General features: G+C 51.9%; 57 protein-coding genes and 1 pseudogene (2 of these 58 only partly in view). 29 read left to right on the top strand and 29 right to left on the bottom strand.

The window, feature by feature from the left end; translation table 11 throughout:
• A protein-coding gene (locus OGX97_RS09065) for a hypothetical protein (RefSeq protein ID WP_032943096.1) crosses the window boundary here: on the top strand, positions 1-409 show its 3' portion. It extends 236 nt beyond the left edge of the window; only the last 409 of its 645 coding nucleotides appear in the window; its start codon lies off the left edge, out of view; the stop codon is at positions 407-409.
• A gap of 52 nt (positions 410-461) precedes the next feature.
• Here OGX97_RS09065 and fdhF read toward each other — a convergent pair whose 3' ends face one another.
• Positions 462-2,609, bottom strand: coding sequence for a formate dehydrogenase subunit alpha (fdhF, locus tag OGX97_RS09060; RefSeq protein WP_060682331.1), 2,148 nt, complete (start codon positions 2,607-2,609; stop codon positions 462-464).
• A gap of 361 nt (positions 2,610-2,970) precedes the next feature.
• On the opposite strand from fdhF, the gene OGX97_RS09055 reads away from it, so the two are divergent.
• The gene (locus OGX97_RS09055; protein ID WP_003832440.1) at positions 2,971-3,219 is read left to right on the top strand and encodes a GlsB/YeaQ/YmgE family stress response membrane protein; all 249 of its coding nucleotides are present in this window, start codon (positions 2,971-2,973) and stop codon (positions 3,217-3,219) included.
• Between the two features lie 48 nt (positions 3,220-3,267).
• Here OGX97_RS09055 and yoaJ read toward each other — a convergent pair whose 3' ends face one another.
• From yoaJ to OGX97_RS09040, 3 genes are read right to left on the bottom strand one after another with little or no spacing between them, the layout of a single operon-like run.
• Positions 3,268-3,342, bottom strand: a complete 75-nt coding sequence (yoaJ, locus tag OGX97_RS09050; RefSeq protein ID WP_095533175.1) for a protein YoaJ — start codon at positions 3,340-3,342, stop codon at positions 3,268-3,270.
• A gap of 2 nt (positions 3,343-3,344) precedes the next feature.
• Positions 3,345-3,443 (bottom strand): YoaK family small membrane protein, encoded by a 99-nt coding sequence (locus OGX97_RS09045; protein ID WP_032941789.1) that lies wholly within the window; start codon positions 3,441-3,443, stop codon positions 3,345-3,347.
• A gap of 47 nt (positions 3,444-3,490) precedes the next feature.
• Complete coding sequence (locus tag OGX97_RS09040) at positions 3,491-4,516, bottom strand: sensor domain-containing diguanylate cyclase (RefSeq protein ID WP_218659349.1); 1,026 nt, start codon at positions 4,514-4,516, stop codon at positions 3,491-3,493.
• 186 nt (positions 4,517-4,702) lie between these two features.
• Between OGX97_RS09040 and OGX97_RS09035 the strand changes: the two genes are divergently transcribed.
• A complete protein-coding gene (locus tag OGX97_RS09035) occupies positions 4,703-4,951 on the top strand; it encodes a putative hemolysin (protein ID WP_079935322.1) in 249 nt (82 codons plus the stop codon).
• Positions 4,952-4,958: 7 nt separating this feature from the next.
• Here the strand turns inward: OGX97_RS09035 and OGX97_RS09030 are convergent, their stop codons facing one another.
• On the bottom strand, positions 4,959-5,306 hold the full coding sequence (locus OGX97_RS09030) for a DUF488 domain-containing protein (RefSeq protein ID WP_003832445.1): 348 nt from the start codon (positions 5,304-5,306) through the stop codon (positions 4,959-4,961).
• A gap of 198 nt (positions 5,307-5,504) precedes the next feature.
• Here OGX97_RS09030 and OGX97_RS09025 point away from each other — a divergent pair, with 198 nt between their 5' ends.
• Positions 5,505-6,212 carry a CTP synthase C-terminal region-related (seleno)protein gene (locus OGX97_RS09025; RefSeq protein WP_020996459.1) on the top strand — a complete coding sequence of 236 codons (708 nt, stop codon included), beginning with the start codon at positions 5,505-5,507 and terminating at the stop codon, positions 6,210-6,212.
• A gap of 37 nt (positions 6,213-6,249) precedes the next feature.
• Here the strand turns inward: OGX97_RS09025 and OGX97_RS09020 are convergent, their stop codons facing one another.
• The gene (locus tag OGX97_RS09020; protein ID WP_279850554.1) at positions 6,250-7,437 is read right to left on the bottom strand and encodes a CynX/NimT family MFS transporter; all 1,188 of its coding nucleotides are present in this window, start codon (positions 7,435-7,437) and stop codon (positions 6,250-6,252) included.
• A gap of 99 nt (positions 7,438-7,536) precedes the next feature.
• On the opposite strand from OGX97_RS09020, the pseudogene OGX97_RS09015 reads away from it, so the two are divergent.
• A pseudogene (locus OGX97_RS09015) lies at positions 7,537-8,335 on the top strand (AraC family transcriptional regulator).
• Here OGX97_RS09015 and OGX97_RS09010 read toward each other — a convergent pair.
• The 3 genes from OGX97_RS09010 to dgcJ all read right to left on the bottom strand — a co-directional run bounded on the left by OGX97_RS09010 (position 8,312) and on the right by dgcJ (position 10,935).
• Positions 8,312-8,758, bottom strand: coding sequence for a DUF441 domain-containing protein (locus OGX97_RS09010; protein WP_003832453.1), 447 nt, complete (start codon positions 8,756-8,758; stop codon positions 8,312-8,314). The pseudogene OGX97_RS09015 and the gene OGX97_RS09010 sit on opposite strands and share 24 nt — an antisense overlap.
• Before the next feature lie 138 nt (positions 8,759-8,896).
• On the bottom strand, positions 8,897-9,400 hold the full coding sequence (locus OGX97_RS09005; protein WP_032943105.1) for a YbaK/prolyl-tRNA synthetase associated domain-containing protein: 504 nt from the start codon (positions 9,398-9,400) through the stop codon (positions 8,897-8,899).
• 44 nt (positions 9,401-9,444) lie between these two features.
• On the bottom strand, positions 9,445-10,935 hold the full coding sequence (gene dgcJ, locus OGX97_RS09000; RefSeq protein ID WP_235124078.1) for a diguanylate cyclase DgcJ: 1,491 nt from the start codon (positions 10,933-10,935) through the stop codon (positions 9,445-9,447).
• Positions 10,936-11,099: 164 nt separating this feature from the next.
• Between dgcJ and OGX97_RS08995 the strand changes: the two genes are divergently transcribed.
• The gene (locus OGX97_RS08995) at positions 11,100-11,870 is read left to right on the top strand and encodes a class I SAM-dependent methyltransferase (protein ID WP_008784518.1); all 771 of its coding nucleotides are present in this window, start codon (positions 11,100-11,102) and stop codon (positions 11,868-11,870) included.
• A 94-nt stretch (positions 11,871-11,964) separates the two neighbouring features.
• Here OGX97_RS08995 and OGX97_RS08990 read toward each other — a convergent pair whose 3' ends face one another.
• Positions 11,965-13,248, bottom strand: a complete 1,284-nt coding sequence (locus tag OGX97_RS08990; protein WP_003832459.1) for a YeaH/YhbH family protein — start codon at positions 13,246-13,248, stop codon at positions 11,965-11,967.
• Positions 13,249-13,369: 121 nt separating this feature from the next.
• Positions 13,370-15,304, bottom strand: a complete 1,935-nt coding sequence (yeaG, locus tag OGX97_RS08985) for a protein kinase YeaG (RefSeq protein ID WP_003030707.1) — start codon at positions 15,302-15,304, stop codon at positions 13,370-13,372.
• Positions 15,305-15,737: 433 nt separating this feature from the next.
• Here yeaG and OGX97_RS08980 point away from each other — a divergent pair, with 433 nt between their 5' ends.
• The 4 genes from OGX97_RS08980 to OGX97_RS08965 all read left to right on the top strand — a co-directional run bounded on the left by OGX97_RS08980 (position 15,738) and on the right by OGX97_RS08965 (position 18,703).
• The gene (locus tag OGX97_RS08980; RefSeq protein WP_032943108.1) at positions 15,738-16,484 is read left to right on the top strand and encodes a MipA/OmpV family protein; all 747 of its coding nucleotides are present in this window, start codon (positions 15,738-15,740) and stop codon (positions 16,482-16,484) included.
• Positions 16,485-17,065: 581 nt separating this feature from the next.
• Complete coding sequence (locus OGX97_RS08975) at positions 17,066-17,308, top strand: hypothetical protein (RefSeq protein ID WP_032941787.1); 243 nt, start codon at positions 17,066-17,068, stop codon at positions 17,306-17,308.
• Between the two features lie 10 nt (positions 17,309-17,318).
• Positions 17,319-17,669, top strand: a complete 351-nt coding sequence (locus tag OGX97_RS08970; RefSeq protein WP_235124076.1) for a hypothetical protein — start codon at positions 17,319-17,321, stop codon at positions 17,667-17,669.
• A gap of 179 nt (positions 17,670-17,848) precedes the next feature.
• The gene (locus tag OGX97_RS08965) at positions 17,849-18,703 is read left to right on the top strand and encodes an aldo/keto reductase (protein ID WP_235124073.1); all 855 of its coding nucleotides are present in this window, start codon (positions 17,849-17,851) and stop codon (positions 18,701-18,703) included.
• Positions 18,704-19,266: 563 nt separating this feature from the next.
• Here the strand turns inward: OGX97_RS08965 and OGX97_RS08960 are convergent.
• Together OGX97_RS08960 and gapA are read right to left on the bottom strand one after the other, a co-directional pair.
• Complete coding sequence (locus OGX97_RS08960) at positions 19,267-20,151, bottom strand: D-hexose-6-phosphate mutarotase (RefSeq protein ID WP_008784524.1); 885 nt, start codon at positions 20,149-20,151, stop codon at positions 19,267-19,269.
• Positions 20,152-20,223: 72 nt separating this feature from the next.
• Positions 20,224-21,219: a glyceraldehyde-3-phosphate dehydrogenase gene (gene gapA / locus OGX97_RS08955; protein WP_003030697.1), complete on the bottom strand. Its 996-nt coding sequence runs from the start codon at positions 21,217-21,219 to the stop codon at positions 20,224-20,226.
• A 341-nt stretch (positions 21,220-21,560) separates the two neighbouring features.
• On the opposite strand from gapA, the gene msrB reads away from it, so the two are divergent.
• Positions 21,561-21,974 carry a peptide-methionine (R)-S-oxide reductase MsrB gene (gene msrB, locus OGX97_RS08950; RefSeq protein ID WP_003832475.1) on the top strand — a complete coding sequence of 138 codons (414 nt, stop codon included), beginning with the start codon at positions 21,561-21,563 and terminating at the stop codon, positions 21,972-21,974.
• 42 nt (positions 21,975-22,016) lie between these two features.
• A complete protein-coding gene (locus tag OGX97_RS08945) occupies positions 22,017-22,292 on the top strand; it encodes a YeaC family protein (protein ID WP_008784528.1) in 276 nt (91 codons plus the stop codon).
• Positions 22,293-22,336: 44 nt separating this feature from the next.
• Here the strand turns inward: OGX97_RS08945 and yajD are convergent, their stop codons facing one another.
• From yajD to ansA, 4 genes are all read right to left on the bottom strand, one after another.
• Complete coding sequence (gene yajD / locus OGX97_RS08940) at positions 22,337-22,681, bottom strand: HNH nuclease YajD (RefSeq protein WP_003832478.1); 345 nt, start codon at positions 22,679-22,681, stop codon at positions 22,337-22,339.
• Positions 22,682-22,775: 94 nt separating this feature from the next.
• Positions 22,776-24,029 carry a glycoside hydrolase family 18 protein gene (locus OGX97_RS08935; protein ID WP_218659345.1) on the bottom strand — a complete coding sequence of 418 codons (1,254 nt, stop codon included), beginning with the start codon at positions 24,027-24,029 and terminating at the stop codon, positions 22,776-22,778.
• A 258-nt stretch (positions 24,030-24,287) separates the two neighbouring features.
• Positions 24,288-24,926, bottom strand: a complete 639-nt coding sequence (gene pncA / locus OGX97_RS08930) for a bifunctional nicotinamidase/pyrazinamidase (protein ID WP_373371236.1) — start codon at positions 24,924-24,926, stop codon at positions 24,288-24,290.
• Positions 24,927-24,940: 14 nt separating this feature from the next.
• Positions 24,941-25,957 (bottom strand): asparaginase, encoded by a 1,017-nt coding sequence (gene ansA, locus OGX97_RS08925; protein ID WP_191214787.1) that lies wholly within the window; start codon positions 25,955-25,957, stop codon positions 24,941-24,943.
• 237 nt (positions 25,958-26,194) lie between these two features.
• On the opposite strand from ansA, the gene OGX97_RS08920 reads away from it, so the two are divergent.
• A complete protein-coding gene (locus tag OGX97_RS08920) occupies positions 26,195-27,262 on the top strand; it encodes a GlxA family transcriptional regulator (RefSeq protein WP_235124069.1) in 1,068 nt (355 codons plus the stop codon).
• 36 nt (positions 27,263-27,298) lie between these two features.
• Here the strand turns inward: OGX97_RS08920 and sppA are convergent, their stop codons facing one another.
• Entirely contained in the window at positions 27,299-29,155 is a 1,857-nt protein-coding gene (gene sppA / locus OGX97_RS08915) for a signal peptide peptidase SppA (protein WP_218659342.1), read from the bottom strand.
• Positions 29,156-29,330: 175 nt separating this feature from the next.
• Here sppA and OGX97_RS08910 point away from each other — a divergent pair, with 175 nt between their 5' ends.
• The 3 genes from OGX97_RS08910 to topB all read left to right on the top strand — a co-directional run bounded on the left by OGX97_RS08910 (position 29,331) and on the right by topB (position 32,993).
• Complete coding sequence (locus OGX97_RS08910) at positions 29,331-29,882, top strand: NAD(P)H nitroreductase (protein ID WP_191233730.1); 552 nt, start codon at positions 29,331-29,333, stop codon at positions 29,880-29,882.
• A gap of 116 nt (positions 29,883-29,998) precedes the next feature.
• Complete coding sequence (selD, locus tag OGX97_RS08905; protein WP_003832497.1) at positions 29,999-31,042, top strand: selenide, water dikinase SelD; 1,044 nt, start codon at positions 29,999-30,001, stop codon at positions 31,040-31,042.
• Positions 31,043-31,046: 4 nt separating this feature from the next.
• Positions 31,047-32,993 (top strand): DNA topoisomerase III, encoded by a 1,947-nt coding sequence (gene topB / locus OGX97_RS08900; RefSeq protein ID WP_032934436.1) that lies wholly within the window; start codon positions 31,047-31,049, stop codon positions 32,991-32,993.
• A gap of 88 nt (positions 32,994-33,081) precedes the next feature.
• Here the strand turns inward: topB and gdhA are convergent, their stop codons facing one another.
• Positions 33,082-34,425, bottom strand: coding sequence for an NADP-specific glutamate dehydrogenase (gdhA, locus tag OGX97_RS08895; protein WP_111465749.1), 1,344 nt, complete (start codon positions 34,423-34,425; stop codon positions 33,082-33,084).
• A 237-nt stretch (positions 34,426-34,662) separates the two neighbouring features.
• Between gdhA and OGX97_RS08890 the strand changes: the two genes are divergently transcribed.
• Positions 34,663-34,938 (top strand): YnjH family protein, encoded by a 276-nt coding sequence (locus tag OGX97_RS08890; protein WP_167819845.1) that lies wholly within the window; start codon positions 34,663-34,665, stop codon positions 34,936-34,938.
• On the opposite strand, the gene OGX97_RS08885 is transcribed toward OGX97_RS08890, so the two are convergent.
• The gene (locus OGX97_RS08885) at positions 34,898-35,311 is read right to left on the bottom strand and encodes a pyrimidine (deoxy)nucleoside triphosphate diphosphatase (RefSeq protein WP_103285981.1); all 414 of its coding nucleotides are present in this window, start codon (positions 35,309-35,311) and stop codon (positions 34,898-34,900) included. The genes OGX97_RS08890 and OGX97_RS08885 overlap by 41 nt on opposite strands.
• A gap of 79 nt (positions 35,312-35,390) precedes the next feature.
• On the opposite strand from OGX97_RS08885, the gene OGX97_RS08880 reads away from it, so the two are divergent.
• Both OGX97_RS08880 and OGX97_RS08875 read left to right on the top strand, forming a co-directional pair.
• Positions 35,391-35,960, top strand: a complete 570-nt coding sequence (locus OGX97_RS08880; RefSeq protein ID WP_020996450.1) for a carboxymuconolactone decarboxylase family protein — start codon at positions 35,391-35,393, stop codon at positions 35,958-35,960.
• Entirely contained in the window at positions 35,953-36,576 is a 624-nt protein-coding gene (locus OGX97_RS08875) for a CDP-alcohol phosphatidyltransferase family protein (RefSeq protein WP_008784544.1), read from the top strand. Before OGX97_RS08880 ends, OGX97_RS08875 begins: the two co-directional genes overlap by 8 nt.
• 100 nt (positions 36,577-36,676) lie before the next feature.
• Here the strand turns inward: OGX97_RS08875 and OGX97_RS08870 are convergent, their stop codons facing one another.
• The 7 genes from OGX97_RS08870 to xthA form a co-directional block, all read right to left on the bottom strand.
• Positions 36,677-37,984 (bottom strand): sulfurtransferase, encoded by a 1,308-nt coding sequence (locus OGX97_RS08870; RefSeq protein WP_218659340.1) that lies wholly within the window; start codon positions 37,982-37,984, stop codon positions 36,677-36,679.
• Positions 37,985-38,072: 88 nt separating this feature from the next.
• Complete coding sequence (locus OGX97_RS08865) at positions 38,073-38,705, bottom strand: ATP-binding cassette domain-containing protein (protein WP_191226105.1); 633 nt, start codon at positions 38,703-38,705, stop codon at positions 38,073-38,075.
• Entirely contained in the window at positions 38,705-40,240 is a 1,536-nt protein-coding gene (locus OGX97_RS08860) for a thiamine ABC transporter permease (RefSeq protein WP_218659338.1), read from the bottom strand. The genes OGX97_RS08865 and OGX97_RS08860 overlap by 1 nt, the downstream gene beginning before the upstream one ends.
• Entirely contained in the window at positions 40,213-41,382 is a 1,170-nt protein-coding gene (locus OGX97_RS08855; protein ID WP_218659337.1) for an ABC transporter substrate-binding protein, read from the bottom strand. Before OGX97_RS08855 ends, OGX97_RS08860 begins: the two co-directional genes overlap by 28 nt.
• 32 nt (positions 41,383-41,414) lie before the next feature.
• Positions 41,415-42,125: a TVP38/TMEM64 family protein gene (locus OGX97_RS08850; protein ID WP_235124067.1), complete on the bottom strand. Its 711-nt coding sequence runs from the start codon at positions 42,123-42,125 to the stop codon at positions 41,415-41,417.
• Positions 42,122-42,778 carry a TVP38/TMEM64 family protein gene (locus OGX97_RS08845; RefSeq protein WP_170974252.1) on the bottom strand — a complete coding sequence of 219 codons (657 nt, stop codon included), beginning with the start codon at positions 42,776-42,778 and terminating at the stop codon, positions 42,122-42,124. Before OGX97_RS08845 ends, OGX97_RS08850 begins: the two co-directional genes overlap by 4 nt.
• Before the next feature lie 223 nt (positions 42,779-43,001).
• Positions 43,002-43,808 (bottom strand): exodeoxyribonuclease III, encoded by an 807-nt coding sequence (gene xthA / locus OGX97_RS08840; protein WP_003030642.1) that lies wholly within the window; start codon positions 43,806-43,808, stop codon positions 43,002-43,004.
• 444 nt (positions 43,809-44,252) lie between these two features.
• Between xthA and astC the strand changes: the two genes are divergently transcribed.
• The 7 genes from astC (at position 44,253) to ves (ending at position 52,041) form a co-directional block, all read left to right on the top strand.
• Positions 44,253-45,473: a succinylornithine/acetylornithine transaminase gene (gene astC / locus OGX97_RS08835; RefSeq protein WP_048214345.1), complete on the top strand. Its 1,221-nt coding sequence runs from the start codon at positions 44,253-44,255 to the stop codon at positions 45,471-45,473.
• Positions 45,470-46,504, top strand: coding sequence for an arginine N-succinyltransferase (astA, locus tag OGX97_RS08830; protein WP_060682309.1), 1,035 nt, complete (start codon positions 45,470-45,472; stop codon positions 46,502-46,504). Before astC ends, astA begins: the two co-directional genes overlap by 4 nt.
• Entirely contained in the window at positions 46,501-47,979 is a 1,479-nt protein-coding gene (gene astD, locus OGX97_RS08825) for a succinylglutamate-semialdehyde dehydrogenase (RefSeq protein WP_218659335.1), read from the top strand. Before astA ends, astD begins: the two co-directional genes overlap by 4 nt.
• Positions 47,976-49,319, top strand: a complete 1,344-nt coding sequence (gene astB / locus OGX97_RS08820) for an N-succinylarginine dihydrolase (RefSeq protein WP_235124059.1) — start codon at positions 47,976-47,978, stop codon at positions 49,317-49,319. Before astD ends, astB begins: the two co-directional genes overlap by 4 nt.
• Entirely contained in the window at positions 49,312-50,277 is a 966-nt protein-coding gene (astE, locus tag OGX97_RS08815) for a succinylglutamate desuccinylase (protein ID WP_032943143.1), read from the top strand. Before astB ends, astE begins: the two co-directional genes overlap by 8 nt.
• 349 nt (positions 50,278-50,626) lie before the next feature.
• Positions 50,627-51,112, top strand: a complete 486-nt coding sequence (gene spy / locus OGX97_RS08810) for an ATP-independent periplasmic protein-refolding chaperone Spy (RefSeq protein WP_003832537.1) — start codon at positions 50,627-50,629, stop codon at positions 51,110-51,112.
• A 353-nt stretch (positions 51,113-51,465) separates the two neighbouring features.
• Positions 51,466-52,041: an environmental stress-induced protein Ves gene (gene ves, locus OGX97_RS08805; RefSeq protein WP_003030626.1), complete on the top strand. Its 576-nt coding sequence runs from the start codon at positions 51,466-51,468 to the stop codon at positions 52,039-52,041.
• Here ves and cho read toward each other — a convergent pair.
• Both cho and nadE read right to left on the bottom strand, forming a co-directional pair.
• A complete protein-coding gene (cho, locus tag OGX97_RS08800; protein WP_048226765.1) occupies positions 52,001-52,888 on the bottom strand; it encodes an excinuclease Cho in 888 nt (295 codons plus the stop codon). The genes ves and cho overlap by 41 nt on opposite strands.
• A 131-nt stretch (positions 52,889-53,019) precedes the next feature.
• Positions 53,020-53,850: an ammonia-dependent NAD(+) synthetase gene (gene nadE, locus OGX97_RS08795; protein ID WP_235124057.1), complete on the bottom strand. Its 831-nt coding sequence runs from the start codon at positions 53,848-53,850 to the stop codon at positions 53,020-53,022.
• A gap of 210 nt (positions 53,851-54,060) precedes the next feature.
• Here nadE and osmE point away from each other — a divergent pair, with 210 nt between their 5' ends.
• From osmE to chbC, 3 genes are all read left to right on the top strand, one after another.
• Positions 54,061-54,402, top strand: a complete 342-nt coding sequence (gene osmE / locus OGX97_RS08790) for an osmotically-inducible lipoprotein OsmE (RefSeq protein WP_003030621.1) — start codon at positions 54,061-54,063, stop codon at positions 54,400-54,402.
• Positions 54,403-54,700: 298 nt separating this feature from the next.
• Positions 54,701-55,021: a PTS N,N'-diacetylchitobiose transporter subunit IIB gene (gene chbB / locus OGX97_RS08785; protein WP_003832547.1), complete on the top strand. Its 321-nt coding sequence runs from the start codon at positions 54,701-54,703 to the stop codon at positions 55,019-55,021.
• A gap of 87 nt (positions 55,022-55,108) precedes the next feature.
• On the top strand, positions 55,109-55,825 hold the 5' portion of the coding sequence (gene chbC, locus OGX97_RS08780) for a PTS N,N'-diacetylchitobiose transporter subunit IIC (RefSeq protein ID WP_003030619.1). 642 nt of this gene lie beyond the right edge of the window; the window shows 717 of its 1,359 coding nt (coding positions 1-717); the start codon lies at positions 55,109-55,111; its stop codon lies off the right edge, out of view.

Genomic DNA, 55,825 nt, shown 5'->3' with positions numbered 1-55,825 from the left:
GGTGGTCTTGCTGGGCCGAAGCACCAGTTGGGGACGCGATTACTTCCCTGAGCATCCTAAACTTCTGTTCAGAGCTATCTCAGTTGTATTAATTGCCATGCTTATTCTGCCGGTGCTGCTGTCGAAGCGCTTACGCCAGGATATTGCCCGCCGTGTGCGTAATGAACCGTTACCGCTCTGGCTGTTGGCGATCACCACCTGTGCATTTTTAATCTCTGATACGGTAGAGCATCATCGTCTGCTGGCTCCCATCTTCCTGCACAATGCCCATTATGGCGATCTGATTGAAGAACTGTATGAACTACCGTTTATGGCGGGATTGTTCCTGATGAACCTTGGCTTTATGCAGCGGGATAAGCAGGAGGAAACTGCCTCCATCCGCTTCAGCGAACCTCACCTGGTAAAGTAATGAGATAAGACCTGAGCCTGGGTAACCAGACTCAGGTCGCGATGGTGGGGAATTACGCAATGGCCTCACATAAGCGTGATTTCATGTCGCTATACGATTGAGCGGCATACTTTTCAGCCCATCTCTGATCGCTAATGTGCTCGATATTTACGGCACAATATTTGGTTTCCGGCGTTTTCGAGATTGGATCGAGGTTATCCTGGGTCAACTCGTTGCATGCTCCAATCCACCATTGATAGGTCATATACACCGTTCCGGAATTGATGCGCTCGGAGACGTCTGCGCGGCTGATGACCTTACCCCGACGCGAGCTGACCCACACCAGATCACGATGACGAATACCCAGCTTTTCGGCATCTTGGGTATTGATTTGCACATATCCTGGTTCATCAGCCAACGCTTGTAACGCTGCGCAGTTACCGGTCATCGAGCGACAGGAGTAATGCCCAACTTCACGCACGGTACACAGTACCAGCGGATAATTGTCATCCGGAACTTCTGCGGGCGCTCGCCACGGTGCGGCAAACAGTTTGCCTTTGCCGTTGGCGGTATCAAACTGGCTGTGCGCGTAAAGGTACGGCGTACCAGGACTATCGAGATCGGGGCACGGCCACTGAACATGCCCCATTTCCCCCATTTTCTCATAGGTCACGCCGTAGAATAGCGGGCACAGCTCGCGCATCTCATCCCAGATTTGCTGGTTATTTTGATACTGCATTGGATAGCCCATTTCGCTGGCCAAAAGGCTGATAATCTCCCAGTCACGCTTTACGTCAGCGGTGGGCTCAATCGCTTTCTCAAAACGCTGGAAGCCGCGATCGGCGCAGGTAAAGACGCCGCCATGTTCGCCCCATGAGGTGGCAGGCAGGAGAACGTCGGCCATTTCCGCTGTCTTAGTCATGAAGATGTCTTGCACGACGATAAAATCGAGCGCGTTAAACCCTTCCCGAACCAGGCCCAGGTCGGCCTCGGTTTGCAGCGGATCCTCTCCCATGATGTAGTAGGCTTTTATTTTGCCTTCGAGAGCCAGATGCGGAACTTCAGTGATACGGGTCCCGACCTTATCATCCATCTGATTAACATCGATGCCCCATGCGCTGGCGAATTTTTCCCTGACGGCGGAATCGGTCACGTCCTGATACCCCGGGAACTGGTTAGGTAGTACCCCCATATCGCACGCACCCTGCACGTTATTTTGCCCGCGCACCGGACCAACGCCGACGTTAGGGCGACCCAGATTCCCGGTCAACAACGCCAGGCTCGACAAACCGCGAACCACATCAACGGCCTGACCAAACTGGGTGACGCCCATCCCCCACATTACGGTTGCCGATGGTGCTGCGGCAAATGTACGCATTGCCTGACGAACCTGCTGTGCGGGAACGCCGGTTAAATGTTCAACGGCTTCAGGCGCATAGTCCTTAACGGTTTCCCAGTATGTTTCCAGCCCTTCCGCATGCTTTTGCACATACTCGCGATCGTAGAGTTGCTCTTCGATAAGAACATGACCGAAGGCATTAACCAGCGCCATGTTGCAACCGTTTTTCAACTGCAAATGTTGGTCAGCAATACGGGCGGTTTCAATACGACGTGGGTCGCAGACAATGATTTTTGCGCCGTTCTGGCGAGCTTTAATTACCCGGCGGGCTACGATTGGGTGCGAGTCGGCGCAGTTATAACCAAAGATCAGCAGGCATTTTGAGTTTTCAATGTCGCTGATGGAATTGCTCATGGCGCCATTGCCTAACGTTTCTTGTAACCCGGCAACGGAAGGACCGTGACAGACGCGGGCACAACAATCGACATTATTGGTATGAAGTACGCCACGTGCGAATTTTTGCATCACGTAGTTAGTTTCATTTCCGGTTCCCCGGGAAGAGCCGGTAGTCATGATGGCGCGAGGGCCATAGGTATTTTTGATTTCAGACAGGCGTTTTGCGGTGTAACGAATGGCTTCATCCCAGCTAACGGGCGTGAATTTGCCACCTTTTTCATAACGGATCATCGGGCGAGTCAGACGGGGAGTCAGAAGGCGAGTGTCGTTAAGAAAGTCCCAACCATAATAGCCTTTCAGGCATAACTGATTTTGGTTCGTTACACCCTCTGCGGCTTCGGCGCGGATGATTTTGTTATTTTCGACAACAAGCTTAAGCTTGCACCCGGCCCCACAGTATGGGCAAACACTGGTGATTTTTTTCATCAATAACAGACCTGTTAAATGCTGAAATAGCGCGAATTGTAGACGCAGCCACGCGATAAGCACCGCGGACTACGATTTGTCGTAGCGACAAGTTGTTTAAGCATAAAGTGTGCCAGAAGTGAAAACCCAGCAATAACGGGGCTGAGGGCAAAAGAGTTAAGCATAATGACTGACGATTCGACATTAATGACGAGGAGCGGCAAAAATTTAGCCTGCCGGTCAGCAGTCATAACCTTATGAAACATCGGAAAAAGATGAAAATATGAAGTGATGACGATCACAAATTTTAATTTTTCAGCGCTATGCTATGCTTTTATACAACGAGTGAATCGTTAATTTAAAAACATAAGTGAGGAAAATTATGGGCATTATTTCATGGGTGGTTTTCGGTCTTATCGCTGGGATTTTGGCAAAATGGATTATGCCGGGTAAAGATGGCGGCGGATTCTTTATGACCATTATCTTAGGGGTTGTCGGTGCGGTAGTGGGTGGCTGGATCAGTACCTTCTTTGGTTTTGGTAAAGTTGATGGTTTCAACTTCGGCAGTTTCGTCGTAGCGGTTATCGGTGCGATTGTGGTGTTGTTTATCTATAGAAAAATCAAAAGCTAACTAAACATACAGACAATAGGGGCCACTGAGAAGTGGCCTTTATTTTGGTTACCACCACCCCAGTTCCGTGCCCAGAACCACTATGATCGCCACGCCAATCATAATAATCGTTGTTTTTTTCATCGTTATGCTCCCGGCGCAGCGTAGCCGCCAATAAAAAACCAGGATAAGAAAACGACAGCGGAAATGAAAATAATGACAGGGAAAATAATACCGAGTCGCATACGATTATCTACCAGAGTTATTTAAAGACGAGCCAGCATAGCAGGGCTTAATGTACGACAAAAGGGGTTTTATCCTGACGCTTTTTATCCTGATACATTGCGCTGTCTGCAAGATGAAGCGCACAGTTTACATCAGTCTCCAGCGGATCAATTTCCACCACACCCAGGCTGGCACCAGGATAAAACAGATGAATGTCACCCAGGTGGTAGTCACCGCAAATCTGCTGTTGCAGCTGATTTTTCACCTGCTGCAGACGCATAAGCTGATCAAGTTCATCTTCCGCTGACAGGCGAACGACTAAAAATTCGTCGCCGCCCAGTCGACCGAGAATGTCATTATCACTACATTCACGGAGCAGGCGCTGCCCAATCTGGATCAGGAACTGGTCACCAACCTCATGACCAAAACGGTCATTAATCAGTTTAAAATCATCCAAATCAATATAGGCAACGACGACCTTCTGCCGAAGATGTCGGGCAAGCGAAAATAGGGTTTCAACATTTTCAAAAATCGAGCGCCGGTTCGGTAACCCGGTCAGCGCATCGGTGTAGGAGTGAGCAATCAGCGCGGCGTTCGCTTCACGTAACTGAGCAACCAGCGACTCTTTTTGAATCGACTGGGCGATCAGACCGGCAAACAGATGTAATACTTGTTCTCCACGTTGGCTCAATGCCTGCTGGCGGCGGCTGGTAGCGCAGAGTGTACCGTAAAACGTTCCGTCAGGAAGATGAACGGGAGTGCTCAGAAAGGTGGTGATGTCCAGTGCGCGAGCGGCGGTACATTCCGGCCAGCGTGCGGGCACGTTGTCACTGTACAGACAGTTTTCCTCAATAGCGCGTTTGCACAGCGTTTCATCCCACGGCACGGATAGCCCTTCGGGGAACTGCATTTGGCGGCTATTACGCGCATACAGAATATGCTGCAGACGGGCATCCAGATCGACCTTGGTCAGGTAGGTCGATTCCATCTCAGTCACCATATCCAGCATCTCCAGAAGTTGCCGAACCAGACTTTCAACAGACTGCTCCGTGGCTAAGGATTGTGAGACTCTGGCAAGGATCATGTCCGACATGAGATGTAAATGCTCCTGAGTAATGACTGGGCTGACGTTGCCCGCATGATAGAACATCAAGGTGAAAGATGAAACACGCCATCCAGCTCAGAATGTAAACATAAAATGGATAGCTGGCAGGAAAACATGGAGATAGATGGAAAGTCGGGGTAACCTGCCAGGATAAGGTTTTTAACAGGAGTAAATATGAAACTGGCATCTATTGTTTTGCCCGGCTTGCTGGTGCTGGCGGGGTGTACCACGGAACCGAAAGCGCCTGTGCCACCGAAAGTTGGCATGGCGAATCCAGCATCGGTGTATTGTGAACAAAAGGGCGGCTCGTTGATTGCGGTGCAGACTCCGCAAGGTGTTAAGTCTGACTGCAAACTACCCAACGGGGAAGTAATTGATGAATGGTCACTCTGGCGTAGAGATCATCCGGCAACGGCCAAGTAATACGCGGTCAGCATTGACGTAGCCATTCAGCGAGCACCAGCGCGTGGTTTTGCTGGGTATTCTTCGCCGCATACAGTAGCGTTAAGGTTTGCTGTCGGGCAATCTCTGCGAGGCGCTTTCCTTCCTGCTGCTGTTGGGCCAGCTCTGCGCGATATTGCTCGGAAAAGTGTGAAAAATCGATCAGTTCTGCGTGGAATGCTTTGCGCAATTCAGAGGATGGCGTCAGCGTTTTATTCCATTCGTTGAAAGCAAGGTCAGTCTTTTTTATCCCGCGTGGCCACAACCGGTCGACCAACACGCGATAACCATCGCTTTTTTCTGCCGGGTCATACACGCGTTTACACTGAATCTTCATCTCTTCATCCGCTCCTTTCAGCTACCGCTCAGGTATTTATCATCAACTTTATTACGGTTAAATAAGATCGTAAAACGTGACCATTATAGCATTTTGCCCGCCCTGACTCCCAATTTAAGGGATTGTGATACCACTAAAAAGTCGGTAGGCTGAGGCTCCTTATGCTGTCCCTTATTGTCAGGACACAAGGAAAGCTTAATGGAAATTTCCCCAATTAAAGATACGCTTCGCATTGCGCTGGTGGGCGATTACAGCCCCGATATTGTGGCGCACCAGGCTATTCCCCTTGCTATCGATGATGCTGCCGCCGTCCTGGAGTTGGTGGCTGATTATGACTGGCTAACTACATCTGATATCAACAGCAGTGAGGACTTGATTGGTTATGATGCCATCTGGGTCGTTCCAGGCAGTCCATATCGCCATCTTGAAGGGGCGCTGATAGCGATACGCTACGCGCGTGAAAACAGCATCCCATTCCTGGGGACCTGCGGCGGCTTTCAACATGCAATTCTGGAGTACGCCCGCAACGTGCTGGGCTGGAGCGATGCCGCCCACGCCGAGACTGACACCACGGGTCGGATGGTGATAGCACCATTGACCTGCTCGCTGGTAGAAAAAACGGATGATATTGAGCTGCGGGCCAATACGCTGATTGCCAAAGCCTACGGGCGGGATGTTATCACCGAGGGATATCACTGCAACTATGGCGTATCGGAGGATTTTGCCGCCGAGCTTGAAAGCGGCGATCTTCGGGTGACCGGTTGGGATGAGGCTGGTGATATTCGTGCCATTGAGCTGGTGACGCATCCATTTTATGTTGGCACGCTCTTTCAGCATGAACGCGGAGCGCTGGCGGGAAAACCCGTGCCGTTAGTTCAGGCGATGCTGCGCGCCGCGCGCGGATAAAAAAACGGGCAGGTTGTTCACGAACCTGCCCTGTGCATTATGCGCTCGCGATCTCCCGATTGCGCCCCGCGCACAAACCAAATACCGCCATCAGCATCGCTAACACGGCGACCCCGCCAAGAGGAATCAGCCAGCTATCGTTGAGGTCGTGAATTTTCCCCATCAGTGGTGGTCCGCAGGCCGCCAGTAAATATCCGACAGACTGTGCCATGCCGGACAGGGCAGCAGCCTGATGCGCTGAGCTTGCGCGCAGGCCAATAAAGGTCAAGCCGAGAATCATCGTCGCGCCTGAGCCAAAGCCAAACAGGATGGTCCATAGCAATGCCTGGTCGGGCATTATGGCGAATCCCGCCGCGCCGACGGCGCACATTAATGAAACGAGTGCGGCGATGGCGCGCTGATCCTTAAATCTGTTCAGGACGAGAGGAATCAATAATCCCGGCGCGGCGGTCGCCAGCTGCAGTAAACCATGCAGCGAACCGGCCTGCGCCTCGCTGTAGCCATGGCTGATCAAAATGGCGGGCAGCCAGCCGATGATGACGTAGTAGATAAGCGAATTGATCCCCAGAAACAGCGTCACCTGCCAGGCGAGGCTGGAGCGCCAGATCGCGCGGGAATGCAGAGCGCGCGAGCTGCTCAAGCTGGCATTGGCCATCTGGCGGCATTGGGGTAACCAGATAATCAGTGCCAGTAGCGGAAAGGCCATCAGTACCATCAGCGCACCGCGCCAGCCAAACCCGTTCAACGCCAGCGGTACCACAATGGTGGAACCCAGTGCCGCTGCTGCGCCCATGGTCAGCGAGTATGCGCCAGTGAGTTTCGCCACATGCTGAGCAAAATCACGCTTAATCAGTCCGGGTAAAAGCACATTTCCCAATGCGATTCCGCAACCAATGATAGCGGTGCCGCTAAACAGGAACCCTGGTGAGGGCAGAGAACGTATCGCAATACCCGCGCAAATCAGTAGCATAGCGACAAACAGGCTGCGTTCGATACCCCAACGGCGCGCAACGGCGGCAGCCAGAGGTGAAACCAGTGCGAAAGCCAGCAGTGGCAGGGTGGTCAGAAGCCCCGTCTGGGCGGTGCTCAGACCGTAGTCGGCGCGAATTGCATCCAGCAACGGGGCTGCACCGGTAAAGGTGACGCGCAATGTGGTGGCAATCATCAGGATCCCCGCGATCAGCAACGCTGCGTTCTTGCCACGGGAGGAAGGTGAATTTGTCATTTTTTTCTCATATCGTCAGGCGAGGCGATACCTTAGCGTTTTTACTCAATGGATGAATCAAGCTAAAATGACAGTTTATCGCTTAAATCGGACATTTTTATGTTAGGACTGAGGCTGGATGGATACGAACCCGATCTTCACCACGATCCGGCGGTGGCGTTTTGTATTCAGGCCCGTGAAGATGAACTTTTCAGCCCGCTGCATCAGCACCGTAAAGGCCAGTTGATTCTGGCGTTGCATGGCGCGATCACCTGTGAGGTTGAGAATGCTATGTGGATGGTGCCCCCGCAATATGCGGTGTGGATCCCCGGTGAAATTCCACACAGCAACCACGTTACCGTTGGCGCACAATTGTGCTTTTTGTTTATTGAGCCGCAGGCCGTCGTGATGCCCGATCGTTGCTGCACGCTGAAAATTGCTCCGTTGTGCCGGGAGCTTATTCTGGCGCTGGCATCCAAAACGGATGCCCAACGGCTGGAACCGGCAACCCAGCGGCTGACGCAAGTGTTGTTTGATGAACTGCCGCAGCAACCCCAGGAGCAAATGCAGTTGCCGGTTTCCGATCACCCGAAAATTCGCAGAATGGTCGCAACGATGGCGAGAGAGCCCGCACAATGGCAGACGTTGGGGCAATGGGCCAGCGTATTTGCGATGAGTGAACGTAACCTTGCTCGCCTGGTCGTCAAAGAAACGGGGTTGAGTTTTCGGCGCTGGCGTCACCAGCTCCAGCTGATTCTGGCGCTGCAGGCGTTAATTGATGGTCGCAATGTACAACAGGTCGCGCAAATGCTCGGGTACGATTCGACCACGGCATTTATCACTATGTTCAAAAAAGGCCTGGGACAGACACCAGGCCGTTACCTGAACGGGCTGGCTACTGCTTCCCAACAATCAATGAGACCAGACCTGCCGCAATAAGCGGCCCCACTGGCACACCGCGAAACAGCGCCACGCCCAGTACCGTGCCCACCAGTAAACCAGCAACAAGCTGAGGCTGGCTGCCCATTAGCGTAACGCCGCGTCCGCCAAGCCAGGAGACAAATACCCCAACGGCAATAGCAACCAGTGATTTCCAGTTCACAAAGGAGTGGATGAGCGTGGAGGGCGGTAGCGTTCCGCTGGCGATCGGCGCCATGACGCCAATGGTCAGAATTATAATCCCGACGGTCAGGCCCTGTTTTTCAATCCAGGGAAAGAAGGTATTCAGAGGGGTAACACGGACAATAATCAGCACCAGAATTGAAACAGCGACAGTGGTGTTGTGGCTGACAAAGCCCAGAGCTGCCAGTCCGAGCAGGATCAGCAGAGTGACATCAAACATCGTAGTTTCCTTGCCAAAAGAAAAAATAAGCCTGCTTACTGTACGCGTAAATGCGTGACCGAACAGGCTTTTTTTAATGATTATAATTTTTTTTGGGCTAACGCACGAAGCGATGTTTTTTACTGCTAACTTGTGCAGTTATTGTTCTCTGCGGAACGGGATTAATTCCGGTTGCGCGATGCGCAGGTAATCTGCGGTATCCATGATCACAGATTTTTCCAGCATTCCGGCATTGAACGCAATTTCATTAAAACGCTCAAACAACAGCGGGTCGGCGACCAGCTTGAGGTTCGGATGAAAACTGAACGGTGGGATAGCGCCAAATACGCAGCCAGTCAGTTCATCTACCTCCGCCGGGCTGGCAAGTGACGCTCTCAACCCGCCAATATGGCTGGCCAACAGGCTCAGGTCGGCCTGCTGATCGGCAGAGAGGATCGCCAGAACATGCTGATTGACGCCGTTGCCTTTTACTTTGCAGACCAGCGCTTTTGCACCCTGACCCAGTGCGGTACCGCGAATTTCAGAGACAGCTTCACATTTGCCTACGGCTTCATGGCTGACTACGCGGTAGGTCGCACCGTGTTCTGACAACAGGGAGATTAAACGCTGGTGCGTTGCGTTACCTTTGTTTACTTCCGTCATGACTTACTCCTGGTACAACAATGAAAATCCTGTCAGAAAAATAATTACGCATCGGTGCGTTTTTTCTGTTTGTTCAGGTAGAGCTGTGCATCAGATGCTTTGTAGGCATCATCAATGGTGTCGTTTGGCTGCATATTATAAATCCCGACAGAGAAGCTGATTGATCTATCTTGCGCAATAATTTGTAAGTTATAGCGAATCCTCTCCAGCAGGCGGGGCGTTAATTCACTGGGGTGATCGATGAGGATAATGCAAAACTCATCGCCGCCGAGGCGGATGGCATAGTCGCTTTTGCGAATGGACGTTTGAATAGCTTTGGCCAAAATGGTGATAATGCGATCGCCTTCCTTATGCCCCAACGTATCATTAATAACTTTTAGTTTGTCACAATCAATGGCGATAAAGGTCACGAGCGTTCCCGTGTTCACCAACTGTTGCAAACGCTGCTCAAGTGCTGGCGTTAAAATTTTACGGTTGTAGAGCCCTGTCATCGCATCACTGACATTTTCCCGTGTGACGTTGTGATACAAGCGAAAATGCGTTCTGACCATATTCAGCAGCAATATCGTTGCCAGTAGATAGAAGGCGAATATCTTCCAGGACGAGACAATAAAGTACATAACATCAAGTGAGAGGGTGATACGTATACCGCCAGGTATGTCCTTCTCATAGTGAACATAGCGGAACAGATCGGTTTCACTTTTGTGAACGAGGATCTCTTTACCTGAACTGGTATCGGAGACCGTTACGTTAAGATAACGCCAGACGAGAGGGCGGTCGCTGGTATAGAAAATATTCTGTAAATTCTCTTTATTAATATCCACCATCACCACGCCTTTTAGCTTATTGGCGTAGTAAACCGGTGTTAAAAAGCTCATCACCTTTTTCTCGGTCAGGTTATCTTCATAAATACTGGAGATCACCGTGCGGCCAGTAAAAATACCGTCAATATCATTCTGGTCGATTCCCAACGTACCTTTTTGCAAAAACGACCAATTGCGTATCGCAAATTTCCGCGAGTCGATCACATCATAGAAATAAACGTAGTTATTTTTGAGATCGACGTAATATCGAAATTTATACTCCAGCGTCCCTAATCCCTGACCGTAATCTTTCTGCTGACGATTAACATTGACCGCCCGGTCAAAAGAGGGCAACAGAAAAATGTCATCAAGCTGTTCGCTACATTTTGTTGAGGTGGTCTGCAACGTACCGTGTAATGGCAGATAGTTGCGCTTAGTGAGATTGAGCCCATGAGTGCCGTTAACGCTGTCGAAAGCGTTGCAAAGTACTTTTTGCTGTTCGAGAGAAGCAGGCCCCTGAGGGGACGAAAATGTGCGCATCAGATGGGCTGCGATGCTCTGATTTGTGTACTTATCATAGAGAAACGAGGAGTCGGCTTTCTCATTGATATAGCGCATGTACGCATTCATTGCTTTATCACTAGCAATGAGCTCATAAACCAAAAAAGAAGATGTCAAAACAATTACGCTGACGGAGATAAAGATCCTGAGCGCTTTATGATGCAATTTCATAATGATTTACAGCCCTGTAAGTCTGATACTTCAGTCTATCACACGGCATACATCCGCTCTAACGCTACGGAAAAGGACATTTTGAAATAAAAATCATTCGCGTACTTCACCTTTAACTCTTAATGTTGTATTTATAATGCAACTTATAGAAAGGAGACAGGCCAATGAGCGCGACTGAAAAAGCGGGTCATACATTTTTAGCCAGCCTGGGCAAAACCCGTCTGCGTCCGGGCGGCGTTGAAGCAACAGAATGGTTGTTTAGCCAGTCACAGCTGACGCCCGGCAGCCAGGTACTTGAAGTGGCGTGCAACATGGCCACGACGGCGATAGAGTTAGTTCAACGCTATGGCTGTACCGTATACGCCATTGATATGGATAAAACCGCACTGTCAAATGCAAGGAATAACGTAGCGGCAAATGGTCTGGAAAATCATATTCATGTGATGGCTGCTAACGCCAACACTCTTCCTTTTGCGGATAACAGTTTCGATGTTGTGATTAACGAAGCCATGCTGACAATGTATGCCGATAAAGCGAAGGCGAAGTTAATTGCCGAATATTATCGCGTGTTGAAGCCCGGTGGGCGTCTGCTCACCCACGACATTATGTTCACCGCCCAGAAACTGGGCGCGGGCGATCAGGGCCAGCTTGTCGATGTGGTGAAATCAAACGTTAGCCCAATGACCAGACAAGGCTGGCGTGATTTGTTTCTTAACTGCGGGTTCGAACAGGTCCTGCAGCAGAATGGCAACATGTCGCTGATGTCGCCGCGCGGATTAGTTCGTGATGAAGGGCTTACGGGGGCGGTAAAAATTGTGTTTAACGGCTTACGCACGAGTGAAAATCGTCGTCGTTTCCTGAAAATGTTTCGCTTCTTCCGTTCGCAACGTCATCAACTCAATTACATTGCCTGCTGCTCTGTAAAGGGAAAATAAAAAGGATAAACGGATGAATATTGATAAGATGAAAAAACAGCACCCGTAAAAAATCAGCCAGAGAAGATAACCTCTGGCTGATTTGTTTAGGTGGTTAACTATTGCTGGTCGTACTTTGTTTATGAAACAGTTCGCGGAATACCGGGTAAATATCATCCTGGTCGCGAATATGTTGCATCGCAAAGTTATCAAAAGTTGATTGCAGATGTTCGTATTCACGCCACAAGGTTTGGTGAGCGCGGCGAGTGATTTCGATATAGCTGTAATAGCGGACCACTGGCAGCAGTTTTTTCGCCAAAATCTCATGACACAGCGGTGAATCATCAGCCCAGTTATCACCGTCCGATGCCTGTGCAGCATAGATGTTCCACTGGGCAGGGTTGTAGCGATCTTTCACCACTTCATCCATTAACTTCAGCGCACTGGAGACAATGGTTCCCCCGGTTTCCTGAGAGTAGAAGAACTCATGCTCATCCACTTCTTTCGCCTGGGTATGGTGGCGAATATAAACCACCTCCACGTTCTTATAGGTCCGGCTTAAGAACAGATACAGCAGGATATAAAAACGTTTAGCCATATCTTTGGTCGACTGATCCATTGAACCAGAAACGTCCATCAGGCAGAACATTACCGCCTGGCTGGAAGGGTCGGGGCGTTTTTCATAATTCTTGTAGCGTAAATCAAAGGTGTCGATAAATGGCACGCGTTCGATTTTTGCCCGTAGTTCGGCAATCTCTTTGCGTAACCGTTCCTCTTCCAGCAACTGTGCTGGTTCGCTTTTCGCGATGGTTTCCAGATCCGCTTCGAGAGCATGCAGTTCGCGACGCTTACCCGCTGTCATCGCCGTGCGGCGCGCCAGTGAGTTTTGCAGGGATCGCACCACGCTGATGTTGGCAGGCACACCGTTAGAGGTAAAACCTGCCCGGTGCGTTTTGTACTCCGTTAGCTGACGCTGCTGATTCTGCTTCAGGTTAGGAAGTGCTAAATCTTCGAACAACAGATCGAGATATTCATCTTTAGAGATCTGAAAGACGAACTCATCCTGACCCTCACCATCCTGGCTGGCCTGGCCTTGTCCGCTTCCTGAACCGCCACCGCCGCCCTGTGGGCGTTCAATGCGGTCATTCTGCACAAAATGGTCGTTACCCGGATGCACGCGATGGCGCAGGCCACCACGTCCCTGATGAAACATTGGTTCGCTAATATCATCAGTCGGAATAGAGACAGATTCGCCGCTATCCACATCAGTCACCGAACGCTTGTTAATGGCCTCGGAGATCGACTGTTTAATTTGCGATTTATAACGGCGTAAGAAGCGCTGGCGGTTTACCGTGCTCTTGTTTTTGCCGTTAAGACGCCGGTCAATAAACCAGGTCATAAGCCCCCCGTACTGCCAACTGTTCGCCATGTCTGTAAGTGCCGGATGGCGCTGGCGCTATCCGGCCTACGGAACATTGTTTTGCAAGCCCGGTAAGCGCATGCGCCACCGGGCACTTATGTTAAGACGATTTACGTACGCGCAAATACCATTCGCACAGTAAACGCACCTGTTTACGCGTGTAGCCTTTTTCCATCATACGGTCGACAAAATCGTCGTGTTTTTTCTGCTCGTCAGTCGAGGTTTTAGCATTGAACGAAATGACCGGCAGCAGCTCCTCGGTATTGGAGAACATTTTCTTCTCAATAACCGTGCGCAGTTTTTCGTAACTGGTCCAGTTTGGATTGCGACCGCTGTTATTCGCTCTGGCACGCAGAACAAAGTTGACGATCTCGTTACGAAAATCTTTCGGGTTACTGATACCTGCCGGCTTCTCAATTTTCTCCAGTTCTGAGTTCAGTGACTCGCGGTCAAACAGCTGACCGGTATCCGGGTCGCGATACTCCTGATCCTGAATCCAGAAATCCGCATAAGTGACATAACGGTCGAAAATGTTCTGTCCGTATTCGGAATAGGATTCGAGATAAGCCGTCTGGATCTCTTTGCCGATGAATTCAGCATATTTCGGGATCAAATAGCCTTTCAGGAACTCAAGATAACGCTCAGCTTGCTCCTGCGGGAACTGTTCACGTTCGATTTGCTGCTCCAGTACGTAAAACAGATGTACCGGGTTAGCTGCCACTTCGGCATGGTCAAAGTTAAAGACGCGAGAGAGGATCTTAAACGCGAAACGCGTGGAAAGACCGTTCATTCCCTCATCAACCCCGGCGTAATCCCGATACTCCTGATAGGATTTCGCTTTCGGATCGGTATCTTTCAGGCTTTCGCCATCGTAAACGCGCATCTTCGAGTAAATGCTCGAGTTCTCAGGTTCTTTCAGGCGAGAAAGAATGGTAAAGCGAGAGAGCGTTTCCAGCGTGCCCGGTGCGCAAGGCGCATGGGTCAGCTCACTGTGGTTAAGCAGTTTTTCGTAAATTTTGATCTCTTCAGAGATACGCAGGCAATAAGGCACTTTGACGATGTAAACACGGTCAAGGAACGCCTCATTGTTTTTGTTATTACGGAACGTTACCCATTCGGACTCGTTCGAGTGGGCAAGAATAATCCCGTTAAACGGCAGGGCAGAGATACCTTCTGTCCCGTTGTAGTTTCCTTCCTGGGTGGCGGTCAGCAGAGGATGCAGCACTTTAATCGGTGCTTTAAACATCTCAACGAATTCCATAATCCCCTGGTTTGAGCGGCACAGTGCACCCGAATAACCGTAGGCATCAGGATCGTTCTGGGCGTGGTGTTCGAGTTTACGAATATCCACTTTCCCGACCAGCGCAGAAATATCCTGGTTGTTTTCATCACCAGGCTCCGTTTTGGCGATTGCGATCTGCTCCAGAATAGACGGCCAGACTTTGACGACGCGGAATTTTGTAATGTCCCCGCCAAAATCGTGCAGACGTTTCGCAGCCCAGGGCGACATGATCGTACCGAGATAGCGACGCGGGATCCCATACTCTTTTTCCAGAATCTGCGCGTCTTCCTGCGGATTAAACAGGCATAACGGATGATCGTTGACCGGGCTACGTTCGCCATTAGCACTCAGGACATAAATTGGTACTCTCTGCATCAGCGACTTCAGCCGCTCAGCAAGAGATGATTTCCCCCCTCCCACAGGCCCCAGCAGATACAGAATCTGCTTCTTCTCTTCCAGACCCTGAGCCGCATGTTTCAAATAAGAAACAATTTGCTCAATGGCGTCTTCCATGCCGTAAAACTCTTCAAAGGCGGGATAGCGTGCAATTACCCGATTCGAAAAGAGTCGAGAAAGTCGAGGTTCGTGGGCAGTGTCGACCATGACAGGCTCACCAATAGCCATTAATAGCCGCTCTGCCGCGTTGGCATAAGCACTGCGATCTTGCCGACAAGTGGTAAGAAACTCCTGCAGCGTGAACTCTTCGTCCTTGGCAGCTTCATAACGCTGGCGATAGTGATCGAATATATTCATGGTATGCCGTCCTTTCGTTTTTTAGCACATGTTAAGAGCCGTTCATATGAATAGTAGAGGCCCCTGAAGAGGTAAACTGAACGACGTCGTTGCTGAAGAAATAAGCAACTCTCATGCCATTTTAGTGGTCAGGAGATCAACGTATTCGGTGATACACCTTCTAAAATTAAGCGTAGATGGCATTTGCAAAACTTGCCTGTGTGCGCAAATGAATTTCAATGGCATATCAATAACTCATCAGCAAAAAAAGCACATCTTATGTAAAGAATTGGAGCGGGATTCATGCGGTGTTCACCGTCCTGCAAGCAAAATGTCATCACTCGCTGAGAAATTAGGGGGTTACATTCTGGGGCGAATACGTAAAATAGTTGGGCTGAAGCGTATTGGCGGTTACACTTTGACCGCTACACATTTGAATAAGGAATTATGGATTGTGACCAAACTCAAACTTCTGGCACTTGGCGTCCTTGCCGCAACCGCAGTTAGCACCGCACAGGCGGAAAGTCAGTGGACTGTTGGCGCGGGTGTCGGCGTGATTAACAGCCCGTACAAACAGTATGACCGCGATGTTTACCCTGTTCCGGTTGTCACCTATGAAGGCGATAATGTCTGGTTCCACGGCTTGGGTGGCGGTTACTATTTGTGGAATGATACGACAGATAAGCTTTCCATCATGGCGTACTATGATCCGACGCATTTCAAGCCAGGTGATAGCGATAGCCATGCTTTGCGCCAACTCGACAAGCGTAAAAGCAGCATGATGGCTGGCCTTTCGTATGTACATAACACCCAGTATGGTTTCCTGCGTACTGCACTGGCGGGTGATACTCTGGATAACAGCAACGGCTTTATCTGGGATCTGGCCTGGCTCTACCGTTACACTAATGGTGGGCTGACTCTGACGCCGGGTATCGGTGTGCAGTACAGCAGCGAAAACTACAACGACTATTATTATGGCGTGTCCAATCACGAGTCTCGCCGCAGTGGTCTGAAAAGCTACAACGCTGACGATGGATGGGATCCGTACCTGGAGTTGACCGCGAGCTATAACTTCATTGGAAACTGGAACGTATACGGAACTGGCCGTTATGTGCGCTTGAGTGATGAAGTGAAGGACAGTCCGATGGTCGATAAGTCCTGGTCTGGCATCTTCTCGGTGGGTGTAACTTACAAGTTCTGATGCTACTGCGCGTCAAGCACTAGCCCGCATCAGTGCGGGCTTTTTTGTGCGTGACGGAGATGAATATTGATCTAAAACATGAGATTTGATTTTTTGTGCTGTTTTGGCATTCTGTCAGGCGACAACGAATTTTTAACGTATTATTCCTGTCGCTGTTACTAAAAATAAACCTGCTATTTTATTAGCCTGTTATCTATTCATTTTTGAATGAAATATAGTCGTGAAGGTTTAGCAAGTCATTGTCATGAGGTAATGGTTTGTAGCTATACAATGCGTTGATAATACTAGGGTTTATGATCGAGGTAAGCGTTATTTTCTTATTGTTAAGCACAATGAAAATTATTGATAACTCTTTTAGCATGTTTATCTCATGGCGAAAGTTAACTTTCATGTGAAAAAAACAAAAATTAATCGATTGATTTTAATTTTACATCTTTAGGTATTTATCTGAAAAAAATTAAATTGACATTAAATATTCCATTGCAGATATTAATTAAACTTTAAAGTATCGACAGCAACTCTTCATAGCATTAAATATAATGCGCCATGTGGATTTTTTGAGAATAAACCTGGTATATATAATGAAAAAGTTAATCATGATAGCTGTGATGGGCGGGATTCTGGCTGGTTGTTCCTCCGAGGCTTCACGCATGAATGCTTGCGAAAGCAAGGGTGTGAGCCGTGATGCCTGTTATGTTGCGGAGCAAAACCGTCAGGCGACAATCAATGCTGCCGCTGAAAAACAGGCTATGGAAAATGCGCAAAACTTGTATGGCACAAATGATACAAATTCCAGTCACCACCACAAACACGATAAATATTAAGGTTTAACTAATGAAGAAATTAATTATTATCGCTGCTCTGGTGGCTTCCTCTGCTGCGCCTGCGTATGCCATCAGTGAGGCTTATCGTCAACAGTTACAGCATGAACATAAAACCATGGTCAGTGACACGAATGCCCCGGTACACGCCAGTAAAATCACGCCCGTGCATGTGAATAAACTTGGAGTGGACTTTAAACGTGGTGCTGATGGCATTGCTTATATTAATGGCAAACCTGCAGCAAATGATGAGAATAGTGCTGAAGCTCAGTCTTATAGCGCAGGTTTGACTTCCGTTATCGTCTATAAAAACGGAAAAATCAACGCTATGAAAGAGGGGAAATATTTAGGTCGGTTGAAATAACCACTTCGTAGATAAGATTTTGTATTTTTTCGGCCCGGGAACATCTGCTGTTCCCGGGCTTTTTATTTCGCTCGCCTTAACGATCGGTTTCCAATCCATGATGGTGCAATTTGTGCACCCTAACAGGACACATGCACGTTGTTTTGCTTTACTGTGGTGCATTAACACAGGAGGGTGCGATGACAGCGAAACAGGTGACGTTTACAAACCAGGTATCGCTTCCTGCTATTGGGCAGGGAACATGGTACATGGGCGAGGATCCAAGCCGACTCCGGGATGAAGTGTCTGCGCTGCAGGCCGGACTGGATCTCGGCCTGCGATTGATTGATACCGCAGAAATGTACGCTGATGGTGCAGCGGAAGAGGTGGTGGGTGACGCATTAACGGGACGGCGTGATAGCGCTTTTTTAGTCTCGAAAGTTTACCCATGGAATGCCGGTGGACAGAAAGCCATTGCCGCCTGCGAAGCGAGCCTGCGTCGACTGAAAACTGATTATCTGGATCTCTATTTGCTGCACTGGATGGGCGATTTTTCATTTGCAGAGACCATCGATGCCATGGAAACACTGATTGCGCAGGGGAAAATCCGCCGTTGGGGCGTCTCAAATCTCGATTATGATGATATGCAGGCGTTATGGCAGGTACCCGGTGGACGAGAGTGTGCAACTAACCAGGTGCTTTATCATTTAGCCTCGCGCGGTATTGAATATGATTTACTGCCGTGGTGCCAGCAGCAGCAGATGCCGGTCATGGCATACAGTCCGCTGGCTCAGGCGGGACGACTGCGTGGAGATTTGCTTTCTAACTCTGTGGTGAATGACATCGCGCGTGCGCACAATGTTAGCGCTGCGCAGATTTTGCTGGCATGGGTGATTCGTCAGTCGGGTGTAATAGCCATCCCGAAAGCCGCAAGCGTAGCGCATGTCGAACAAAATGCCGCCGCGCTGGGGATAATGCTCTCTGTAGATGAGTTGAAGCAGTTAGATAAGGCGTATCCGGCGCCCAAAGGTAAAACCGCGCTGGATATGGCCTGATTTGCCAAATGCCGATGTTCCCGCAGCTTATCAGGCCTACGGCTGTATGTAGTTTGTAGGCCGGATGAGGCATTAGCCGCATCCGGCACGGTGCGCGGAACTGCCTGATGCGCTGTGCTTATCAGGCCTACGGCTGCATGTAGTTTGTAGGCCGGATAAGGCGTTAGCCGCATCCGGCACGGTGCGTAAAGCTGCCTGATGGCGCTGTGCTTATCAGGCCTACGGCTGCATGTAGTTTGTAGGCCGGATAAGGCGTTAGCCGCATCCGGCATGGGGACGTGTAACTGCCTGATGCGCTGTGCTTATCAGGGCTACGGCTGCATGTAGTTTGTAGGCCGGATAAGGCGTCAGCCGCATCCGGCACGGTGCGCGGAACTGCCTGATGCGCTGAGCTTATCAGGGCTACGGCTGCATGTAGTTTGTAGGCCGGATAAGGCGTCAGCCGCATCCGGCACGGTGCGCGGAACTGCCTGATGGCGCAGCGCTAATCAGGCCTGCGGCTGCGTGTAGTTTGTAGGCCGGATAAGGCGTTAGCCGCATCCGGCACGTTGCGCAGAGCTGTGTTAGCGTTTAGCTACACGGATAGTCTGCGCGAGGCGAGATGGTTTTTCTTCGGTGGTTTTCTGCGGAGCGGTCGCGTAAGCCGTTTCTACACAAACAAACGTTTTGTAGCCATCATCCGGCATGTCGCCCATGCTGACGGACAGCGCCGGGCCAGGGTTCCAGCCCACTACATTCAGATGGTGGTGGTGGACAACATCTATATTGCGATTCAACGCATCATCATGAATCACGCTGCACGCTTCCGGATTCAGATAAACGCGATCGGTGCGGTCCGGGAAGGTCTGGATCCCATCAGCCAGCACATCTTCTTTAGCATCATTCACTTTATCGATCAGGCGATCGCCAAGACCACTGACTTTCACTGCCGCAATGTCACCAACGTTGAAATAGGTATGCAGTGCCGAGGTGGTTTCAAACTCACCATGAGCTTCCAGCTCCATTTCACAGGTGACTCCCACTTTGAAGCGGGCCAGCAGGCAGAACTCGTGCGGCCATAGCTGACGCGTTTCAGCGTTGCTCTGCAGTTCAAACGTCAGCACCACGCCATTGTCGTCTTCGTTGTGCGCTTTCAGCGTCCATGGCAGGTTGCGGGCAAAACCATGCGAAGGCAGGCCCTGCTTAGCAGCCGGACCAAACCACGGCCAGCAAATTGGTACGCCGCCACGCAGCGCTACGCCGGTTTTAAACGGGGTATTATTACTTAACCACAGGACTTCCTCTTCACCATTTGGTTTCCAGGAAAGAAGATGTGCGCCCTGCAGCGCGAAAGAAGCTTTAACCTGTGGGTGATCGACAACAAGAACCTCAAGCTCATCAAGCTGACGGCGGGAGAGGACAGGGGTAATTTGTTCGATTACCGGAAGTGCAAAAATTTTATTAATCATTACGCAATCCTTTCTTCAGGCAAAAAAAAGAGCGACCTGAGTCGCTCTTACAGATTACTGTTTCATCTCAACTTATTTGGAGATGTGAGCAATCAGGTCCAGAACTTTGTTGGAGTAGCCGGTTTCGTTGTCGTACCAGGATACCAGTTTCACGAAGTTGTCGTTCAGTGCGATACCTGCTTTAGCATCGAACACGGAAGTGCAAACTTCACCGTTGAAATCGGTAGATACTACGTCGTCTTCGGTGTAACCCAGAACGCCTTTCATCGGGCCTTCGGAAGCAGCTTTGATTGCTTTCTTAATTTCTTCGTAAGAAGCAGCTTTTTCCAGACGAACGGTCAGGTCAACAACGGATACGTTCGGGGTAGGAACGCGGAACGCCATACCAGTCAGTTTGCCGTTCAGTTCTGGCAGTACTTTACCTACAGCTTTAGCTGCACCGGTAGAGGACGGGATGATGTTCTGGGATGCGCCGCGGCCGCCGCGCCAGTCTTTGTGAGACGGGCCATCAACGGTTTTCTGAGTAGCGGTGGTCGCGTGAACAGTAGTCATCAGACCTTCGATGATGCCGAAGTTGTCGTTGATAACTTTAGCCAGCGGAGCCAGGCAGTTAGTGGTGCAGGAAGCGTTAGAAACGATGTCCTGACCTTCGTATTTGTCAAAGTTAGCGCCTTTAACAAACATCGGAGTGTTATCTTTGGACGGACCAGTCAGAACCACTTTTTTCGCGCCAGCAGTGATGTGCTTACGAGCGGTTTCATCTGTCAGGAACAGGCCAGTAGCTTCAGCTACTACGTCAACACCAACTTCGTCCCATTTCAGGTTAGCCGGATCACGTTCAGCGGTAACACGGATTTTTTTACCGTTTACGATCAGATGACCGTCTTTCACTTCAACGGTACCGTTGAAACGGCCGTGAGTGGAGTCATATTTCAGCATGTAAGCCATGTAGTCAGCGTCTAACAGGTCGTTGATTGCAACGATCTCGATGTCAGAGCGTTCTTGAGCAGCACGGAAAACAATGCGACCGATACGGCCAAAACCGTTGATACCTACTTTGATAGTCATATATTCCACCAGCTATTTGTTAGTGAATAAAAGGTTGCCTGTAAAATTACAAAAACCTTACGCAGCGTCAAGCGGAATCGTGTCAATCATTGCGACAAATCAATCTGCTGCCTAAGCTTTGCGCAACTGACTCGCCTCACTCTTCCTTTGGGCTTGAAACCACATGGGGTCGGCGGCCCGAATTTTAAAGGGCAATCAAGATAAAAACGTGATTCTGATCACGAATTGCAGGCTGCCATTTCGCAAGGATCAAGTTTAGAACAAAAGTTCGCACTCCGGTGTTAATGTTTTGTTAGAATCTGTCTCGCGATGTGAGTTTAGATAAAGCGAGATGTGAGCAAATGGCTAATCAACCTTCTCCAGAAGAACTGAAAAAAAATTTAACCGAAATGCAGTTCTATGTGACGCAGAATCACGGGACAGAACCGCCATTTACCGGACGTTTGCTACATAACAAACGTGACGGCATCTACCACTGTTTGATCTGCGACAATCCGCTATTTCGTTCCGAGACAAAATATGACTCAGGCTGCGGCTGGCCCAGCTTTTACGAGCCTGTCAGCGATGAGGCTATCCGTTACATAAAAGATACGTCACACGGCATGCAGCGCATTGAAATCCGCTGCGGAAACTGTGATGCACACCTGGGACACGTCTTCCCGGATGGTCCGAAACCTACCGGTGAACGGTACTGCGTTAACTCAGCGTCTTTGAACTTTACCGATGGTGAAAACGGTGAGCAAACCAAGGGTTGAAGAAACGATTCAGCAAATTATTCTACGGAGAGTGGATTTAACATGAATCTTGATGAGATGATCAACAGCATGACGCCGGAAGTTTATCAGCGCTTATCGACTGCCGTTGAACTCGGAAAATGGCCGGATGGCGTAGCGCTAACGGTAGAACAAAAAGAGAATAGCTTACAGCTGGTGATGTTATGGCAGGCGCGAAACAATATTGACGCGCAGCATATGACGATTGATACCAACGGTGAGATGGTGATGAAGAGCAAGCAGCAGTTGAAGGTGGAGTTTGGTATTACGCCAGAACCGATTGCGACGTTTAAATCCTGATTACCCAGGCCCGGCAAACATCTGTGTCGGGCCTGCAGTTGATGTTATTTCTTGTTCATCATCGCTTTCAGATCGGCGAACGGGTTGTATTTCGCTTCGCCTACGGCCTTTTGCGCATCTTCTCCTGCAACCACCGTTGAACCATACTGGTCCGCTTCCGTATATTTGGAATGCTCGTGATCGTGGCAGTACAGGCACAACATTTCCCAGTTGCTACCATCTTCCGGGTTATTTGAGTGATCGTGATCGATATGGTGTACCGTCAACTCGCGCAAATTTGAATACACGAACTCACGGGAACAGCGTCCGCAGACCCAGGGAAAGAGTTTAAGCGCCTTTTCCCGGTAACCGACTTCCAGACGGGCGTAATTTTTAGGGATAAAAGCCATAAAAGCGCATGCCTCCAGTAGAAAATGAAGAGCTGCGCCAAAAGCTGGCGCAGCAGAATGCGCTAATCATAACCTATTGTGTCAGGCGTTGGGATCAGTGTTTGATGCCTAACGAATCGGCTAACTGCTTCGCCAACTGATTATTGTCATCTGCGCCGTACTCCCAGAACATGGCGCCTGCCAACCCTTTGCTTTTGATGTAGTCGGCTTTGATCGCCACCGAACGCGGGTTTTCATAGGAGAGGGCAAAGAGTTTTTTTCCATCCGCAGACTGTACCGACAGCCACGGCACTTTCGCTTCATCATCCCAATGTTGACTAAAGCGTTTTTGCGGATCGTTGATCAACTTCGCCACGATATCGTTGTACTTCACGTAGGTGTCTTTGCTCAGGTCGACGCCCAGTGATTTGAACAACTCAATTTGAGCTGACTCGAAATAGGGCTGGGTAGCCGGGTTTTTCTGCGCGTCAGGTTTGCTCCAGTCAATACCTGGCTCAACGGCGCGTTTTGGTACACGTCCATAAAAGCCAATGCCCAGATTCATTTGACTCGGTTTCAGACCGGCTGCGAGATAGTTATTGACCACAAAATCGGCGCTGTACTTATCCGCCGCGGCGACCGTTGGCCATTGCGTCGAATCGTACAGGTTCGAGTTGAAATATTGGGTGCCGTAAGCCATGTCATAGGTCATCAGGTTGATGTAGTCGAGCGATGGTGCAATGGCTTTTACATCCACCCAGCTTTTCGGACTTTCCGCATTCGCGCCCACGGCGATGGTCAGCAGTTTTTTATGCCCCAATGCGGCACGCAGCTCTGTTAACAGCGCGGTGAAGTTAGCGCGGTCAGCCGGTTGGCTTTCGACCAGTCCCCAGGCGCCGTTAATTGGATATTCCCAGTCGAGGTCGATGCCATCCAGACCATATTTCGCAATTATCTCCTGTGCAGACTGAATAAACACTGCGCGTGTTTCCTTCGTTGCTGCCGCGCCAGAGAATCCACGCGCTCCCCAGCCGCCGACGGAAAGCAAAACTTTCAGGTTTGGATTTTGTTTACGCAGCTGTGGAATTTTCAGCAAATCATCCTGCACTTTCTGTGAAAGCCAAATCTGATGCAGTTTGCTGGCGTCTTTTAAGGCGTCATTGGTCTCGTCTTTTTCGTTGTTGTAGACAAGGCCAAACGAATAGTTGAGATGGGTTATCTGGCGAACATCCAGTTTATTGATGTCGCCACCGGGACCGGCAGTGACGTCGCCGCCACCATTAAAGTAGCCAACTGACATCAGTGAACTGGCGGAAACAACGCTGGCGCAGAGCAGGGGTAATGCTGCCAACAAAGGCAATAGTTTCATCGGTGTTCCTCTTTGACATTTAAACAAGCAAACACGCCACGGAAATGGCGTGGCAAAAAAAACAGCACCCGCAGGTTAACAGTTTCATAACAGGAAAAATGCGAAGGGGTTCACGCCATGCTGGAGCAGCGGCAAACCAATTTTGGTAGGTTGTATTGGTTAGAGGAGTACTGGTTGAAAGGGAGATGCGTATTAATCCGGCCTATAAATTTGCAAAAATGTGCAGTTTCAATCGACCGGATATAACGTTTTAAAGCATTAGCGCTGGGTTTCCAGCCAGTCGTCCAACGTATACAGCGTTGCGCCCGCAGCTGCCATTTCCATAAAGGCGTTTGCACTGTCCTGGGGGTGAATATTAACGCCACGGCAGCCGTCGGTTATAACGCTGACGGTGTAGCCAAGATCGAGCGCATCCAGAACGGTGAATTTAACGCAATAGTCGGTAGCCAGGCCCATGATGATGAGCTCGGCAATGCGGTGTTCGAGTAGCCATGCATTTAGCGTGGTTGCCTGACGACGACCATTATCAAAAAACGCACTGTAGCTGTCGACCAGCGGGTTCTCACCTTTAGTGAACGTTTGAGTTATCGCACGCTGGTTCAGCAGCGGATGCAGGGCAGCACCTTCGCTGTTTTGTACGCAATGATCGGGCCAGAACGTCTGCGCCAGGCCATCGAGTTGTCCCTGGGTGTAGGGCTCGACCTGATGCTGGCTGGCAAAACTACCGTGATTAGCCGGGTGCCAGTCCAGACTGGCAACGACCGTGTCGCCGCGTATGGCACACCAGTCAATCAGGCGGTTGGCGATATCGATTGTGCTGTCACCTTGTGGGACCGCGAGGGCACCACCGGCACAAAAGTCATTTTGTAAATCGACCAACAGTAAGGCTCGGGCCATGGGCATAGACTCCTTTAATCGTCAGGTGTGAGCTCACCACGCAGATTTTGCGTCATTGCTTCACGAATTGTCTGCGTATCCAGTCCCTGACTCAGCAAATAGTGCAGTTTGGTGAGTGTGGCTTCGACGGTCATATCCGCGCCGCCAATCACGCCGGCATGCGCCAGCGCATTCCCTGTCGCGTAGCCCCCCATGTTCACCTTGCCGGACATACACTGCGTAAGGTTCACCACCACAATGCCACGCGAGCTCGCATCTTCAAGTTCTTTCAGGAACTCTTTATTCTGCGGCGCATTGCCCACGCCGTAGGAGCGCAAAATTAATGCTTTTACCGGCTGGCGCAGGAAGTTGCGTACCACGTCAGCGGAGATCCCAGGATAAATAGTGACCACGCCAATCGGTTGCGGAGTGATAGGATGGACAATCAACTCACCTGTGCCGTGAGGTGCGGGCGGTGTTCCCAGACGACGAATGTGGATCCCGGCTTCCAGCAGTGGTGCAAGGTTGGGTGAGGCAAACGCGTCAAAACCATCAGCATGCGCTTTAGTGGTCCGGTTACCGCGAAACAGTCGGTTGTTGAAAAACAGGGTCACTTCATTGATCGGATAATTTGCTGCAACGTACAACGCATTCAGCAAATTGATTTGTCCGTCAGAACGTAGCTCTGCTAATGGGATTTGTGACCCTGTCACAATGACTGGCTTGCCCAGATTCTCCAGCATAAATGAGAGCGCCGAAGCCGTAAACGCCATGGTGTCAGTGCCGTGCAGAATGACAAAACCATCGTAATCGTCGTAGTGCGTCTTAATGTCTTCAGCAATATGCTGCCAGTCTTCTGGCGTCATATCGGAGGAATCCATCAGCGGGACGTATTCGTGGATGGTGAAGTCTGGCATCTCTGGGCGGTGGAATTCAGGCATCAGTGCCAACTGACGCTGGAGATGACCGGAAACAGGAATATAACCCTGTTCTGAGCGCTGCATACCAATGGTACCGCCGGTATAGGCAACGTAAATCGATTTCTTTTGCATGGGCGTCACAGGTTAAGTTGTGCATAAACAGGCGCAGTATAAAGTTCCCCCCGAAAAAATACAGTGCAAATGACGCATACCTGCCATCCGATCAATATGTCATTTATGTTCAGTGCCTTGTCCCGTTTGTTCAGTGTGGTTTTGCTCCCTCGGCCCTACAGTAGCAGCCTTGCTTTTTGGATATAGCGATTGCCGTTATCATGTTTCGTCGTAATGACAATACGCATGGAGCCTGAAGTGAAGAAAGACCTGAGAATTTATCAGCCAGGCGAGTGGGCGGATGGAGACATCATTACGGCTATCGATGCGAGTCAGACAGAGACACCGCACAGACCACAGTTGAATGTCGGCATTCTTCTGTGGCCGGAATTTCCTCTGCTGGCGCTGGCGGGGTTAACCGATGCGTTACGTCATGCGGCGGATATGGGGGATGATAGCCAGAAAATTCGCTGCTCCTGGCGTCTGATGAGCGCTACACCAGACCGACCTGTTCTAAGCAGTTCAGGAATGGCGATGATGCCGGATAGCGCATTCGTTGCACCGGAACAATTTGATTATGTGGTGGTGATTGGCGGCTTGCTGCGCAGTATGGCGAAAGCCGATCGGGCCGCGCGACGTTACCTGCATCTTGCGCATCAGCTCAACATTCCGCTGGTAGGTATCTGCACGGGCAGCTTTGTTCTGGCGCAAGAAGGTTTCCTCAATGGGCTGATGGCGGCGATTCATCCCTGGCATCTGAATGATTTTAAAACGCAATTTCCTCAGCTGGCTGCCCGTAGCGGGGTCGATTTTGTTGAGGAAAAAGGGATTCTGACATGTCCGGGGGGCATTTCGACGATAGGGCTGGCAACAGAGCTTATTCGCCGCCACTGTGGTCCCGACAGGGCGACAAAAGCCATCTTCCAGATGTCCGTCCCCAACCGCATAGACAGCACGTCAGTGGCGGTCTCCAGAGCGATAGGTTTTACCCACGTGAGCGACAGTCGGTTACGCAAAGCGGTCTTTTTAATTGAGCAAGGGCTGGTAAAGCCCATATCGACCCGCTGGCTGGCCGCAGAAGTCAACCTGAGCCCTCGACAACTTACCCGGTTGTTTAACGCCGAGTTCGCCCAGTCGCCAGGAGAGTTTATCCGACGAGCGCGTTTGCGTTATGCCCACTGGCTGCTGATGAATTCTGGAGAGAGTGTCACGGAGATTGCGCTGCGTCTGGGATTTAGCGACTGTGCGCACTTTATTCGTTTGTTTAGTCGGGAGTTTGGCTGTACGCCTGGCGATTTTCGCAGTACGCGACATCAGAATGTGTAAAAAAATGCTGCCCCGACTTGGGGCAGCATTGGCAGATTAGCGAACGTTGGCGCAGGTCAGGCAAAACGCATAGCGGTTTTGCGGATCGTTAAACGCGGCCAGCTTATCGCTCTCCGCTTTAACCGTACTCGCCGCAGAAGCGAGCGGCGCCGGGAGCATCGCCTGGATCGCTTCAGGCAGCATGGCACGAACGGAACCGGACATGCTGTCCATCACCATATCAACGAATGTCGGTTCGTCCTGATAATACTCAATGTGCCATTGCTTCAGTTTGGCCAGCTCAGCCGCTTTCGCCACAGCGTCATCAAAATCACCCAGACTGTCTACCAGACCGTTGGCTTTCGCATCCTGGCCGGTCCAGACGTGGCCCTGCGCGATTTTGTCAATCTGCTCAGGCGTTGTCTTACGCGCATCGGCGACCAGCGTAATAAAGCGCTTATAGCCGTTCTCGATGCTCAGTTGCATCATTTGCTGCACTTCAGGTGGTAACGCTTTGGTGATGGAGATATCCGCCAGTGGGGATGTCGCCACGCCGTCGGTGTGTACACCAATGGAATCCAGACTGTTCTCGACGGTGTTGATCACGCCAAAGATCCCGATTGAACCGGTCAGCGTGCTGGGGTTCGCCACAATGTAGCTTGCTGGGGTGGAGATCCAGTACCCGCCGGATGCCGCCATGCCCCCCATGGACACGACAACCGGCTTGCCTACTGCTTTTGCCGCAGCCAGCTCAGCGCGAATGACTTCGGAAGCGCTGACGCTGCCGCCAGGGCTGTTCACGCGCAGCACAATTGCTTTCACTTTCGGATCAAGACGCGCTTCGCGGATCTGCGCGGCAGTCGTGTCACCGCCCACATTCCCAGGGGTTTCTTCACCGTCCATAATTGCGCCATTCGCGAAGACGACGCCAATGCTGTCCCCAGTATCCGCTGGCGTTTTCAGCGAGTAATCGTAATAGCTGACGGCGCGATAATTTTTATCCGCTTTGCTCCAGCCAAACTGTTTGGTCAGCATTTTTTCGACTTCAGCGCTGGAAGCGAGTGCATCCACCAGTTTGTTGTCGAGCGCATACTTCGCGGTATCACCATCGACTTTTGTCAAACCGTCCAGCATGGCCTGTGCGCCCGGGAACACCTGCTGAGCAGGGATCTGGCGGTTGGCAGCGACCGTGTCGAGATAGTTCTGCCACAGCTCGCCGATCCAGCGGCTGTCGGCCTCGCGCGCGGCAGGAGACATATCATCACGAATGAACGGTTCTACGGCAGACTTATAAGTCCCGACACGGAACACGTGCGTGGAAACTTTCAGCTTGTCGAGCAGGGACTTGTAGTACAAACCGTTGGTGGCAAAGCCGTGCAGATCAACGGAACCCTGCGGAGAGAGATAAATTTTATTGGCGAAACTGGCGAGGTAGTACTGCCCCTGGCTGAAGTTATCGCCCACGGCAAAGACCGGTTTGCCGCTGTCGCGGAATTCCCGCAGCGCTTTACCGATATACTGCATGGAAGGCTGGTCGGCCCCGGCAAAATTTTTCAGATCCATCACTATGCCAGTGATGTTGCGATCATCTTTTGCCTGGCGAATAGTATTCACGATATCGAACAGGGAGTTTTCCTGCAGACGATCGGAACTGGCGCCAAACAGCTGACGACCAATAACGCTTAAGCGACTGGTGCTCGAAGGCTTATCGACAATCACCCCCGAGATATCCAGCAGCAGTGCGCCTCGCTCAGCGTGTTCACTGGTATTGCTGCTGCTGACCTGCATCCAGATGCCCACGCCCACCAGCACCAAGAAGATGAAGAACAGGTTAAGCACAAATTCACGGACGAAATTGAGTAATCGCCATGTCCATTTAAAAAATCCGGCAATAAATCGCCACAGGGTTCGCATGTATTCTCCCTACCGATTAACAACACGCCACCCCGAAATTCCGGAGAAAGGCGATAAGATGAGGCTATCGTAATGACCCGACAGGCACTTGTCAGCAGGAATCACCGCCTGTGCTGTAACAAAATCCGCTCACGTGTTAATTTTGTGAACAAATCTCATTGTTGGAGTTAAGCAAATGGATGCACTCGAATTACTGATTACCCGTCGTAGCGCCTCTCGTCTCGTCGAGCCAGCCCCGACAGGAGAGCAGCTGCAAAACATTCTGCGTGCGGGAATGCGCGCGCCAGACCACAAAACGCTGCAACCGTGGCAATTCTTTGTCATTGAGGGCGAAGGGCGTGAGCGTTTTAGCGCGGTGCTTGAAAAAGGGGCGATTGCCGCAGGCAGTGACGAGAAAGCCCAGGAAAAAGCGCGCAGCGCACCGTTTCGCGCGCCGTTGATTATTACCGTGGTGGCGAAATGTGAAGAAAACGACAAGGTTCCTCTGTGGGAACAAGAAATGTCTGCCGGTTGTGCGGTGATGGCTATGCAGATGGCCGCAATTGCCCAGGGCTTTGGCGGTATCTGGCGCAGTGGTGCATTAACCGAAAGTGCGGTCGTTCGCGAAGCATTCGACTGTCGCCCGCAAGATAAAATCGTCGGTTTCCTCTATCTGGGCACACCGCAGCTAAAAGCATCCACGACGATTAACCTTGCCGATCCGGGCGCATTCGTCCGTTATTTCTGATATCAACGGCAAAACTGTCTGGATTCTGAGCAAAGACACCCGAATTCAGACAGTCACCCTTACCACATCATGGAATGAGCGCTACCATATCCGGATTGCAATGACAGGAGATGTCCATGAGCGAGCAAGCTATTCGTTTAACGCAATACAGCCACGGAGCCGGTTGCGGTTGTAAAATTTCCCCAAAAGTGCTGGAAACCATCCTGCACAGCGAGCAGGCGAAGTTTGTTGATCCGAACTTACTGGTGGGTAATGAAACCCGCGACGACGCGGCCGTATACGATCTGGGAAACGGCACCAGCGTTATCAGCACCACCGATTTCTTTATGCCGATTGTCGATAATCCGTTTGATTTTGGACGCATCGCCGCGACTAACGCCATCAGCGATATTTTCGCCATGGGCGGCAAACCGATTATGGCAATTGCTATTCTGGGCTGGCCGCTGGATAAACTGGCACCGGAAATCGCCCGCGAAGTCACCGAAGGCGGACGCTTTGCCTGCCGTCAAGCGGGTATTGCGCTGGCGGGCGGCCACTCTATTGATGCCCCAGAGCCTATCTTCGGCCTTGCGGTAACCGGCGTTGTGCCGACCGAACGCGTGAAGAAAAACAGCACCGCTGAGGCAGGGTGTAAGTTGTTCCTGACCAAGCCTCTGGGTATTGGCGTTCTGACAACTGCAGAGAAAAAATCACTGCTGAAGGAAGAACATAAAGGACTGGCGACAGAAGTGATGTGCCGGATGAACATTGCCGGTGCGGCATTCGCCGATATTGACGGCGTGAAAGCCATGACCGATGTTACCGGTTTTGGTCTGCTGGGGCATCTGAGTGAGATGTGCCAGGGCGCAGGCGTTCAGGCGCAGATCGTCTACCAGGATATTCCTAAGCTGCCTGGCGTTGAAGAATACATCGCGCAGGGCGCGGTGCCGGGTGGTACCCAACGTAACTTTGCCAGCTACGGACACCTGATGGGTGAAATGCCGCAATCGGTACGCGATCTGCTGTGCGATCCGCAAACTTCAGGTGGCCTACTGCTGGCGGTAACGCCGGAAGCTGAAGCCGAAGTGAAAGCGGCAGCGGCGCAGTTCGGTATCGATCTCACCGCCATTGGTGAGTTAGTGGAAGCTCGTGGCGGTCGCGCCATGGTTGAGATTCGTTAACTCGATGCGGTTGTTTATTGCCGAAAAACCAAGTCTGGCGCGTGCTATCGCCGATGTGCTGCCGAAGCCGCATCGCAAAGGCGATGGTTTTATCGAATGCGGAAATGGACAAGTGGTGACCTGGTGTATTGGTCACCTGCTTGAACAGGCGCAGCCGGATGCCTACGACAGTCGTTATGCTCGCTGGAGTCTGGTCGATCTGCCGATTGTCCCTGAAAAGTGGCAACTGCAACCGCGCCCCTCGGTGACCAAACAGCTCAACGTCATTAAGCGCTTTTTGCATGAGGCCAGCGAAGTTATTCACGCCGGTGACCCCGATCGTGAAGGGCAACTGCTGGTAGATGAAGTGCTGGATTACCTGCAACTGGCACCTGAAAAGCGTCAGAAGGTGCAGCGTTGCCTGATTAACGACCTCAACCCGCAGGCCGTTGAGCGGGCTATTGAGCGGTTGCGCGCCAACAGTGAGTTTATCCCGCTGTGCGTGTCGGCACTGGCGCGAGCGCGTGCGGACTGGTTGTACGGTATCAATATGACGCGCGCTTACACCATTCTTGGACGTAACGCGGGCTATCAGGGCGTACTTTCGGTCGGGCGCGTACAAACGCCGGTGCTTGGGCTGGTTGTGCGTCGCGATGAAGAGATAGAGAACTTCGTCGCCAAAGACTTCTTCGAAGTGAAAGCGCATATCGTAACGCCCGCCGATGAGCGGTTTACCGCTATCTGGCAGCCGAGCGAAGCGTGTGAGCCGTATCAGGATGAAGAAGGGCGCTTGCTGAACCGCACGCTGGCTGAACACGTGGTGAACCGCATTAACGGTCAACCGGCGATAGTCACCAGCTATAACGATAAACGGGAATCAGAATCCGCGCCGTTGCCGTTCTCGCTGTCTGCGTTGCAGATTGAAGCGGCGAAGCGCTTCGGTTTAAGTGCGCAAAACGTTCTGGATATCTGCCAGAAGCTGTATGAAACCCATAAGTTGATTACCTATCCGCGTTCGGATAGCCGTTATCTGCCGGAAGAACACTTTGCCGGACGTCACGCGGTACTGAACGCGATTAGCGTCCATGCGCCGGATCTGCTCCCGCAGCCGGCGGTCAATCCCGATACGCGAAATCGCTGTTGGGACGACAAAAAAGTGGATGCGCACCACGCCATCATTCCTACCGCGCGCAGTTCGTCCATCAACCTGAATGACAACGAAGCGAAAATTTACAACCTGATTGCCCGTCAGTATCTGATGCAATTTTGCGCAGATGCGGTATTCAGGAAGTGCGTCATTGAGCTGGACATCGCCAAAGGCAAGTTTGTCGCCAAAGCGCGTTTTCTGGCGGAAGCCGGATGGCGCACGCTGCTCGGCAACAAAGAGCGCGACGAAGATAATGACGGGACGCCGCTGCCGGTGGTGGCAAAAGATGACGAACTGCTGTGCGAAAAAGGCGAAGTAGTTGAACGTCAGACCCAGCCCCCGCGGCACTTTACTGATGCAACTCTGCTGTCAGCGATGACCGGGATTGCGCGATTCGTGCAGGATAAAGATCTGAAAAAGATCCTGCGCGCAACGGATGGTTTAGGTACGGAAGCAACGCGCGCCGGAATTATCGAGCTGCTGTTTAAGCGCGGGTTCCTGGTGAAAAAAGGACGTTATATCCATTCGACCGACGCGGGAAAAGCGCTGTTCCACTCGCTGCCAGAAATGGCGACGCGCCCGGACATGACAGCGCACTGGGAATCTATCCTGACCCAAATCAGCGAAAAGCAGTGTCGCTATCAGGATTTCATGCAGCCGCTGGTGGGGACGCTGTATCAGCTTATCGATCAGGCGCGCAGCACACCGGTACGACGCTTTCGTGGAATTGCCGCGCCGGGCGGTAGTGGTAGCGATAAGAAAAAAAGCGCGCCGCGTAAACGTCCGGCGAAAAAAAGCCCGCCATCTGAAGAGGCGGGCCTGTAAGTTTGTAGGCCTGATAAGCATAGCGCATCAGGCTTAGCCGGATGCGGCACCCGTGCCTAATCCGGCCTACTGGCCTGCAGAGACAATATTAAATCACGCCCTGACCCAGCATCGCGTCGGCAACCTTCACGAAGCCCGCGATGTTGGCGCCACGTACGTAGTTGGTCTGCTTGCTTTCGCCGCCGTATTCAACGCAGGCATGGTGAATATCCAGCATGATGTGGTGCAGGCGCGCATCCACTTTCTCCGCTTTCCAGCCCAGACGAGCGGCGTTTTGCGCCATTTCCAGACCGGATGTCGCTACGCCACCGGCGTTTGCGGCTTTACCCGGTGCGAACAGTACGCCCGCTTCGAGGAACAGATCGGTGGCCTCGATAGTGGTCGGCATGTTTGCCCCTTCGGCGACTGCCTTCACGCCGTTGGCGATCAGTACGCGCGCTGCATCGACATCCAGTTCGTTCTGAGTGGCGCACGGCAGGGCGATATCGACCGGAACCGACCACGGCTGTTTTCCTTCCAGATAGGTCAGGCCAAACTCACGGGCGTAATCCGCCACGCGACCGTCACGGCTGTCTTTGATCGCACACAGACGCGCCAGTTTTTCTTTAGTAAATCCGCTTTCGTCAACTACGGTACCGCTGGAATCGGAGGCGGTAACTACTCGCGCGCCAAACTCCATGGCTTTCTCAATGGCGAATTGCGCTACGTTGCCGGAGCCAGAAACCGCCACGCGCATGCCTTCAAAGCCCAGACCATGGCGTTTGAGCATTGCTTCGGTGAAGTACACCAGACCGTAGCCGGTGGCTTCCGGGCGGATCAGGCTGCCGCCAAAAGAGAGACCTTTACCGGTAAAGACGCAGGCGCTGTTGTTGGACAGTTTTTTCATCATCCCGGCCATAAAGCCGACTTCACGACCACCCACGCCGATATCGCCCGCCGGGACGTCGGTATCAGGACCTAAATGGCGGAACAGTTCGGTCATCAGCGCCTGGCAGAAACGCATCACTTCACCTTCGCTTTTACCTTTCGGGTCGAAGTCACTCCCGCCCTTACCACCGCCCATCGGCAGCGTGGTGAGGGCATTTTTAAAGGTCTGCTCGAAGCCGAGGAATTTCAGGATCGACAGGTTTACGGAAGGGTGGAAACGCATACCGCCTTTGTACGGACCAATGGCAGAGCTAAACTGTACGCGCCACGCGCGGTTGACCTGCACCTGATTGCGATCGTCCAGCCAAACTACGCGGAACTGGATCACGCGCTCCGGTTCAACCAGACGTTCCAGCAACGACATCTGACGATAACGCGGGTTCTGCTCAAGAAAGGGCCACAGCGTCGTCATTACCTCACGAACGGCTTGCGCGAACTCGGTTTGATTCGGGTCGCGCTTTTGCACATGGTTGAGAAATGACTCCAGAGAACATGTCTGATCCATAGATATAAGAACCTCTTATGTATTGATATGGTTATATTTTTGATATTTATGTTATGTGTTGTGCAGTTTTTGACTATACCATCAGCAGTGTGACGTGACGCAAGAAAAAATTAACCCCGCTAAGTAAATTAATATTGCGCCGTGGGTCATAACCAAAAGCGATGATGGAAGGGACTAAAGTTTCTGCCGATTTATACCGTTATACTGAGCATAAATGTCAGTTAAAAAGGAAAGACAATGCGCCGTTTAATCATGGCAGGAGCGTTGGTACTGGTGTCCAGCGTGACGCTGGCAAATCAGCTTTATCGCCCGGATGTGCAGGTGAATGTACCGCCGGAAGTGTTCAGTTCCAGCGGTCAGCGGGCTCAGCCCTGTAGCCAGTGCTGTATTTATCAGGATCAAAACTACTCTGAAGGGGCGGTGATTAAAGCCGATGGCGTTCTGTTGCAGTGCCAGCGCGATGATAAAACGATCAGCACGAATCCGCTGGTCTGGCGGCGTGTAAAAGGATAAACGCCTCTAACAACGGGATATCGGCGGGTGCCAGCGGATAACGCAGCGCCTCTTCGGGTGAGCACCAGACGATATCCTGATGTTCAAACGCTCTCAATTCCCCCTGAAAAGACGGTACATGCCAGGCGTGTAGGTGAATCAATCGGCCTGAAACCTCGCGTTGATGACTGGCAATGTAGCGCCCCACGACCGCCTCAATGCCCAATTCTTCACGCAATTCACGGATCAGCGCCTCGGGCTGACTTTCGCCCGGCTCAACCTTACCCCCGGCAAACTCCCACATGCCTGACTGATCCGCATGCAGCGGACGCTGAGCCAGTAAAATTTTGCCATCACGTTCAATGATAGCGGCGACCACGTCGAGGGTTTTCATCATATTCATCAAGATCTAACAGCAGAAAATGACATACTATCGTTATCTTTGTTTTATCTAAAGTATTCAGGAGCCACCGTTGAACGAACCTCAGTCGTGGGTAAAGCCGTTAACGCGTATCCCTTCCAGTTTAAAACCGCTCGTTGCCACGCAGAAAAAACATTATGGCGATGTGCTGCATCCCACGCGCTGGTGGGGGCGGATGCCGTTTCTGTTCTGGCTGGTGGCGCTGTTTGTCGGGTTTCTGGAGCGTAAAAAGGCGCGCTTAACGCCGGTGATGCGTGCGCTGTTGATGACCCGCGTTTCTCAGGTCTGCCACTGCGCTTTCTGTGTTGATGCGAATAGTTTACGGCTGGCAGAACGCTGTGGCGCGCTGGATAAAGTCATGCAGGTTGCCACCTGGCAAGATTCGACGCTGTTTAGCGCTGAAGAACGCGTAGCGCTGGCCTATGCCGATGCGGTTACCGCAACGCCTCCACAGGTTGACGATGCGCTGAAAGTGCAGATGAAGCAGCATTTTACCGATGATGCCATTACGGAAATGACCGCGCTGATTGCGTTTCAAAATCTCTCGGCGCGTTTTAATGCCGCTCTCGATATTCCCTCGCAGGGACTGTGCGACAGTTTTAAAGGACGCCCGCATGCTTGACCGCCATCTTCATCCACGATTAAAACCGCTGTTGCATCGGTGCGTAGGTATTATCGATAAACCGGCGATTACCCCGGACGGACTTACGCTGGTCGGATTTGCCATTGGCGTGCTGGCGTTGCCATTTCTGGCGTTAGGCTGGTATCTGGCGGCGCTGGTGGCCATTGTGCTCAATCGGTTGTTTGACGGACTGGATGGGGCGCTGGCACGGCGCAGAGGGCTCTCCGACGCGGGGGGATTTCTCGATATCTCGCTCGATTTTTTATTTTACGCCCTTGTGCCGTTTGGTTTTATTCTTGCCGCTCCGGCGCAGAATGCGCTGGCAGGCAGTTGGCTGTTGTTCGCGTTCATTGGCACCGGTAGCAGCTTTCTGGCCTTCGCCGCACTGGCAGCGAAACATCAGATTGATAACCCCGGTTACGCGCATAAATCGTTTTATTATCTTGGCGGGCTGACCGAAGGAACTGAGACAATTTTGCTGTTTGTGTTGGGGTGTCTGTTCCCGGACTATTTTGCCGTGCTGGCGTGGGTCTTTGGCGCGTTGTGCTGGATGACAACGTTCACCCGGATCTGGAGCGGATATCTGACGCTGAAAACCGTTCAGCGTCAGGCGTAAGGTAATGCGTTGCCGGATGCGCTTCGCTTATCCGGCCTACAACGATGATATATCCAGGCTGGGTAAAGCGTTCTCGCCGCATCCGGCAATAATGCCAGTCTTACTTGCTGACGTCCGGACCCCGTTCACCGCTGGCTACCGGGTTTTTCGGATTGCTGCTCCACTCGTACCAGCCACCATCGTAAACAGAGACGTTTTTCCAGCCCATTGCGCGGGCATACATAAACGTTTCTGAAGCACGCCAGCCGGTACCGCAATAGAAAGAGACCTGTTGATTCGGCAGGATATTCCATTGCTTCCACATGGCGGCGATGTCATCCGCGCTGCGCATGGTGCCATCCGGGTTATGGAAATCTTCCATGTGGGTGGAGTCGCTGCCCGCGTGGCCCCAACGCGCGCCTGCGATCTCACCTTTTGGCTTAATGTAGCTGTAGCCGCTGGTAGTACCGACAAATTCTGGCCATGAACGAATGCTCACCAAAGATGCATCCTGGCGATGCAGCAGACCGCGCGCCTGTTCCATATCCAGCATAAGCTGCGGCTGGGCAGGGATTTTCACGCCGAAATCAGGCTCTGGTTTCACCGTTGGCGGAGTGCCGCGTTCGACCGGTAAACCTGAGTCGGACCAGGTTTGCCAACCGCCGTCGAGCAGACGAACGTCTTTCACGCCTGCGTACAGCATAATTTGCGCCACGCGAGCGGCGGCATAGACATCGCGGCCGTATAAAATTACCGTGGTGTCGTGGCGGATACCGTGTTTCGCCAGCATCGCTTTAAGCTGCTCGTCGGAAACTTTATTCCACAGCGGTTCGCTTTCAACTTCATTGGTATCAATGTAGCCCGCGCCGGGGATGTGGCTGAGCAGATACAACTTCGGCGCGCCCCAGGCGGCTTCAATCACTTTCCAGTCACCCGCCGGTTTGGCAGTCACGTCTTTACCCTGCTGAAGATCGTGCAGCCACTGTGGGTAAACCAACTGTTCGAAGTGCGGCAGACGTTGCAGACGGGCAGGGTCTGTCAGCGCATCGCTGAGGGTTGAAATCTGGTTAAAGCCAACTTTTTGCAGACGGGATTTAACGGCCTGCATGTCGTTATCGCTACCATACAGCGCCACCGGAGCATCGGTCTTAAGTTGATGTGACTTAACCCAGGAGCTGAGTTGTTCATCATTCATCTTGTCGAGCCAGGCGGCAGACAGGTTCAGTGCGGAAGGTTCGTGTCCTGAAGGACCATTGAGCGATTGTGGCCAGCCGTTGTAAAAAGCGCTCTGACGGGTATCGATCGCCGCGCCTTGCTTTTGCTGTAACTGGTTGAGGGTGAGCGCCTGTGCTGTTTCAGCAGCCCAGGAAGAAGCGCAAGCGAGCCCTAAAGCCAGTGCCAGCGCGGTCATTTGAGAAACACGTTTCATCGAATAGCCCGACATTGAAAAAAAGAAGACGACATTCTGTGCCGCCAGTTACGTAAAAACCTTGCGTTAACGCAGCATATCGCCACATTCACGCCCAGTTTTCCATCTGAAATACGCGGCCTGCAGGCGGGACATCCTGCGCATCATGCGTGACTTGTACCACCGGGATCCCCAGCTTACGCACCTCGGTGAAGACCCATTGGCGAAAGTTATCGCGTAGCGACGCATCCAGCCTGCTAAAGGGTTCATCAAGTAACAGCGCCTGGGGCTGCGCCAGCAGCGCGCGGAGCAGGGCGACACGTGAGCGTTGTCCGCCGGAGAGTGATGCCGGATCGCGCGAATAAAAACCTGCCAGGTCAGCGCGTGCGAGAGCGCATTCAATCTCATGGCGTCTGGCGGGACCTTGCAGGCTGGCGGGTAAGGCCAGCAGTAAATTCTGCCCAACGCTGAAATGGTCAAACAGCAGCGCATCCTGGAACAAAATGCCAATCTGGCGCTGCGCGGTAGGTAACGTATCGATGCGTCGTTCATTAAGCCACAGTTCGCCTGAGGCCTGGAACTGGGGAGACAACGCCCCGATCATCCATGAAAACAGCGAAGATTTCCCGCTGCCGGAAGGTCCCATAATTGTGACAATGTCACTTTTGTTAACCTGAAAATTAACGTCTTTCACCAGTGCTTTCGCGCCCTGATACAACGAAACGCCTCGTACGGTAAGCATTAGCGGAGTCCTTGTCGAAAGCGGCCGATCCACGCGGCGAGAAAGGCTGCAAGTGCGAAAACGAGCAGTGGTAAAAGCAGCTGCCACAACGCTTGTGTTGCCAGAATCGCACTGCTACCGCCGCTGCTTAATGCCACCGCTTCGGTGGTTAACGTAGGATAGCGTCCGGCACCTAGCCACAGCGTTGGCATATACTGGGCGATACTAACCGAGAAGCCAACCGCGAAGGCAATCAATGCCGGGCGCGCCAGCTGCGGGCATTTCACCAGCCAGAATATCCGCCCCCGCGTCCAGCCCAGGGTTTGCGCAATCAAAATTAATCGTGGGTCAATGCGCTGCCACGCCGGTTTAAGCACAAATAGCATCCAGGGCATCACCCACAGCAGGTGGCCCCAGATAATGGTCGTCATCAGTCCATCTTGTTCGGCATATAACGCCAGCAGATATTGTCCGGTTACCAGCGGTAGCGCAGGCAAAATGAGCGGTAGCCAGACCCAGCGGTGTCCGGTTTGTGGACCCCATTCCAGCCAGGCAAAAAGTATCAGAAGCGCCAGCACGCTGGAAAGGAGCCCCAGTTGCAGGCTATTGCTGAGCGCCTCGTTGTTTAGCGAGGAATAGCTGGCGATAAGCGCCAGTACCAGCGCGCATACCACACCGCTGACGGGCAAAATCTGTACCAGCGGGCGTACGATTGTCATAGATGAAAAATGCTGGCGTTCACCGTTTACTGCCGGAATAGTATGTCGCCAGGTACGCCAGAGCAGATAACCCACCAGCGCGATAACAAGGAGTAACAGCACCAGCAACAGACTGGCAAGTGCGCCTTTCGCCTGCTGTTCGACGTCGCCCTGACTGAGCCACTGCCAGCTCAATACGGCAAGCGTTGGCGGATTGCCGGGGCCAAGAACGATTGCCACATCAACAACGGAGAGTGACCAGGCCACGACTGCCAGCATAGCTTTACCTAATGCCGGGCCGATAGCGGGCAGAACCAGCCAGTTCAGGCATTGCAGTCGGCTGTAACCCAGCGAATCCAATACGATAACCTGCTGAGAAAGTTGTTTTTCACTCAGCAGGGCCGAGAGAATCCATAACAAAAAAGCGCTCTCTTTCACCGCCAGCGTTACGCCAAGTCCAATGCCGTAGCGGTCCGGCTGTGGGCTGAAGAACGCAAGCCATTGCCAGAGCAGGCCGCCTTCAGCAAAAACCAACAGCACGCTCGTGGAGAAGGCAACGTGCGGAATTGCCAGCAGCCACGGAAGACGCGTATACAGACGTACCCAGCCTGCGCCGGGCCACAAGGCGAGGATCGCCAGCAGCGCGATAATCAGCGCGCCCCCAGCCGCGAGGCCGACGGAAACCAGCGTTGCCAGTAACGCCTGCGGGAGTTGAGGATCGGCAAAGAGCGCCAGCCAGTGTGTGGTACTAAGCGCCGGTGTTATCAGAGACCATGCCGCTGGCGCCAACGGCAGATAAACTGCCGCCATGATGGCCCAGAGTAGCAGAATTAATGCGTACCGTAGCGGCGTAGCCATTCTTGTTCCAGAGCGTTTACCCAGGCTGCATGCGGTTCTGGCAACACGGCAGGGAGCCCCTGTGGGATCCGCGCCAGCAGCGCATCACGCTGTTCGTCAGGCAATTTTTGTGGATCAAGCACCGAAGGATCTCCCCAGATAGCCGGGTCAGCTTTGCGCAGTTGTGCTTCAGGAGAAAGCAGGAAGTTTGCCACGACTTTTGCTCCGGCACTGGCGTGGGCATTCGCCGGAATGGCAACAAAGTGCACGTTGCCGAGCATGCCCTGTGAGAAACCAAAACTGTAGCTGCTTTTAGGCAATTCGCCGCTCGCCACTTTTTGCTGCGCGTGGGCAGGGTTAAAGGTCAATGATAAACGCAGGGTGCCGCTATTGAGCAGTGCATCCATTCGTGCTGGCGTGGGCGGAAAATCTTTGCCTTCACGCCAAAGTACAGGATGCAAGGTATCAAGATACTGCCACAATGGCGCGGTAACTTCGGCGAATGTCTCTGCATCTGGCGCAACTTTCAATGCCTGTGGTTTGGTGGTGAGCGAAATTAGCAACTGCTCAAGGAAAGCCGTTCCGGTAAAGTCTGGCGGGCGTGGATAGGTAACCGTGCCAGGGTGCGCCTGCGCAAATTCGAGAAGTGCCTGCGGAGATAACGGCGGCTGCGCGGTGAGATCGCGCCGGGCAATAAAGGTGAGTTGGGCACCGCCCCACGGTGATTCAGCCCCATCTGTTGGAACGGAGAAATCTTCGGTCACCGGTTTTTGTGTATCAACATAGCGCCAGTTAGGCAGCGATTGTGCCCACTGGGTTTGCAGCAGCCCGGCTTCTTTTAGCGTACGGAAGTTTTCGCCGTTAACCCACAGTAAATCGACAGAGCCGCCGGTTTTTCGCCCGGATGCCGCTTCCGTCTGGATGCGTTTTACGGCATCGGCGGCGTCTGCCAGGCGCACGATTTTCAGTTTAATGTCGTAGTGCGTTTTCATCTCGCCGCTAACCCAGTCGAGATACTGGTTAACTGCATTGTCGCCACCCCAGGCGTTGAACCACACCGTTTGACCACGGGCGTCATTTTTGATTTGTTGCCAGCTGGCGTCCTGGGCAAACGTCGCCAGCGGGCAGAGCAACAAACTCAGACACAATAAGCAGTAACGCATAATATCTCCATGGTTAAAAATGGGGGAAGGTCTCAGCTTTTTTTCCGTTGGCGCTCAAGATAAAGGCTTCTCGCTATCGATATCACCACGCTTAGGGCAAACAGGACAAACAGACCCGTCACAAACCAAAATGTGCCGCCGGTTAACAGGCTTCCCGCCCATGAGTAGACGATAGTGGCGGGTAACTGTCCGATGCCGGTGGCGATGAAAAAATGGCGAAAACGAATTGAGGTCAGGCCAGCCGCGTAGCTTACCGGGTCGAACGGCACAAAAGGTAACAGGCGGCAGACCAGAATAGTGTGCTTACCATAGCGCTCGAAAAAAGCGTCCATATTGTTCAGCACCGTTTTTCCGGTCAGCTTTTCCACCGCACCGCGACCTAAAATGCGGGCAATAAAAAAGCACAGCGCCGCACCTGCCATTGCGCTGCTCCAGGATAGTACGCCGCCCCAAAATGCGCCAAACAGCGAGGCATTGGCAAACGTGATCACAAACGCAGGAAGCGGTGCAACGATGGCCTGTAAGATCATCAGGAAGAACGACACCACCGCCGCCTGGGTTCCATAAGAACGAATAAAGTTCTCAAGAGCATGCTGATCGAGTGTGGTAAATGCTGTCAGGCTGCCGTGGAGAAAATCACTCACGCCAGGTATCCATGCCCATGCCATTAGCCCGAGCAGTAGCAGAGCAATCAAACCCGCCCGGTAATAGCGAGTCAGCCGCGCTTTATTCCGTTTTATCATTTACCCGTACACTCATGGTTGGCTGACGGATCGATGTGCTTATATCGGGCCCAGGCTTTGGCTGCCTGAACGAGGGCGAATAACGCCAGCCCTGCCACGCTGAGCTTACCGATGAATACCAGGGTAATGCCTTCGCTGGCGAGTTCATGCGACATCAGCGTATAGATAAAGATACCGGGTAAGGTGGTAAGTGCCGATATTACGGTAAATGACCAGAACGGAATGGCCGTCAGCCCATAGGCGTAATTTTGAATATTATAGGGGAACAGCGGCACGAGCCGGGTCAGGATTAGAAAGTCTACTCCGCTATGGGCAATGCCTTTTTCGATAGCCTGAAACGTCGCCGTGTGCCCAACGTATTTCAGTAGTAGATCCCGTCCAAGCCAGCGAGCCAGCAAAAACGACAGCGCTGAGGCCACGGTTGCTGCCACTAAAGAGATAAGCGTCCCAGCCACGGGGCCAAACAGCACACCGCCGACGATCACCAGGATGCTGCCTGGGATCAGACACAGCGCTGCAACAATAAACAGCAGGATATAAAGCGTATAGCCGAACATACCGCTTTGGCGGATAACGTCTTGTAAATGATGGAAATTGGTTATCAGGTCGGTCAGACCATAATGATGGAAAACTCCCGCCAGAACGCAGAACAGGACCGCGACAATCAGCAGCCGGTATTCTGCTTTATGCGAACTTCTTTTTCATGGGGGTTCTCCTGTAAAACCGAGTGCAATGGAGCATTTTCGTCAGCGAAAAGCGCGCGCGAAGATATAATAAATTCCCGGCCGTAACAATGTATTACCGTCACTTTATTGATTTTGCACAGAATAAACAGACTCTCCAGGCCGGGCCTGGAGAGTAAAAAGACGCAGAAGGTCAGACGCGGAATTTAGCCCATACAGGCGCATGGTCGGACGGTTTTTCCATGCTGCGAATTTCATAGTCGATGCCGGTTTCTTCACAGCGTTCCGCCAGCGGGTTGCTCGCCAGCAGCAGATCGATACGCAGGCCACGGTTATCGTCAAAGCCTTTTGAACGATAGTCGAACCACGAGAACTGGTCATTCTTTTCAGGATTTGCGTGACGGTAAGTATCCACCAGACCCCAGCCCAGCAGGCGTTCCATCCACTCACGCTCCTCCGGCAGGAAGGAACATTTACCGGTACGCAGCCAGCGTTTACGGTTTTCTTCGCCAATGCCGATATCGAGATCGGTTGGGCTAATATTCATATCGCCCATGATCAATACCGGATTGTCGCGTTTCAGCTCTGTCTCCAGATAGTTTTGCAGGTTCTGATAAAACGCGGCTTTGGCCGGGAATTTGGTTTCATGGTCACGGCTTTCGCCCTGCGGGAAATAGCCGTTGATCACCGTGATGCTGCCCAGAGGGGACGGAATTTCTGCCATGATGATCCGACGCTGCGCTTCTTCGTCATCGCCCGGGAAGCCACGACGTACCGCAATTGGCGTTTCTTTCGTTAACAGCGCCACGCCGTAATGACCTTTCTGGCCGTGATAAAAGACGTTGTAACCGAGCTTTGCTACCTCTTCGAGAGGGAACATATCGTCGTGGACTTTTGTCTCCTGTAAGCCAATAACATCCGGTTGGTGTTTTTCGACAATGGCTGCCAGTTGATGGGGACGGGCACGCAGGCCGTTGATATTAAAAGAGACAAATTTCATAGTCGCTGCCACTTTGCAAGATGAATAGTGCAAGGATGTTAGCAGAATTTCTGCAGCCTGACTGCTTCTTGTCACCTGATTCCAACAATGATTGCTAATGGTGTTAACGATGGAGCAAAAACTGCACCGTTTTGGCGCGAAGCGCGTCGGAATGGAGCAATAATTTCCGAAAAATTTCGTATACGATCACAATTCCAGAATTATATTTGGCGACTGAATAAAACTGCGTTTTTTCCTCTGTTTAGTCGCCTGATGCGCAAACATATTCACTTTATATGCACATGCAGTGAATATCGCCACGTTGTAACTTGTTGATATTCCGTCATCGACCTCCGTTTATGCACTTTTTTCGCTGGCTGGCACGAACCCTGCAATCTACATTTACACCGCAAACACTATATTTATTAACATATAAATAACCTTTTATTTACCGTTGAGGTCGCTATGTCTCTGTCAATTACGCGTGAAAATTTTGATGAATGGATGATGCCCGTATACGCTCCGGCCCCTTTTATTCCGGTGCGGGGTGAAGGTTCACGTCTGTGGGATCAGCAGGGTAAAGAGTATATCGATTTCGCGGGAGGCATTGCGGTTAACGCGCTGGGTCACGCCCACCCGGCATTGCGCGAGGCATTAAACGACCAGGCGAGCAAATTTTGGCATACGGGAAATGGCTACACCAACGAGCCGGTACTGCGTCTGGCGAAAAAGCTGATTGACGCCACCTTCGCCGAGCGCATTTTCTTCTGTAACTCCGGTGCAGAAGCCAACGAAGCGGCACTAAAACTGGCGCGTAAATATGCCCACGATCGTTTTGGCAGCCAGAAGAGCGGGATTGTAGCGTTTAAAAATGCTTTCCATGGCCGCACGCTGTTTACCGTCAGCGCCGGAGGACAGCCTGCCTATTCACAGGATTTCGCGCCGCTGCCGCCGGATATCCGTCATGCCGTATACAACGATCTCGATTCTGCCAGCCAACTGATTGATGACACCACCTGTGCGGTTATCGTGGAGCCTGTGCAGGGTGAAGGCGGTGTGGTACCGGCAACAAAAGCCTTTTTGCAGGGGCTACGTGAGTTATGCGATCGCCATAATGCGCTGCTGATTTTTGATGAAGTTCAGACCGGCGTTGGCCGTACCGGGGAGCTGTATGCCTATATGCACTACGGCGTGACGCCGGATCTGCTGACGACAGCAAAAGCGCTGGGCGGTGGTTTCCCCATCGGCGCACTGCTGGCGACAGAGCGTTGCGCCAGCGTGATGACGGTTGGTACACACGGTACAACGTACGGCGGAAACCCGCTGGCGACGGCGGTGGCAGGTAAATTGCTGGAAATTGTGAATACACCGGAAGTGCTCAACGGAGTAAAACAGCGCCACGACTGGTTTGTGGAGCGTATAAACGCCATTAACGAACGTTTTGGACTGTTTAGTGAAATTCGTGGACTCGGACTGCTGATCGGCTGCGTGCTGAACGCGGAATTTGCCGGGAAAGCGAAACTCATCTCGCAAGAAGCGGCTGTTGCCGGGGTGATGGTACTGATCGCTGGCGCTAACGTGGTGCGTTTTGCGCCAGCGCTCAACGTCAGCGAAGAAGAAGTCGCCACCGGACTGGATCGCTTTGCGCTGGCCTGCGAACGCATTAAAGCAGGAGGTTCATCATGATGGTGATTCGTCCCATTGAACGCGCGGATATCACCGCGTTGATGCAGCTTGCCAGTAAGACCGGCGGCGGGTTGACCTCGCTACCGGCGAATGAAGCTACGCTGATGGCGCGTATCGAACGTTCACTCCAAACCTGGCGCGGTGAGTTGCCAAAAAGTGAGCAGGGATATGTGTTTGTGCTTGAAGACAGTACCAGCGGAACCGTGGCCGGGATTTGCGCCATTGAGGTAGCGGTAGGGCTTAACGATCCCTGGTACAACTACCGGGTTGGTACCCTGGTCCACGCCTCGAAAGAGCTGAATGTCTATAACGCGCTGCCGACGCTGTTTCTGAGTAACGATCACACGGGTAGCAGCGAGCTTTGCACGCTGTTTCTCGATCCGGACTGGCGAAAAGAAGGCAACGGCTATTTGCTGTCAAAATCGCGCTTTATGTTTATGGCGGCCTTTCGCGACCGATTTAATGAGAAAGTCGTGGCCGAAATGCGCGGCGTGATTGATGAGCACGGTTACTCGCCGTTCTGGCAAAGCCTTGGTAAACGCTTTTTCTCAATGGAGTTCAGCCGGGCGGATTTTCTCTGCGGGACAGGGCAGAAAGCCTTTATTGCTGAACTGATGCCCAAGCATCCTATTTATACCCATTTTCTGTCTGATGAAGCGCAAGGCGTGATTGGTCAGGTGCATCCGCAAACGGCTCCTGCTCGGGCAGTGCTGGAGAAAGAAGGGTTTCGCTACCGTAACTATGTCGATATTTTCGACGGCGGGCCGACCCTGGAATGTGATATTGACCGGGTGCGGGCTATCCGTAAAAGCCGACTGGTGGAAGTGGCGGAAGGTCAGCCAGCAACCGGTGATTATCCGGCCTGTCTGGTTGCCAATGAAAACTATCAAAACTTCCGCGTCATGCTGGTTCGCGCAGACCCGGATACCCAACGTCTGGTACTGACGGCGGCGCAACTGGATGCCCTGAAATGCCACGCGGGCGACCATGTACGTTTTGTACGTCTTTGTGCAGAGGAGAAAACAGCATGACACTATGGATAAACGGTGACTGGGTGACGGGGCTGGGCGAGCGTCGGGTGAAAACCAACCCGGTAAGCGGTGATGTGCTGTGGCACGGTAATGATGCAGATGCAAGGCAGGTGACGCAAGCGTGCCTGGCCGCACGCGCGGCCTTTGCCGGTTGGGCTAAACAGCCTTTCAGCGCACGCCAGACTATTGTTGAAAAGTTTGCTTTATTGCTGGAAAGCAATAAAGCCGAGCTAACTCAGATTATCGCCAAGGAAACCGGAAAACCTCATTGGGAAGCCGCGACTGAACTGACGGCGATGATCAATAAAATCGCCATCTCCGTCAAAGCTTATCATGCCCGTACCGGTGAGCAGCACAGCGAACTACCGGATGGTGCGGCAACGTTGCGCCATCGCCCACACGGCGTGCTGGCGGTTTTTGGTCCGTATAACTTCCCCGGTCATTTACCCAATGGTCATATTGTTCCGGCATTGCTGGCAGGCAATACGTTGATTTTCAAACCCAGCGAGTTGACGCCGTGGACCGGTGAAGCAGTAACAAAACTGTGGGAGCAGGCGGGGTTGCCGCCGGGCGTGCTGAATCTGGTGCAGGGCGGACGTGAAACGGGACAGGCGCTGAGTGCGCTGGAAGACCTTGATGGCCTGCTGTTTACCGGCAGTGCGAATACCGGTTATCAGCTGCATAAGCAGTTATCCGGCCAGCCGGAAAAAATCCTTGCCCTGGAGATGGGGGGCAACAACCCGCTGATTATTGAGAATCCGGAAGATATTGATGCCGCAGTGCATCTGACCATTCAGTCCGCATTTGTCACCGCCGGACAGCGCTGTACCTGTGCCCGCCGCCTGCTCGTAAAAAAAGGCGCGCAGGGTGATGCGTTCCTGAAGCGTCTGGTGGAGGTTAGTCAGCGTTTAATGCCCGGCAACTGGGATGCACAACCGCAGCCATTTATGGGTGGACTAATTTCCGAACAGGCAGCGCAACACGTCTATGATGCCTGGCAGCGTCTGGCGTCGTTGGGCGGCCGTACGCTGTTAGCGCCACGTCTGTTAAATGCCGGAACGTCACTGTTGACCCCTGGAATCATCGAACTGACCGGGGCGGGGAACGTACCTGATGAAGAGGTTTTCGGTCCGCTGCTCGGCGTCTGGCGTTATGACAGCTTTGATGATGCGATTCGTATGGCGAACAACACCCGCTTTGGATTGTCGTGTGGGTTAGTTTCGCCCGATCGCGGCCAGTTTGAACAGCTACTGTTGGAGGCGCGGGCAGGGATCGTCAACTGGAATAAGCCGTTAACCGGCGCTGCCAGTACCGCACCGTTTGGCGGTGTAGGCGCTTCCGGGAACCATCGCGCCAGCGCGTGGTATGCCGCAGATTATTGCGCCTGGCCGATGGCAAGTCTGGAATCCCCGGCCTTAACGCTGCCAACGGCGCTTAGCCCGGGACTGGATTTTTCTCGCGAGGATAAGCTATGAAAGCCCGTGAGGTAAATTTTGATGGTTTGGTGGGGCTAACTCACCACTATGCTGGATTGTCATTTGGTAATGAGGCCTCAACCAAACATCGATTTCAGGTGTCGAACCCGCGTCTGGCGGCAAAGCAAGGTCTGCTGAAGATGAAAGCACTGGCGGATGCAGGATTTCCTCAGGCGGTGATCCCGCCCCACGAGCGGCCTTATATTCCGGTTCTGCGTCAGTTGGGTTTTAGCGGCAGTGACGAACAGGTGCTGGATAAAGTGTCGCGTCAGGCGCCTCACTGGCTCTCCAGTGCCAGCTCCGCATCGCCTATGTGGGTAGCGAATGCGGCAACGGTGTGCCCTTCGGCAGACTCGCTGGACGGGAAAGTGCATCTGACGGTGGCGAATCTGAATAATAAGTTCCACCGTTCACTGGAAGCGCCTACTACCGAAGCATTGTTACGGGCGATTTTCCGTGATGAGAATAGCTTTGCAGTCCACGGTGCGTTACCCCAGGTTGCGCTTTTTGGCGATGAAGGGGCGGCAAACCATAACCGCCTCGGTGGAGATTACGGTGACCCCGGCGTACAGCTGTTTGTTTACGGTCGTGAAGAAGGCAATGCATCCCAACCGAAGCGCTATCCTGCAAGGCAATCCCGTGAGGCCAGCGAGGCGGTCGCGCGACTGAATCAGGTCAACCCACATCAGCGCATTTTTGCTCAGCAAAACCCGGACGTTATCGATCTTGGCGTGTTCCATAACGATGTGATTGCGGTGTCGAATCGCCAGGTGCTGTTTTGTCATCAGCAGGCGTTTGTCAGACAGCAGGCATTGTTAGAGCAGTTGCGCAGCCAGGTGGCAGGTTTTACCCCGCTGGAAGTCCCGACAGCGGAAGTGTCGGTGCAGGATGCCGTGACCACTTATCTGTTTAACAGTCAGTTGCTGAGTCGTAGTGACGGTTCGATGATGCTGGTCCTGCCACAGGAGTGTCGGGAGCATGCTGGCGTGTGGCGGTATTTGAACCGGCTTCTCGAGGAAGACAATCCGATCGATGACCTGCGGGTATTCGATCTGCGTGAAAGTATGTCCAACGGCGGTGGTCCGGCATGCTTGCGCCTGAGAGTGGTGCTCACTCCGCAGGAACAGCAGGCGGTGAATCCGGCGGTTATCATGAACGACACGCTGTTTAACACGTTGAATAACTGGGTTGACCGTTACTATCGCGATCGTCTTACCGCTGCCGACCTTGCCGACCCACAGCTGTTGCGCGAGGGGCGTGAAGCGCTGGATACGCTGACGCAATTGCTCAACCTCGGCTCAATGTATCCTTTCCAGCAGGAGGGGATGCACCATGGATAACTTTCTGGCGATCACGCTCGCAGGTGCCACTCCAGAGAAAACGCAAGGAACCACTCATGGTTTTGACTGGCAGTGGATCGGTCACGGAATTCTGGAACTGACGCCGCTTGCACCCGTTGAACATTCTCTGGTGCTGTCTGCGGGGATCCATGGCAATGAAACCGCGCCGGTAGAGATACTCGATTCATTGCTTTCCAGTCTGTTTAGCGGCGAGCTGACACTGACATGGCGGCTGCTGGTGATTCTGGGAAACCCGCAGGCGCTGGCTGCGGGAAAACGATATTGTCATAGCGACCTGAATCGTATGTTTGGCGGCCGGTGGCAGATTTTTACCGCGAGTGAAGAAACGCACCGAGCCCACGAGCTTGAGCTGTGTCTTGAAGATTTTTATTCGCGCGCAAAGGAGCCTGTGCGCTGGCATTTGGATCTGCACACCGCGATCCGCGGTTCACAGCATCTGCGCTTTGGCGTATTGCCACAACGCAACGTTGCCTGGGACGAGGATTTTCTTGAATGGCTGGGAGATGCGGGACTGGAAGCGCTGGTTTTCCATCAGACGCCTGGCGGCACGTTCACCCATTTTAGCGGGGAACATTTTGGTGCGTTGGCCTGTACGTTGGAACTGGGTAAAGCGCTGCCGTTCGGGCAAAACGATCTTACCCAGTTTGCACAAACGGCAGACGCACTGGAGAAATTGCTGCAGGGCGAGCGGGTGTCGACGAGAGAAATATCCCCGCTGCGTTATCGCGTGGTGTCGCAAATCACGCGTCGTAGCGACGATTTCATTCTCCACATGGATAACCAGACGCTAAACTTTACCCCCTTTAAAGAAGGCACCTTGCTGGCGCAGGACGGAGATGAACGTTTTATCGTCACCCATGATGTTGAATACGTTCTTTTTCCCAACCCTAACGTGGCCTGCGGTTTACGTGCCGGATTGATGCTCGAAAAGTTGTGATCAATATATTCGCCCTGCAGGATTATCCTTTAGGGCTTATTTTTGCGTGCTGTTTTTATTTATTACGGATTATTCCTGGTGAGTTGCTTTCTTAATAAACAGGGTTCAGGTATAGTTCTCCATAATCCTTTCAAAATCATCCTGTTGTAATTTTTTATTGCAACTCTGCGCAATTTATTCTTTTTTTCTTCATAATTGATGAAAGTTTGTTTTTTACACTTTCACTGTTTTACCGTTGCTCTGATTAATTGACGCTTAAGCCGGTAAAGTTAATCTCGTCAACACGACATCACATTGCATAAGAGTCGCATGAGTGTCGTAAAAATAACTGAAAGAAAGGATAGAAATTATGCGTAAACTGACTGCTCTGTTTGTTGCCTCTACTCTGGCGCTGGGTGCTGCGAACCTGGCTCATGCTGCTGACACTACAACAGCTGCACCAGCGGATGCTAAACCGATGATGCATCACAACGGTAAATTTGCCCCGCATCACGACATGATGTTTAAAGACCTGAACCTGACCGACGCGCAGAAACAGCAGATTCGCGAGATCATGAAAGGCCAGCGCGATCAGATGAAACGTCCGCCGCTGGAAGAACGCCGTGCAATGCACGATATCATCGCCAGCGATAGCTTCGATAAAGCGAAAGCCGAAGCGCAGATTGCGAAGATGGAAGAACAGCGCAAAGCCAACATGCTGGCGCATATGGAAACTCAGAACAAAATTTACAACATTCTGACCCCGGAACAGAAAAAGCAGTTTAATGCCAATTTTGAGAAGCGTCTGACAGAACGTGCAGCGCAGAAAGGTAAAATGCCGGAAGCTGCCGAGTAATCGATCAGCGTCTACACTAAATCATTCACACTGTGTCGCGCTGATTGCCGCACAGTGTGAAACCAAACTCAAGACCGCCGCTCTTGTCCACAACACGTATAACGATGTGGGCAGGATCGGCGGTTTTTTCATTTCTGCCTATTGCACCGGACGCACGACACGCTATTCTCCTGAAGCCCGCGAAAATTCTACCTGGATCAGCGCGTTATTCTTTTTTGCAAAATGCCGGGTTCATCGCTAAGGCAAATCAACTCTGCTGCCGATAACAATAATCTGCAGGGTGAACATAATAATGATGATTTATGGCTGTCTGTTTACGGCAGGCTGCCATGCTGCTCCTTTCTGGAGGGATGATGGAATACTTTGATATCCGCAAAATGCCGGTTAATCTCTGGCGAAATGGTGCGGGAGAAACGCGTGAGATTTGCTGTTTTCCGCCAGCAACACGAGATTTTCACTGGCGGGCGAGTATCGCCTCCATTGCAGCAAACGGCGAGTTTTCACTTTTCCCGGGTGTAGAGCGCGTGATTACCCTGCTGGAAGGCGGAGAAGTGACCCTGGAAGAGTCGAACACCTTCACGCATACCCTGAAACAGCATCAGCCTTTTACCTTTGCCGGTGACAAGGTGGTAAAAGCGAAGCTGACGGAAGGGCAGATGTCGATGGATTTTAATATCATGACCCGACGAGATGTTTGCCAGGCAAAAGTCAGAGTGGCCGATCGCACCTTTACGACCTTTGGTTCACGCGGCGGCGTGGTGTTTGTTATCAGCGGCGCCTGGCAACTGGGCGATAAACTGCTAACGGCCGACCAGGGTGCGAGCTGGCATGACGGCAAACACACATTACGACTGCTGGAACGCGAGGGAAAATTGCTGTTCAGCGAGATTAACTGGATGCCGGGGCATTCTCCGGATGCAGTTCAATAATGTCATATTGACCAGACAGAACAGGCCGGCAGAGAATTTTGTAGCCATCATGGTCAAAGCCTGCTGGCATACGCGCCAGGGTAGTCGCTTCATCCAGCGTTGAAACGGCTCCCAGCCACAGCCAGTTGTTGATGATATGGTACTGTGTCATTTCGGCACCGGTTTCTTGCAAGGCAATGGCATTGCTCCATGGCCAGCAAATCACTTTCACTCTTTCCAGCGCCTCTAGCAGACGCGAGTGATGCGCTTCATGACTCTCTTTCCCGCAGCACGCCCCGGCGCAGCGTTTAAGCGCGGAGCGAAAACAGGCACGCCCGCGACTCAGGGGTTCCAGCCCCAACAGGCCGTAGCACAGCTGCTGTTCATCCGCGAGGTTTTGCAACGCTTGTAGCGCTGCGCGACGATGGGCAAACAGGCCAAACAGATTGGGTGCATGGGAGAAATCAATATCTCGTGCGTAGACAACCTGAACAGTTCGGTCGGTAAGCTGCAAGGCGCAAAGCTGACGATTGCGCCGTAGTCGTTTATTAAACAACGGCTGTTGTTCTTTGATCAACCGCGCTTCCAGCAGCAGGGCACCAATTTCTCCCGCCGTACAAATCCAGCTAATGCGTTTGGCCTGACGCAGCATTGCCGCTTCGTCCGCGGTACGCAGGTGTGCCAGCACGCGGCTGCGAATATTGACGCTTTTACCAATGTAGAGAGGCATAGTGTCGCTTTCACTGTGAAACAGATAGACGCCTGGTGCGGTGGGAAGCGCACTCAAAAATGGACGCAGGTGTTCTGGATATTCATAGATTGCTGCTGCCTCAAATGTCAGGCGTGGGGCTGATTGACGCCGTACCACTTCTCACTCCGGATGCTGGTTATTCATCCAGTGTAGCAGTTTGAAACCGATTAAAAAAGCGGCATCAGACCAGGGGGAGGGGCCGGACAGCGGTGATCCCCGTGCTATCCGGCGATATGTGATTAAAAAAATTACGCTTTTTTCCAGAAGTCATCAAACACCGTGATCGGTGTGCGACGTTTGTGCTCGGTCTTCAGATACCAGCCTTCAATTTTATTCGCGATGTCGGCAGCCAGCGTTTTTCCTTCCAGATAATCGTCGATGTTGTCATAGGTGACGCCTAATGCGGCTTCATCCGGCAGAGAAGGGCGATCGTCTTCGAGGTCGGCGGTTGGCGCTTTCTTATATAAATGTTCCGGGCAACCCAGCGCGGCAAGCAGCTGCTTACCCTGACGCTTGTTCAGGCGGAAAATAGGGTTAATGTCAGTACCGCCATCGCCGTATTTGGTGAAAAATCCGGTGATGGCTTCTGCTGCATGATCGGTACCCACGACAACACCGCTGGTCATTCCGGCGATACTGTACTGGGCCTTCATACGTTCACGGGCTTTTTCATTGCCACGGACAAAATCGCTCAGTTCAATACCCGCTTCACGCAGGGCCTGTTCACTGGCCAGTACCGCACCCTTAATATTTACTGTGAGCACGCGGTCAGGTTGGATAAAGGCGATGGCATCCTGACAGTCCTGTTCATCAGCCTGAACGCCATACGGCAGACGTACGGCAATAAACTGCAGCGCGTCATTCCCCGTTTCTTCGCGAAGCTCGGAAATAGCCATCTGGCAAAGTTTTCCCGCGAGCGTTGAGTCCTGTCCGCCGCTTATCCCTAATACCAGTGATTTCAGAAAAGGGTAGGTTTGCAGGTAGGATTTCAAGAAATCCACGCTGCGGCGAATTTCCTCTTCTGCATTAATTTGCGGTTTTGCGCCAAGCGCCTGGATTATCTCTTGCTGCAGAGTCATTTAACCCCCTCCGAAAAATGAAATGATCAAAAAAATGATGTGTTAAAGCTAACGCGTTGGGACCCAAACGACAAGGGATGCAGGCCTGATCTAACATCATTTTGTTTTAATAGAATTTTCCGAAACGACCTAAGTATCATCTGATTGCTTGAAAAATGTGTTGTTGTGCTCCAGGCTTATATAACACGCTGAAATACAAGAGGACGGAATATGAACAAGAACCTAACAGGAATTCTAAGCGCAGCGGCTGTTTTGACTATGCTGGCAGGGTGTACGGCCTACGATCGCACCAAAGACCAATTTGTTCAGCCCGTGGTGAAAGATGTGAAGAAAGGGATGAGCAGGGCGCAGGTGGCGCAGATTGCCGGTAAACCTTCTTCTGAAGTCAGCATGATTCATGCGCGAGGGACATGCCAGACCTACATCCTGGGTCAACGAGATGGTAAAGCTGAAACCTATTTTGTTGCTTTAGACGACACCGGACATGTGATTAACTCCGGTTACCAGACCTGCGCAGAGTACGACACTGACCCGCAGGCGGCGAAGAAGTAACAACTGCTTATTGCCTGAGCTCTCTGGAAAACCGGCCATCGTGCCGGTTTTTTTGTGCCGAACGATCTTATTTATTGCTGCGAATTATTTGCCCGAAATGTGAGGGGGGTCATAACGACAGGTCAAGGAGAGACAATTTAGTTGGTCAAGGAAATACCATCCACCGGTGCAATCCCGTATACTCATTTCAGCCACCTAAAAAAGTAATTTAGCTGACGCAAGTTACCCAGAGCATGGATGCAGGTTATGGCTTGCGGAGTGTCTGGTTGACAGATAATCGCACATGAGGATCGTTTTAATGGAAAAGAAACACATTTATCTGTTTTGTTCTGCGGGCATGTCGACTTCATTGTTGGTTTCGAAGATGCGTGCTCAGGCCGAAAAATACGAAGTACCGGTTATTATTGAAGCATTTCCTGAAACGCTGGCCGGAGAAAAAGGTCCTGTCGCCGATGTCGTGTTATTAGGTCCACAAATTGCTTATATGTTGCCCGAAATTCAGCGTTTGTTACCCAACAAGCCTGTGGAAGTGATTGACTCGCTGCTGTATGGCAAAGTCGATGGTTTAGGCGTGCTTAAGGCTGCTGTTGCAGCAATTAAAAAAGCCGCAGCAAATTAATTATTTTATTTTAATTTTTCCCGTCAAAGAGTTATTTCATTAACATTCACCGCAATTTTTAATTGCGGTATTTAAGGGTATTTTTCTATGAGTAACGCTATTGCTTCACTTGAAAAGGTACTCCTTCCTTTTGCTGTAAAAATTGGAAAGCAGCCACACGTTAATGCAATCAAGAACGGCTTTATTCGTTTAATGCCGTTAACCCTCGCAGGGGCCATGTTTGTATTAATCAATAACGTTTTCCTGAGCTTTGGGGAGGGGTCGTTTTTTTATTCAATGGGCATTCGACTTGATGCTTCAACTATTGAAACTTTGAATAGCTTGAAAGGCATTGGTGGAAACGTCTATAACGGTACGCTGGGTATCATGTCATTGATGGCACCGTTCTTTATCGGCATGGCGCTGGCAGAAGAACGTAAAGTCGACTCACTGGCTGCCGGGCTGTTATCCGTCGCCGCGTTTATGACCGTAACGCCTTATAGCGTGGGTGAAGCCTATGCCGTTGGCGCGAACTGGCTCGGCGGTGCCAATATTATTTCCGGTATTATTATCGGCCTTGCGGTCGCGGAAATGTTCACCTTTGTGGTTCGTCGCAATTGGGTCATTAAATTACCTGATAGCGTACCGACATCCGTATCGCGCTCTTTCTCTGCGCTGATTCCTGGCTTCCTTATCCTCTCCATTATGGGGATCATCGCCTGGGCACTGAACACCTGGGGTACGAACTTCCACCAAATCATTATGGATTCCATTTCAACTCCGCTGGCGTCGTTGGGCAGCGTGGTGGGCTGGGCCTACGTGATT

Source organism: Citrobacter sp. Cpo061, from assembly GCF_030332845.1.
GTDB classification, from domain to species: domain Bacteria; phylum Pseudomonadota; class Gammaproteobacteria; order Enterobacterales; family Enterobacteriaceae; genus Citrobacter; species Citrobacter portucalensis.
The sequence above is the reverse complement of the archived record's forward strand: the minus strand, read 5'-3'. Positions and strand labels throughout refer to the sequence as shown.

What these genes read in the sequence shown, in the direction of transcription:
- fdhF (WP_060682331.1), bottom strand. Translation starts at nt 2,609, where the DNA reads ATGAAAAAAATCACCAGTGTTTGCCCATACTGTGGGGCCGGGTGCAAG.
- OGX97_RS09055 (WP_003832440.1), top strand. Translation starts at nt 2,971, where the DNA reads ATGGGCATTATTTCATGGGTGGTTTTCGGTCTTATCGCTGGGATTTTG.
- OGX97_RS09045 (WP_032941789.1), bottom strand. Translation starts at nt 3,443, where the DNA reads ATGCGACTCGGTATTATTTTCCCTGTCATTATTTTCATTTCCGCTGTC.
- OGX97_RS09040 (WP_218659349.1), bottom strand. Translation starts at nt 4,516, where the DNA reads ATGTCGGACATGATCCTTGCCAGAGTCTCACAATCCTTAGCCACGGAG.
- OGX97_RS09035 (WP_079935322.1), top strand. Translation starts at nt 4,703, where the DNA reads ATGAAACTGGCATCTATTGTTTTGCCCGGCTTGCTGGTGCTGGCGGGG.
- OGX97_RS09030 (WP_003832445.1), bottom strand. Translation starts at nt 5,306, where the DNA reads ATGAAGATTCAGTGTAAACGCGTGTATGACCCGGCAGAAAAAAGCGAT.
- OGX97_RS09025 (WP_020996459.1), top strand. Translation starts at nt 5,505, where the DNA reads ATGGAAATTTCCCCAATTAAAGATACGCTTCGCATTGCGCTGGTGGGC.
- OGX97_RS09020 (WP_279850554.1), bottom strand. Translation starts at nt 7,437, where the DNA reads ATGACAAATTCACCTTCCTCCCGTGGCAAGAACGCAGCGTTGCTGATC.
- OGX97_RS09010 (WP_003832453.1), bottom strand. Translation starts at nt 8,758, where the DNA reads ATGTTTGATGTCACTCTGCTGATCCTGCTCGGACTGGCAGCTCTGGGC.
- OGX97_RS09005 (WP_032943105.1), bottom strand. Translation starts at nt 9,400, where the DNA reads ATGACGGAAGTAAACAAAGGTAACGCAACGCACCAGCGTTTAATCTCC.
- dgcJ (WP_235124078.1), bottom strand. Translation starts at nt 10,935, where the DNA reads ATGAAATTGCATCATAAAGCGCTCAGGATCTTTATCTCCGTCAGCGTA.
- OGX97_RS08995 (WP_008784518.1), top strand. Translation starts at nt 11,100, where the DNA reads ATGAGCGCGACTGAAAAAGCGGGTCATACATTTTTAGCCAGCCTGGGC.
- OGX97_RS08990 (WP_003832459.1), bottom strand. Translation starts at nt 13,248, where the DNA reads ATGACCTGGTTTATTGACCGGCGTCTTAACGGCAAAAACAAGAGCACG.
- yeaG (WP_003030707.1), bottom strand. Translation starts at nt 15,304, where the DNA reads ATGAATATATTCGATCACTATCGCCAGCGTTATGAAGCTGCCAAGGAC.
- OGX97_RS08975 (WP_032941787.1), top strand. Translation starts at nt 17,066, where the DNA reads ATGAAAAAGTTAATCATGATAGCTGTGATGGGCGGGATTCTGGCTGGT.
- OGX97_RS08970 (WP_235124076.1), top strand. Translation starts at nt 17,319, where the DNA reads ATGAAGAAATTAATTATTATCGCTGCTCTGGTGGCTTCCTCTGCTGCG.
- OGX97_RS08965 (WP_235124073.1), top strand. Translation starts at nt 17,849, where the DNA reads ATGACAGCGAAACAGGTGACGTTTACAAACCAGGTATCGCTTCCTGCT.
- OGX97_RS08960 (WP_008784524.1), bottom strand. Translation starts at nt 20,151, where the DNA reads ATGATTAATAAAATTTTTGCACTTCCGGTAATCGAACAAATTACCCCT.
- gapA (WP_003030697.1), bottom strand. Translation starts at nt 21,219, where the DNA reads ATGACTATCAAAGTAGGTATCAACGGTTTTGGCCGTATCGGTCGCATT.
- msrB (WP_003832475.1), top strand. Translation starts at nt 21,561, where the DNA reads ATGGCTAATCAACCTTCTCCAGAAGAACTGAAAAAAAATTTAACCGAA.
- OGX97_RS08945 (WP_008784528.1), top strand. Translation starts at nt 22,017, where the DNA reads ATGAATCTTGATGAGATGATCAACAGCATGACGCCGGAAGTTTATCAG.
- yajD (WP_003832478.1), bottom strand. Translation starts at nt 22,681, where the DNA reads ATGGCTTTTATCCCTAAAAATTACGCCCGTCTGGAAGTCGGTTACCGG.
- OGX97_RS08935 (WP_218659345.1), bottom strand. Translation starts at nt 24,029, where the DNA reads ATGAAACTATTGCCTTTGTTGGCAGCATTACCCCTGCTCTGCGCCAGC.
- pncA (WP_373371236.1), bottom strand. Translation starts at nt 24,926, where the DNA reads ATGGCCCGAGCCTTACTGTTGGTCGATTTACAAAATGACTTTTGTGCC.
- ansA (WP_191214787.1), bottom strand. Translation starts at nt 25,957, where the DNA reads ATGCAAAAGAAATCGATTTACGTTGCCTATACCGGCGGTACCATTGGT.
- sppA (WP_218659342.1), bottom strand. Translation starts at nt 29,155, where the DNA reads ATGCGAACCCTGTGGCGATTTATTGCCGGATTTTTTAAATGGACATGG.
- OGX97_RS08910 (WP_191233730.1), top strand. Translation starts at nt 29,331, where the DNA reads ATGGATGCACTCGAATTACTGATTACCCGTCGTAGCGCCTCTCGTCTC.
- selD (WP_003832497.1), top strand. Translation starts at nt 29,999, where the DNA reads ATGAGCGAGCAAGCTATTCGTTTAACGCAATACAGCCACGGAGCCGGT.
- topB (WP_032934436.1), top strand. Translation starts at nt 31,047, where the DNA reads ATGCGGTTGTTTATTGCCGAAAAACCAAGTCTGGCGCGTGCTATCGCC.
- gdhA (WP_111465749.1), bottom strand. Translation starts at nt 34,425, where the DNA reads ATGGATCAGACATGTTCTCTGGAGTCATTTCTCAACCATGTGCAAAAG.
- OGX97_RS08890 (WP_167819845.1), top strand. Translation starts at nt 34,663, where the DNA reads ATGCGCCGTTTAATCATGGCAGGAGCGTTGGTACTGGTGTCCAGCGTG.
- OGX97_RS08885 (WP_103285981.1), bottom strand. Translation starts at nt 35,311, where the DNA reads ATGAAAACCCTCGACGTGGTCGCCGCTATCATTGAACGTGATGGCAAA.
- OGX97_RS08875 (WP_008784544.1), top strand. Translation starts at nt 35,953, where the DNA reads ATGCTTGACCGCCATCTTCATCCACGATTAAAACCGCTGTTGCATCGG.
- OGX97_RS08870 (WP_218659340.1), bottom strand. Translation starts at nt 37,984, where the DNA reads ATGAAACGTGTTTCTCAAATGACCGCGCTGGCACTGGCTTTAGGGCTC.
- OGX97_RS08865 (WP_191226105.1), bottom strand. Translation starts at nt 38,705, where the DNA reads ATGCTTACCGTACGAGGCGTTTCGTTGTATCAGGGCGCGAAAGCACTG.
- OGX97_RS08860 (WP_218659338.1), bottom strand. Translation starts at nt 40,240, where the DNA reads ATGGCTACGCCGCTACGGTACGCATTAATTCTGCTACTCTGGGCCATC.
- OGX97_RS08855 (WP_218659337.1), bottom strand. Translation starts at nt 41,382, where the DNA reads ATGCGTTACTGCTTATTGTGTCTGAGTTTGTTGCTCTGCCCGCTGGCG.
- OGX97_RS08850 (WP_235124067.1), bottom strand. Translation starts at nt 42,125, where the DNA reads ATGATAAAACGGAATAAAGCGCGGCTGACTCGCTATTACCGGGCGGGT.
- xthA (WP_003030642.1), bottom strand. Translation starts at nt 43,808, where the DNA reads ATGAAATTTGTCTCTTTTAATATCAACGGCCTGCGTGCCCGTCCCCAT.
- astC (WP_048214345.1), top strand. Translation starts at nt 44,253, where the DNA reads ATGTCTCTGTCAATTACGCGTGAAAATTTTGATGAATGGATGATGCCC.
- astA (WP_060682309.1), top strand. Translation starts at nt 45,470, where the DNA reads ATGATGGTGATTCGTCCCATTGAACGCGCGGATATCACCGCGTTGATG.
- astD (WP_218659335.1), top strand. Translation starts at nt 46,501, where the DNA reads ATGACACTATGGATAAACGGTGACTGGGTGACGGGGCTGGGCGAGCGT.
- astB (WP_235124059.1), top strand. Translation starts at nt 47,976, where the DNA reads ATGAAAGCCCGTGAGGTAAATTTTGATGGTTTGGTGGGGCTAACTCAC.
- astE (WP_032943143.1), top strand. Translation starts at nt 49,312, where the DNA reads ATGGATAACTTTCTGGCGATCACGCTCGCAGGTGCCACTCCAGAGAAA.
- spy (WP_003832537.1), top strand. Translation starts at nt 50,627, where the DNA reads ATGCGTAAACTGACTGCTCTGTTTGTTGCCTCTACTCTGGCGCTGGGT.
- ves (WP_003030626.1), top strand. Translation starts at nt 51,466, where the DNA reads ATGGAATACTTTGATATCCGCAAAATGCCGGTTAATCTCTGGCGAAAT.
- nadE (WP_235124057.1), bottom strand. Translation starts at nt 53,850, where the DNA reads ATGACTCTGCAGCAAGAGATAATCCAGGCGCTTGGCGCAAAACCGCAA.
- osmE (WP_003030621.1), top strand. Translation starts at nt 54,061, where the DNA reads ATGAACAAGAACCTAACAGGAATTCTAAGCGCAGCGGCTGTTTTGACT.
- chbB (WP_003832547.1), top strand. Translation starts at nt 54,701, where the DNA reads ATGGAAAAGAAACACATTTATCTGTTTTGTTCTGCGGGCATGTCGACT.